The organism is Psychrobacter sp. 1U2, from assembly GCF_051847575.1.
In genome coordinates this window covers 1-57,671 of sequence record NZ_JBPYDC010000006.1, presented here as the reverse complement: position 1 = coordinate 57,671, position 57,671 = coordinate 1, and the positions used below count along the sequence as shown (strand labels likewise).

Here is a 57,671-nt window from a genome sequence, read left to right as displayed (position 1 = left end):
CCACCAGCGCATCTGGTAATTTACCCGTTTGCTGTTGATGCTGTACGCGCGTCTCTTTACCGATAATCGCTTGGAAATCACGCACTAATAAGGGATAAGGATGCGGGCCTGCCACCGTACCGATAATATAATAAGTGGTATCGACGTTAGTCACCCAATCGCGCATGGCTTCATTCATCGCGTCTTTTAAGGTACGCGAGCCTGAAGTCACTGGCACTACTGTTGTGCCTAGCAAACGCATGCGGTAGACGTTCATCTTTTGGCGCTCGACGTCGTCCGCGCCCATATAGACGATACATTCTAGGCCTAAACGCGCGGCAATAGTTGCCGTTGCTACGCCATGCTGACCCGCACCAGTCTCCGCGATAATGCGTTTTTTGCCGCACATTTTCGCGAGTAGCGCCTGCCCGATAGTGTTATTAACCTTGTGTGCGCCCGTATGATTGAGATCTTCACGCTTAAAATAAATTTGCGCGCCGCCGATTTCATCACTTAAGCGTTTGGCATGATAAAGCGGTGTTGGACGACCGACGTAATTGACCAAATCGTTATGATACTCTTCCCAAAAGGCCGGATCGGCTTTGACTTTGGTATATAGCGTCTCAAGCTCTTCTAGCGCTGCCATTAAAGTCTCAGAGACAAAACGGCCACCATGTACCCCAAAATGACCGCGGGGATCAGGGTATTGATTGAAGTCGGTTACGTCTTTTGGATTAGTAAAAGTATTGATAGTTTGTGTTGAATTAGCTTCGGTTATAGTACTCATCAAAATATCCTATAGATAATAAATGTGTTAAAAATGCTTGTATATTAAAGGCAACGTAGCAGAAACAGTGGGCTATATAGGGTTAGCAATAGTATTTATGGAATGAAATAATGAATGGAGAATAAACAGCCTAGCCAAATGACAGCTAGCAGTATCCAAATCAAATACTTGAATTGCCAATACCAAAACCCTGCAGCAAAACAGCCATAAGCGCAGCTAAAGAAAAAATAACCGTGAAAGACAGCGGCTGCACCCGTATAATGAGAAACAGGCGAGCCATATCTACCGCCTAATGCTATGTGCTGCTCAACCAGTCCAATATAAGCCAGAGAGCTGAAAACAATGATACCTAAAATACAGCAGAGCCAAGTAAATCGATAAAACCCTTTTGCTTGATCTCGGCCGTAGTCAATCTCTTCACCGATCATTGCCATCGATCTCGTTTCACCGCTTTCATAAAGCCGCGCATTTTGTCTTTATCTTTTTTACCTTTCGCCAATTCGATCCCACCACTAACATCAAGCGCATAAATAGGTAGGTCTAGAGTCGCGGCAACATTATCAGCATCTAGCCCGCCTGCCAAAATAATAGGCAGCGCACTATCTTTTGGGATCAAGTCCCAATCAAACTGATCGCCAGTACCACCATATTTCTGCGGATTATAAGCATCGAGTAAAATACTGCTCGCTCCTGCTTTCGCAAAACTGTCTATTTTAGCTTTCACACTTGCTAAGGTGTCTTGCTCGCTATTGATGCGTAGCGCTTTTATCCAGCGTTTATGGGTGCTATTAGCTAGCTGCTGACACTGCTCAGGGGTTTCATCACCATGAAATTGAATGATATCAAAGGCGACTTTGTCTGCTAAATTTAACAGCTCGTTCTGCTCCATGTTCACTACTAACGCCACGACACTAGTAAAGGCCGGCACTGCGGTTAGCAGATTTTGCGCCTGTGCAATGGTCACCGCACGCGGACTCGGCGGGAAAAACACTAAGCCTACAGCGTCTACATCTAACTGGGCGGCTATTTCGATATCAGCGAGCTGAGTAAATCCGCAAAACTTTACTTGCATCTTTTAACCTTAGCCAGTTAATTTAGGGGTTATCTTAATAATTTAGCGGTAGTTATTGATCGAAACGTCTATCATTAGGAATGGATATAATTTGTTAAATGAAGAGCAAACCAATTGCATCCAAAAACTTATCCTAGCATACTTTTATTCATAGTTTTGTTTATGATTACCATAAGGATTTTTCAATGTCTAAAAAGACCGCGGCAACTAGCAGCGCTAAAGATAACGATAATAAGGAGCAGCCAGATAATGCTTCAAAGTCGCCTCACTATTTGATGTGGTTTCGCCGTGATTTGCGTGTACATGACAACACCGCTTTGGCCGCTATTTGCGAGCAGGCTAATAATCATGAAGCACCTGTGACCGCAGTCTACTTTATCACTCCTGATCAGTGGCATGAGCATGATGACTCGCTCGTACAAGTCGATCATATTGCGCGCACTTTACCGATTCTAGCCCAGGACTTAGAAGAGCAATTAAACATTACTTTGAACATTTATCTCTGCAAAGATTTCGATGACTCTATCAAAACCATCTCTGAGCTTTGTCAGCAGTTAAACATCACGACTATCATGGCCAATCACGAGTACGAAGGCAATGAGATTGACCGTGATAAACAATTAGCTAAGCAATTAAAAAAAGACGATATAGAGTTTATCCGCCATCACGATCAATGTATATTGCCGCCGCTGAGTATTACGACTAATGACGGCGACAGCATGTATAAGGTCTTTACTCCGTTTTATAGAAAATGGCGCGATACACTTGAGGCAGGCTCGCTTAGTGTTCATGAGTCTGCAAAAGTGACGGCTAATAATAAAACTACAAACAGCATAAAATCCATGGCGCTAAAGTCTGCCAAAGACAATGCCAATACTAGCGCAAGTATAGAAAATCTTGCCCAGCAAATAGTCGCTGAGTATCAAAAAACGGTAGAGAAAGATGACAAGCAGCAGTACACCGATAAACAAGCGCAGCTTAAGCAAGCACGCGAGGATTACCCAGCGGGTGAAGGGGCAGCCATTGAGCGTCTAAGCGACTTTGTTGCCGATGATATAAACGAGTATGATGTCAGCCGTGATAAGCCCATATTGCAAGGCACCAGCCATATGTCTGCTTACTTAACGATTGGTACTATTAGTCCAAGGCTGTGTTACCTGCAAGCGACACAAGCACAAGAAAAACTGCATGGCAACGATAGCGACAACGATGACATCAATCGCTGGATAAGTGAGCTGGCTTGGCGAGACTTTTATCGTCATGTACTAGTGGACAGACCCAAACTTGTGCAGCACAAAGCCTACAAAGAGCAGACAGATCAGCAGATCAACTGGTCTTATGACGAGGACGACTTTGCCGCTTGGTGCGCTGGCAAAACCGGCGTGCCTTTAGTCGATGCTGCGATGCGCTGTTTGAACGCTACAGGCTTTATGCATAATCGCTTGCGCATGGTGACGGCGATGTTCTTGACCAAAGACTTGCTCATAGATTGGCGCTGGGGTGAGCGCTATTTTATGCAGCAGCTGATCGATGGTGATTTTGCCTCTAACAATGGCGGCTGGCAGTGGAGCGCTTCCACTGGTACAGATTCTGCGCCTTATTTCCGCATTATGAATCCCTTTAGTCAAGGCAAAAGCCATGACAGTCAGGGCGAGTTTATCAAAGCTTGGCTGCCAGAACTCAAAGACGTTCCTGCTAGCACCTTACATTCTGAGGACAAAATGCGTAAGGCGCTGAAAAAAGTCGGCAAGTTTGCGGAGGTCGATTACCCTGCGCCTATGGTTGAGCATAAAGAAGTGCGCAAACTGGCTATTGCTGAATTTAAAAAATAAAGAATAGCTAAGTGTTGATCTAAAAGCCGACGTAAAAAGAGCGCCAAGTTATCGTAACTTAGCGCTCTTTTGCATACTTAGTTGAATACTTAAAAACTTACCCTTTCAAACCAAATTAACTCGCGGTACTCACCGGCATCCGACAAGCGCCCGCGCCTTGCGTGGTAACAGTGACTACTGCTCCGGTCATCGCAAATAACTGCTGCAATTGTTGTTGGGCGTTTTGTAGCGCTAAAGTCATCACATCACCGCGGCAGGCGCGCTCAAGTACTTCTTTTTTGGCCATACTTTGCGCTTGCGCCAATATTGCCGGATCGACTTGCATCATCCCAAACGCTCCTGTCTGCCAGTCATATATCTCGATATCATCAAGGTATACAGCAAACACCTCTGAAGGTGGTATGGTGATATTAATCTTTGGCATGATGGAGATAGGCGTCTCGCTACTCGCGTTTTGCTCATTATTATCGTCGAGAGTCTGGGTAGGCTGTACTACTTGTACCATTTCTGGCGTTAAGGCACTCAAATCAATACCCGCTTGTACGCGCCCTTTAGCGATAAACAAAGCCTTTTGCTCATCTTGCCAAAGCTTCGCCCAACTGCCCTCGCGCTCACTGGTAATAATGGTATCGACACTAAATGCCACCGTTTGCAGGCGATTAAGCTGCTGAATCTGGGTGACGACGCCTTCTCTAGTAATCGTCTCAACGGGCTCTTGCTCGCTAGAGTCTTGCATGATATAAATCGCAAAGGCTAACGCCGCTAGACCCACAAAGAGTAGTAGCCACGACATCTTGGCAATTTTTGGCTTCGGCTTACGCTCTTTAACAAGCCTATTATTAGGGTTAGATGCGGGTTGCTCAGGAGTGCTCATAGCGGCTACCTTGTTATGGATTATTGGTTATTGATAGAACGCTTATTAACGCTAAACGTTAGCAGCTTCAAATCTTCAGTGCAGGATATTTATTTTAAAATCATTAGCTTAGAACAAAAAAACACTGCTACTTAAATGCTATCAAAGCGCCTAACTTCAAGGAGTCGCTACTCATTGTCAACACAAATATCGATTAAGTTATATTTTAATCATTCGCTTTGTTTTTGTAATAAGGACTTGCTATGGTGGAAATGACAAAAAGTCATTGCGTCTGAGCCTAACTTTACCTAACATAGACAGGTTACGCTGAGGCACTATAAAAGCTCTATTATAAAATCGTTAATTAAATCGTTTCAGCGACTTCTTACCAAGGCAAGCTAGCGCTGGCATAAAATTTTAGCCTTACGTTTAGCGTCTTTTTTATTTATTGTATGATTGAAGATAAGGTTACGCTTTATTTATGAAAGCCAGTCAGTTCTTGTTCGCCACGCTAAAAGAAACCCCAAGTGATGCCGATATCGCCTCAAGCCAGTTGATGGTGCGTGCCGGTCTTATTCGTAAAATCGCTTCTGGACTCTATATTTGGTTGCCTTTAGGACTACGCGTCTTACAAAAGGTAGAACGTATCGTCCGTGAGGAGATGCAAAATATCGGCGCGCAAGAAGTGCTTATGCCGATGACTCAGCCCGCTGAGCTATGGCAAACTACCGGGCGTTTCGAAGATTACGGCCCTGAGCTTTTGCGTTTCAAGGACCGCCATGATCGCGACTTTGTACTCGGGCCTACGCACGAAGAGGTCATCACCACATTGGCTCAAAGCGAGCTACGCAGCTATAAGCAGCTACCGATTACGTTTTTTCAGATTCAAGGCAAATTCCGCGATGAGATTCGTCCGCGCTTCGGCGTAATGCGTGCGCGCGAATTTACCATGAAAGACGCCTACTCTTTTCATGTCGATCAAGCCTCGCTTGCCAAGACTTATCGGGATATGTATGACGCTTATACGCGTATCTTCACCCGTCTAGGCCTAGATTTCCGTGCGGTACAAGCGGATACCGGCTCTATTGGCGGTTTTGCCTCGCACGAGTTCCATGTATTAGCCGACAGCGGCGAAGATGATATTGCCTTTTCAGATTCCTCTGACTATGCGGCAAACGTTGAGCTTGCCGAATCTTTATCCTTCAACATGGCCGAGCGCCAGCCGCCTAAGCAAGCGCGCGAAGATGTACTCACCGAAGGCATGACCTCTTGTAAAATGGTCGCTGAACACTTAGATATCCCGCTAGCTAATACTGTCAAGACCTTGATTGTTCATGGTCATAAAGAAGATGATACCCCGCAGCTCATTGCAGTGGTGCTGCGCGGTGATCATCAGCTCAATACCATCAAAGCTGAAAAAATTGAAGAGGCTAATGTGCCTTTAACCCTAGCCTCTGATGCAGAGCTAAAAGCGGCAGGCCTACATAAAGGCTATATCGGCGTTGATCTAGATATGCCGGTGTTTGTCGATCGCTCAGCGGCCACTTTGTCCGACTTTGTGGCGGGCGCGAATGTCGTTAATAAACACACTATCGGTATGAACTGGGTGCGTGACACGCGTATCACTCGCATCGTCGATGTCCGTAACGTCCAAGAGGGCGACCCCTCACCTGATGGTAAAGGTACTTTAAAAATCAAGCGCGGTATCGAAGTCGGTCATATCTTCCAGTTGGGCGATAAGTACTCGCAAGCGATGAATGCTACTGTCTCTGGCGAAGATGGCAAGCCTGTCACCTTGATGATGGGCTGCTACGGTATCGGCGTTAGCCGTATTATCGCTGCTGCTATCGAGCAAAATAATGACGAGAACGGTATCATGTGGCCACAAACGCCAAACGTTGATGACTCATTAGCGCCGTTTGAAGTCGCTATCGTGCCGATGAAGTCAAAAGAAGATACTGTGATGGAAACGGCGACTGCACTTTATGAAGAACTAAAAGCAAAAGGCGTCAATGTCCTACTCGATGATCGTAACGAACGCCCAGGCGTCAAGTTTGCCGATCTTGAGTTGGTTGGTATTCCGCATCGTATTGTGGTCTCCGATCGTAACTTGGCTGAAGGCAAATACGAGTACGTCGATCGCCGCGATAGCGAAAAACAAATGCTTAGCCGTGATGAAGTATTGGCAAAGGTAGTTGGTTAATACTCTTTAGTGTAAAAAAATAGCCTAGCTCATTGATTGAGCTAGGCTATTTTTTCTGCTGCAGGCTTAATCAGTATCCGCTACTGGCGAATCAAACGGCTCGGTTTGGGCAGTAGCGAGATATTACTGACGCGGCAAGGATTGATATCGATGCCGCCGCGGCGCGTGTACCAAGCTCTAACCATTAGCGCTGTAGGCTGATAAACCTCGCTCAAATCGGCAAATATCTGCTCGACACACTGCTCATGAAAGCCATTGTGTTGACGGAAGCTCAAAATATAGCGCAGCATACTCGCATCATCAACTTTGATATCGCTACTCATCTCTACCGCCAAAGTTCCCCAATCGGGCTGATTGGTCACCGGGCAATTACTACGCAGCAGATTGGAATAAAAAGCGTAAGGCTCACTACTCTCCTTACTAGGTACTGACTGTGTAATATTTATCGGTTGGCTCTGTAATAGCGAAGCATCAGGATACAGTGTCAGAGCCACCTTATCGGCGCTATCTGCTAGCGCATTATCAATACAAATGCCGTTAGGCTGAGTAATTAACAGCTCTGATTCTTTGTTATTCAAATCAAATAGCTCAACGTTCACTTCACCTTGTACACAAGCAGATAGATCTTTAGTTAATAACGCCTCTACCTCATCCCAGCTAGCAAACTCAGTAAAGTTAATACTATTAAGATAAAGCTTAAGCGATTTGGATTCCACGATAAAAGCGGAGGTCGCAGCAATACTAAAACGTGCCATAGCCACTTGCGAGACACCTTGCGTGTTGAGCCATGACATCTCAAAGGCATGCCACCAGTCGACTCCAACCTCCAACTTATTTGCTTGCCAGCCAATAGTGTCACGGCCTAAGCTGCGAGCAATAGGATATAAAGTCTCAGGACTGTATGTAGTTGGATAATCAGTGGTTTGCTCGCCCAAAATACCGTGGATGCTCATAAATATCCTTTTGTCTTTGCTATTAAACGTTACTTGTTCAAAATTAATCGTCTTAAAACCAACTTATAAGCGAATCCGCGAGCCATCGCTTAATAAACGATAAGAGATAATATAGAACACAACGCAAAAGACAAAAATAGCCGCCATCGAATACCAAACATTGACGTCAGAGTAACCCAAAATACCGTAGCGAAAGGAATTTACCATATAGACAATCGGGTTCAATAACGACACGTTTTGCCAAAAGCTCGATAAATCTTCCATCGAATAAAATACCCCGCCCAAAAAGGTCAGTGGTGTCAAAACAAAGCTTGGAATGATAGAGATATCATCAAATGAGCGTGCAAATACTGCGTTAATAAAACCGCCTAACGAGAATAAGATAGACGTTCCGAGTACCGTAAAGATAGTGACGAATAAATGCTCAATCCCTAAGTCGGTAAAGAACAGCGCAACGATAGAGACGATAATTGCAATCACTAAGCCGCGGAAGATACCGCCGCTGATATAGCCAGTTAAAATCGCATGCTTAGAGACTGGAGAGACGAGCAGCTCTTCGATACTGGCGGTAAACTTAGCACTAAAAAAGCTTGAGACCACATTCGAGTAGCTATTGGTAATCACCGCCATCATGATAAGGCCGGGCACGATAAACTGCATATAAGGTACGCCGCCCATCTCACCAACTCTATCGCCGATCATGCGGCCAAAGATAATAAAGTACAAGGTCATGGTAATGACAGGAGGTAACAATGTCTGTGGCCAAATACGCAGGATGCGGCGGATCTCTTTTAGTAGGATGGTATTAAAAGCCACCCATTTTTTACTCCAAGACATAGACTCATTCGGATCTACAATGACGGGCTTTCTCATAGTCCTGCCTCCTTCATGCTATCTGCACTCTGTATATTTTGCTCCACCAAACGCATAAACAACTCTTCTAGCCGGTTCGACTTGTTACGCATACTTGCCACTGCGATATCGCGCTCTGTTAATTGCTCAAACACGCAATTGAGAGTCTGCCCTTGGGTTAAGGTGACCTCCAAAGTCATCTCATCGGGCTGTACAATATCAGTGACTTGCTCAATAACCAAAGACTCTGTCAGCGGTTTCGTTAAGTCCAAAACAAAAGTCTCAACTGATAATTGTCCGAGCAAATCTTTCATCTCAGTATTGATGCGTATCTCACCGTGATCCAAGATAGCGATGCGCTTACACAGCTGCTCAGCTTCCTCTAAATAATGCGTGGTCAAAATAATCGTCGTATTTTCTTCGACGTTGATCTGCTGCATAAACTCCCACATAGAGCGGCGCAGCTCGATATCAACACCCGCTGTCGGCTCATCGAGGATGAGTAGCTTTGGCTTATGAATCAAAGCGCGAGCAATCATCAAACGCCGCTTCATCCCGCCCGACAGCTCACGCGCTTTACTCCCGCGTTTATCCCATAGCCCTAAAGCAGTTAGCAGGCGCTTGGCACGTGGTTTAGCTTCACTAGCAGGTATGCCAAAGTAGCCCGCTTGCGTGATCAAGATATCTTCAGCCTTCTCAAACATATTGAAATTAAACTCTTGCGGCACGATGCCAAGGTACTGCTTAGCGACTGAAGGATTGGCTAATAAGTCGGTACCAAAGATCTCCACACTGCCAGTCGTTGGTTTAAACAGTGAGCTGATGATGCCAATCATCGTTGACTTGCCAGCACCATTAGGCCCGAGCAGCGCAAAAAACCCGCCTTGCGGCACAGTTAGATTGGCTCCTTTTAAAGCCGAAAACCCATTATCATAAGTCTTGGATAAGTTTTTGATTTCAAGTGCTGGTACCTCAGACATGAAGACCTCTTTATTGATTATATAAATAGTTTATAACGTTTCTATAAGATAGTTTTATCATTATTACCGCAAGCTGTCTAAGTGAGGTTGATTGAGAGATATTTCAACTGACCTATCGTCTAAAAGCCTTAAACACGATATTAATAATTCTAATCATCACTTTAATTATTGTGAAGCTAGCAGTACTGTCTTTCGTACTATGTCGCAATAGCACGCCATTGACAGTATGCCATCAAAAAACGCCTATCTCAGTTAATGAAATAGGCGCTCGTTGATAGGCTTATGTTATTAATAACTAGCTCAAAATTGGTCGGATCATTGGTAAAATTAAGTCCGTTAGCTCGCTTCGGCAATCATATAATCGACCGCGTTTTCTACTTCTTCATCAGGAATATCAGCGCCACCTTTGGCAGGCATAGCGTTATAACCTTGAATGGCATGAGTGTATAACGTATCAGCGCCTTGAGCTATACGCGGACCCCAAGCACCAGCGTCACCTAATATAGGTGAACCCAATAGACCTGAAGCGTGACAAGTTTGGCATACGGCATTGTAGACCGTTGCGCCATCACGCGGCCCATCGCCAGCTGCAGGACCTGCTGCACGAGTAGTGACGTTACAAGTCTCGCCCTCAAAACAGACGTTGCCGACAGGCTGAATACGAGCAATGAGATTAGGATATAAAGCGATAAGCTTTTGCACTTGTGGTGTGTCTTCAGGGATAGGCTCTTCTTCAACCGCAGGCGCTGCTGCCACTTGCGCCGTTTCGTCAGCCGCCACGTCGTCCTCAGCCATTTCCGCATCACCTTCAGCCACTGCTACTTCTTCGGTGGTATCAGCCGCCGCTTGGGTTTCGTCACCCAACACTTGCGGTGCGTTTTCTACCACCTCCTGCGCTTCCTCTACATCAGAGATGGCTACAGGAGTGTCTACTATTTCTTCAGCTTGGCTCACAGCGATACTAGCGATTCCTAGAATGGCAGCTGCCGATAACATCACTACTTTTCTCATTCGTCACGTTCTCTTATTACGTAGACAAGCGGCGGCGTTTGAATAGCTGACGCCTTATCCTTATAACGGCATAACTTTGATAACTCTCTAGTTGGCCATTATGCAGCAGGCATTATTATTCTATATGCAGGCGCACTTGTCATCGGTGATTATTTATCAGTATGAATTCTCCCTAACATTATAAGGGAAAAGGCGGGTAAATTGCCATGCTTGTTTACTGACTAAGCTGTTTTTTCGCAAAAAAGCATAAAGCCCCACATCAGTCGTTGGCTTTGCTGCTTTTATTTGTTAGACTAAGCGGTCTTTATTTTAGACAAGCGCTCGTAGCTCAGTTGGATAGAGTATCGGTTTCCGAAGCCGAGGGTCGTGGGTTCGATTCCCGCCGAGCGCACCATGATTTTAAACTTAAGTGCTATTCAAGTTTCGCCTCAAGCATTAGATTGTTTGAGGTTTTTTTGTGTCTTTGTTTTCTTTGAAAGTCTTTTCTATATAGGCTGTATGTTTTTCTTATAATGGACTTTATGAGCTGGACTATTCTTCTATTACTCATAAATGACACATTTCACCCCATGCATTCTACCTTGCAAAAATCGGTGACCAACTGCTCGATAACCAAAAGGTTACCAGTATTGTTGAAAGTTGGAGCTGAAGTATATCCCTTTCATTGAAAGCGTAAAACCAAGCGATCAGCCATAATTAGAAAGTAAGAGCGATCAAAAGTACGAATTAGTGCGAAAAAATGAAAAGAAAACGCATACTATTTGCGCCTGTTTTACACCCATTTAAGTATTTTTCATCTTGATTAGTCAAAAACCCTGACATTTTCTTTGACATTTTTAGTGTATATTTTTCTGAACCCTTTGTCCTATAATAGTTTCAACCAAAATTACTTTTGACATTTTCTTTGACATTTTCTTTGAAAAATTGGGGTTACTTTTATGGCAGAACAGTCTAAAGAGTGGATTGACGATCACACACTTAGAGTAATGACCCATCGTTCTGGCGCATTCACCTTTACGCTTGGCTGCTTGGCTGATGAAGCGCTTTTGAGACGTATCGATGATGCTCAATTACGCTTTAACAAGACGCCAACAGTGCCAGAAATTATAGATAAAATTCAAGATAAAGTTTTGGTCAGTAGTGTTTACAGCACCAATACCATTGAGGGTGGAGAGTTCAGCGAAGAAGAAACAGATAGTATCTTACATACCGACCCAAAAGAGTTTCAGAAGACAGCCGAAAAACGCTTATTTAATCTAAAAGACGCTTTGCTATGGGTAAACAAACACCGTAATCTACAGTTTGAGCCTACACAAGGCAAACCCTTCTTATTAGCAGATATTACACACCTGCATGCTTTGGTCTCGCAAGGTTTAGATGAAGGCCATAACCCCGTCGGGCAGTTTAGAGATAATGAAAAATGGCAAAAGACCTATGTAGGCAATGCGGAGCATGGAGGACGTTATCAGCCGCCTAAATGCCTTAAAGACATTGAGCATCTATTACAGGCTTGGATTGAGTGGCTAAATAGCCCTGCTATTATTGGTCAGCACGTGATTGTTCGGGCAAGTTTAGCCCACTATTACTTTGAGCTTATTCACCCCTTTTGGGACGACAACGGCAGGACGGGGCGCTTAATTGAGATGCTAATATATGAGCAATCAGGATATAGACTGTCATCATCAGCTATATGGCAGTACTATCAAAAAAACATTCATGAGTACCTTGCTTTGTTCAACCATTGCCGCAAACAAGCCAAAGATAAAAAGGACATGCCCAATCAAGCTTTTATTGATTTTGTGATGGAGGGTATGCTGCAAACGATTAATGACTTGCATGACCAATGCAATCAATTAATTGGTTTTTTACTGTATCAAGGCAGTTTGAATAATGCGAAGTTTAACAAAGTGATTTCTGAAAGACAGTTTAATACTATTATGGTCATGATGGGGCTTAGTGATAATTACACCTCTGCTGCATTATTGCGTAATCCGCAAATCAAGGCTTTATACAGTAATCGCACGGAGCGAACCTTTTATCGGGATATAGGGACTTTAATAGAAGAAGGTTTTTTATCTGAACAAGATGGAAAACTGGTTTTAGCAATTTAAGAAGGCTCTATTCAAAGTGAAATAGTCAAAGGGCGAGTAATCACTCAAAAATAAATTCTGGCTATTAGCGATAACGAAATGTTGTTAAATCTGTTGTTAAATTAATTTACAACAATATCCTAATCTTTTATTAATAATGTACAGAAGATTATGATTGACTCCCGCATAGTGTGCATCAAACTCTATGATAACTTCGCTTATTATTTAAGCACAATGTTATTACAAGTTGCATGAAGTCAGCTCGCGTCTAGTCACGATTTACAGGCATAAAAAAAGCCCTCTTAAAGGCTTCTACTCTTATTCTTAACCGCTCAAAATTGCCATATCAATTTACTCTTGCTTTAATTCGCTATGGTCTTACTATGATTTTTGTATGACGCTTACCTTGTTACGTCGTTATCTTTAGTAAACTATATTGATAATAAGAATGGCGGCTAATGAGGCGATTAAACTAAAAGTTGCCAACGAATACGAAAAGAACCGAACATTACTCATAAAGTACTCTTTTTATATAGAGCAAAGTTGCCCTATCACCTCAATATACTTTATTTAATCTTTATTGTATAGAAAAATTAAACTTTAGCCGCTAACTAATAAGTAAAATGACTAAATTACAGAGGGATTTCTTCGTAACCGTCAGTTATTGCTAATTCTGTAGAACTTTTTAGTGTAAGGATTCCGCTATAGAACAATACAACGTGTTTATTTTATTTAGGATTAGCTGTAGCTAAATTTAGGTTTGGTCTACTTCGCGTCTGCTAAATGAGCGGCTAACAACTCACGGCTAGGAGTGCGGTGATAGTTAATAATTGGCACCTCACCTAATTTACGTTGACCGGCAGCTACGCTGTTATCGATAGTGATCATCGCGACTTTTTTGCCCTGACGGCTGACGAGTAGATGCTTGGCTTTGCGGCTAACCTGATATTCAGGAAAGCTCTTTTCGAGTAAAGCAGCAGTCTTTTGCAGCGCGTCGTTTTTTGGCAGTTTATTAGTACTGGCGCTATTAGCCGCTTTTGCGCCGCGAGCCTTGGCGAGTAGCCACAGTCCGGCCACAACACTTAGCAATATGACAAGCCACCATATTCCGTCTATCATAAAGGCATACATCCATCGTTATTGAATTGAGTGTTATTGAAGTACGTTGACTATAAAGGTTGCAGAATGAGGATTCCGTCATGGTAGCAGAATTATCAACAGAGTTAATAGGACATGTTGAACAGGCGGCGCAATTATTGCAGTCTGCCAAACGCGTTTGTATTTTGACTGGCGCCGGTATTTCAGCCGAGAGCGGTATCCCGACGTTTCGAGATAAGCAAACGGGTCTATGGGAGAAGTTTCGCGCAGAGGACTTAGCCAGCCCTATCGCTTTTGCGCGCGATCCTAAGCTGGTATGGTCTTGGTATCAGTGGCGTCGGCAGCTGGTGCATGACAAAGCGCCCAATCCGGCGCATCAGGCCTTGGCGCAGTGGCAATCCGCTAGCTCTCCATTGCAGCAGCACCTCACCTTAATTACTCAAAACGTCGATGACTTACACGAGCAAGCAGGAAGCGAAGCTATACACTTGCACGGTCATTTGTGGAAGAATCGCTGTAGTCAGTGCGATAGCGTTTATGAAGACCACCCCAACGCTAAAGATAAGCCGCTCGATTTCGATGAGCAGCTCATCGCTTGCACGCAGTGCGGCGGTTATATCCGGCCTGATATTGTTTGGTTTGGCGAGTCGCTACCCGTTGCCGCTTGGCAAACCGCTGAAGAGGCGGCAGCGGTTTGCGATGTCTTTATGAGTATCGGTACTTCAAGCCTCGTCTATCCAGCGGCAGGGCTTGCTCAATTGGCCAAGCAAAACGGCGCGCGGATCATTGAAATCAACCCTAACCCTACGCCAAATACAGTCGTAGACATCACATTAGCGGCAAAAGCAGGAGCCGTCATGCCTTTATTGATCGAAAAGGTAGTCGAAAAGTTAGACAAGTAGCCTGTTAAAACGAAGGCTACATATAGGGTCTGTTGAACATTCACAAGAAGGCACTGCTGATAACTAAAATGGTTCTAGTCTAGGTAAAAATCGCAGGTAATGCAGATGCCTTGGCTAGATTTTTACAACGAATAGAGCGATTTTAGTATCAGCTCGTAGAGACAGGACTCTTTTTTGCCGCTCCTTTGCTAAAAATATCCGCTTAGAATGACTAAACTAGATATTTTTACCTTTGAATCGTCTAAAAAATAGTCTCTATCAGTGCCACGGTCGAATGTTCAACAGACCCTAATTAAACATTTGCGTGACTAAGCATTCACTGCTGCATCTACTTTATCAAGATACGCTTGCTTTAACTCATCGCTGATAAACGCTGATTTAAAGGAGTTTTTGACCAAAGTGATAATATCGTCTGCCGATAAGTCGATATGCTCAGAAAGGTTAATAAAGTTCTGATTGATATAGCCTTTGAAATAAGCCGGATCGTCAGAGTTGACACTGACGTTTAAGCCGTAGTCTAGTAGTTCTTTAATATTGTGCTGCGGATAATCGTCAAATACTTTGAGCTCAATATTGGAGTTCGGGCAGACGGTGAGCGGTATTTGCTCTTTTTTTAGGCGCTGCATCAGCTCGGGGCTATTGATCGATTGCACGCCATGATCGATTCTTTCGATCGCTAATAGATCCAAAGCTTCATTAATATAGCTAAAATCAGCTTCCTCGCCGGCGTGAGCGACCAGTTTAAAGCCTTCTGCTTTGGCGCGTTTAAACACCGCTTCAAACTTAGCTGGCGGATTGCCTATCTCTGCTGAGTCGAGACCGACACCGATAATATCATCTTTATAAGCTAAGGCTTGCTCTAGGGTCTCAAAGGCCTCTTGCGCAGACAGATGACGCAAAAAGCACATGATAATAGCTGAGGTGATACCGTACTGCTGATGAGCATCTGCAAGTGCTCTTTTGATACCACTGATGACCGTTGCAAACTCAATGCCTCTTTCAGTATGGGTCTGCGGATCGAAAAATATCTCGGTATGGACAATGTTATTGTCCACACACTGCGAAATATAAGCCCAAGTCAAATCATAAAAATCATCCTGAGTGATTAAGACATTCGCCCCGGCATAATAGATATCCAAAAAGCTCTGTAGATTCGTAAAATTATAAGCCGCGCGCACATCCTCTACTGTTTCATAAGGAATAGCCACCTTATTCTTCTTGGCTAGTCTAAACATCAATTCTGGCTCAAGTGACCCTTCGATATGCAAATGCAACTCCGCTTTCGGCAATTTCTTTATCAGCTCAATCATCTTTTTTACCTTTATTATGTACTCTGTTATACGTTCTTTTACTTAGCTTTACTTCAAAAAAACCACCCCATCAGATAGCTCATTGCCAGCTGGATCGTGTTCGAGATGATAGTATTGGCGCAGCAGCTGTCCAATTTCATCGAGCAAATCGGCTAGACTCTCCTCGACTTTTTTACTAGCGATACCAGCAACCGCCTTATCACACATGGCTCGCCATACTGTTGGGCTAACATGAGCGCTGATACCACGATCTGCGATGATGTCTAAGCTTTGCTCACAGATATTGACATAGACTAGAACGCCGGTGTTCTCTTCGGTATCCCAAACACGGTAATCGCTAAATAAATCAACAGCACGCGCGCGCGCATTCATATGATAAGCGGCCTGAATTGGCAAAGCATTTTCTATAATCAAGAACACCTCACCGCGATGACCGATTTCAGCCTCTGTTACCTTCGCGGTCAGACGCGCCCTAGCCTCTGGCGTCAACCACCTACTGTGCAGCACGGGTACAAATGCGACCTGACGCCATAAGCGAGCGAAACTTGCCTGCGACGAGTTATCTTGGACCATGCTTGTGTTTCCTCAAATATGCTATTGCTCTATGAATAAATACTGACTCAATCAGGCGCGGCTAATTGAATAGCGCACCGCTACCAAGAGCCGCCAGCGCCACCACCACCGAAACCGCCACCGCCGCCGCCGAAGCCGCCACCACCAAAACCACCGCCGCCGAAGCCGCCGCTACCGCCGCCAAGACCGGGTAAGAATATCATACCGCCACCGCCGCCGCGTCCACCACGACCGCCTCCTGAGCCGCGAGAGATTAAGAATAGCCATATAAATATAGCCATGATAACGGTCATAAAGAAACCGCCACCTAAGGCTAAGGAGCCAGCAAAAAACCCACCCGCAGTCAGAATGGAGCCAAGCACACGACCGAATATATTAGTAATAAAGCTACCGAATATCATCGCCATAATGAATAAAAAAATAGGCGATGGCAGCTCATCTGAGCCTTGCTCGGCACGGCGCGCTTCTGCTTGCGCGTCAGCACGGGCTAATATCTCTGGATCAGCTGACAGACGCTGCTCGATTTTATCCAAACCAGCTAATAGCCCTGCACCGTAGTCGTTTTGCTTAAAATAGGGCGTAATATCTTCTCGAATGATACGATTCAAGGCAGCATCAGGTAGCACGCCTTCTAGCCCATAACCTGATTGGATATACATATCACGGTCGTTTACCGCAACTAGGATTAATAGACCATCGTCGGTATCAGCTTCGCCTAATTGCCATTTTTCAGCGGCTTGTAAGGAGTAGTCAAAGATAGGTACGCCGCCAGTTGTCGGTACGATAACGATAGCTGCTTGCGCTAACCCCTGACGATAGATACCTTGCAGCTGCGCCTCTAGACGCTGCTTTTGTTGCGGGTTTAAGATGTTGGCTTGATCGACGACTGGACTATTGAGAATAAGCTTATCTGCGTCTACGCCAGTAGCGGTAGAACGTACAGGAGGCTGATTGTTAGCTTGGGCTGGGTCAGTGGCAGGCCTGGTATCGGCATTGGCTGCGTTAGGATTGATAGCATCGTTACCGAGTATAGCGTCGTTAATCGCCTCATTACCGAGCACTGCATCATTGATTGCCTCATTGGACTCGCCCGCCTTCGCGATAGCGACTAAGTCTTCAACACTGCGTTGGTTCTGAACCTCACCATCAGCGCTAGCCACAGCGACCTCATTCTGCGCGGCAGACAGCGCCGAAGTGCTCGCGGCGCTAAGGGCGAATAATACGGCGGTTACGATTGCTCTAGAGTTACTCATCTAATCTATCTTACCTAATGTTTTTTCAAATAATAACCCGCTAAAAACTATTCACCAAAATCAACTTCAGGTGCCGTAGAGATAGCTTCTTCATTAGCGACTGTAAAGTTCGGCTTAGCGTCCATGCCAAATACTTTAGCGGTAATATTGGTTGGGAACTGGCGCACCGTTGTATTATAACCTTGCACTTCTTGGATATAACGATTACGCGCAACCGCAATACGGTTCTCAGTACCCTCTAACTGCGCTTGCAGATCTTGGAATAAGGCATCAGACTTTAGATCTGGATAGCGCTCTGATACGGCCATAAGTCTTGAGAGTGCGCCTGTCATCTGCGACTGGGCTTCAGCATAACGCTCCATTGCTTCTGGGTCATTAAGGAGCTCTGGGGTCACGGTGATGCCGCCCGCTTGTGAGCGTGCTTGCGCCACTTCGGTAAATACCTCTTGCTCTTGCTCAGCGTACTGCTTGACAACATTAACCAAGTTTGGCACCAGATCGTCTCGGCGCTGATATTGGTTAACCACCTCTGACCACGAAGCGGTCACTTGCTCATCTTGCGCTTGCAGATTGTTATAGCCACAACCGCTTAAGCTCACAGCTGAGGTCGCTAATACCGCTGATAACAATAAGGGTTTAACAAAAGATAAGGGCTTAATCATAGATTGGCGTACCATTGATATGTCTCCAAATAATAATCTCATAATGAGTCATGCTTTTAGGCCGCTACATATAGCTGTTCTTAAAACGGTATGTAGGCAGTCTAAGTCTATGCTGCTAATGATGGCAACATCATAGCTGTTTTACAATTAACCGTTACCAAAACACAACCGCAAACTAATAACAGCGCTACCTTACAAGAAATCAAAACCTGTCTTCGATGACTTTAATATAATTTTTCTCAGGACTAAACTTAAATTGTTTTTTAGTTTAGTCAAGCAAAAAAAAGGTTATGTGATAAGAAATATCTAGTAATTTATCAAAAAATATGGCAAATTGCTGTTACGCAGCCGTACGGTTAGCATACATTTAGTAGTAGATTTAATACTAGATAGAGATAGTCTGTTACAAAGTTTGATTTTTAGCGTATAGTTATTAGGCTAACTGTCAGTGCTGATGAACTTATTATCGACTTAGCATAATGTTTTAAAAAACCATCTTATGATATTTTTCAAGTCATTATGACATAACGATATTACTATAATGTAGTGACCAAGGCGGCAAATGGAATTGCACCGCAGCTCATTGTTTGTTGGAACGCAACAAAAAGATACTCAAGGAATGAAGCGATGAGCCGCGCGGGTAAACACAAGAAACTCATACTCAGTAGGACGTTCAATAGAAGCCCAAGATAGCTTGTATCTCATTGCGGCTTCTGTCCTTATCAATACGCTACTGAGGACGTTTGAGGAATATAGATATGGAAAGTTTAGTTGGTTTAGCGAATGACATTATTTGGAGCCCAGCGCTGGTTTATTTATGCCTAGGCGCCGGGCTTTTTTATTCTATTTTAACGCGCTTTGTACAAGTGCGTTTATTCGGTGAGATGCTCAGACTGTTATTTAAGGGCAAACCTGATAATGATGGTATCTCATCGTTTCAGGCATTAGCGGTATCTCTTGCAGGCCGCGTCGGTATGGGTAACATCGCCGGTGTCGCAGCTGCTATCGGTTTTGGTGGTCCTGGTGCTGTATTTTGGATGTGGATTGTGGCGTTCTTGGGCGCATCAACCGCTTATGTTGAATCTACTTTAGGTCAGATTTATAAAGAGCGCGACGTCGTCACTGGCGAATATCGCGGTGGACCAGCTTACTACTTTGAGCGCGCACTGGGTCAAAAGTGGTACGGTATTTTATTCGCCATTGCCTCTATTGTCGCTTGTGGGGTGTTCCTACCGGGCGTACAGGCTAACGGCGTTATCAATGCTGTCGCTCAGGTCGCAGGTGAAGGCTCAGCGATGAACTTTATGGGCATAGATACAGGCTCTACTCGTCTGATCGCCTTAGCTATCATTCTAGTAGTTTTAGGCTTTATTATCTTTGGTGGTATTAAGCGTATTGCAACCTTTACTGAATACGCCGTTCCTTTTATGGCTTTAGGATATATCATTCTAGCGCTACTCATTATGTTCACCAACTTCAGCATGATTCCAAAAGTATTTGGCATGATCGTTGGTGATGCCTTTACCGCACAAGCAGGTTTCGGTGCTGCTATCGGTTGGGGTGTGAAGCGTGGTATTTACTCAAACGAAGCCGGTCAAGGTACAGGTCCACACGCAGCATCAGCTGCAGCGGTCGACCATCCGGCACAGCAGGGCTTGGTACAGGCATTCTCAGTATACGTCGATACTTTATTAGTTTGTTCTGCTACTGCCTTTATGATCTTATCTACGGGCATGTACAACATTCAAGGAACTTTGGCGGACGGTCAATTCCTAGTACAGAACGTCGCAGCTGACGTTGAGATAAGCTCACCGTCATTTACCCAAATGGCGATGGAATCAGTCTACGGTACTTTTGGTAATACCTTTATTGCGATTGCGGTATTCTTCTTTGCCTTTACCACTATTTTGGCTTACTACTATATCGCTGAGGTCAATATCTCCTTCCTCACCCGCTCTATGGGTAAAGGCGCTAGTAAAATCGGTCAGTTCGTTGTCAAGCTAGTTATCATGTTCATGGTTGCTTATGGCGCATTGAACAGCTCTGGATTCATCTGGGGACTCGGCGATGTCGGCGTTGGTCTGATGGCATGGCTCAACATCGTAGGTATTATCATTATCTTCTTTGTAGCGCGTCCTGCTATCGATATCCTACGCGATTACGAAGCACAGCTCAAAGCAGGCGGTGGTACGACTTCTAATAGATTCGTCTTTGATCCTAAGAAATTCGGTATCAAAAATGCAACTTACTGGGAAGATCGTCATGCTGCTGAAGTTGCGCTGAAAAGACAGGAAGCAGATCTGCGTAAAGAGCCTAGAGTTTAGACTCTGATAAAAGATAACTTCAATGAAGAATGAACGTCCTATTGATAAAAACTCGCAGCTTAGGTTGCGAGTTTTTTTATGTGATCTGCCTACCCTTCTTACACACTTATTTGCGTTGCTCGTCTAAGCTGCCACAGAATCTGTATAACTTTTGCTTGAAACAAGCATTCCAGTAGCGCTACTGTGGCGTTATAACGGTTTATATTGAATCTAGTATAGTTATTTCTAGTCGATATTGAGCGCTTCGAAAGCTTTATTATCGAGCAGGATTGACATAAAAAATTGGCGCAAAAAAAAGCCCAACCTATAGGCTGAGCTTCTTTAAAAATTTGATTAAGATCTATTGGAGATTACTCAGGCATTAGTACCGTGTCAATAGTATGAACGACACCATTGGTCGCCACAATATCAGTTCCAGTAATGTTCGCCGTATTGCCGGTCGCATCAGTGATGACGTTAGCATCGCTAATAGAAATCGTCTCGCCATTAGCTGTTTCGATATCTGTACCGTAAGGAATATCAGCTGCCATTACGACCATAGGAACCACATGGTAAGGAAGAACGCTGTTAAGTAGCTCGGTATTAGCCAATAGCTCTTCTTTTGTAACGCCTAACTTTTCTAGTACAGGAGCAAAAGCATCATCAGTAGGAGCAAATACAGTATATTCCCCTGCGTCCATCAGCATAGTGTCTAGACCCGCTGACTGTAGTGCCGCGGTCAGAATCGTTAAGTTTTCATTATCTGCTGCTATTTCAGCAATAGACTGAGTCGCCATCGTATCTGCCATTGGATCTTCAGTAGCCATTGGATCCGCCTCAACTGCCGGATCAACCATTACTTCTGTTTCAGTAACTTCAGTGGTTGTCACCTCTGGCTCTACTGGATCGGCAACCGTTTCCGTGTCGTTACAGGCTGCTAGCGATAAAGCAGAAGTGGCAACCGCTAGAGATAGTAGTGTCTTCTTTAACATAATAGTATCCTTTCTAATTAATATAAGTGGTGCTGTGAATGAAATTCATAACTGCTTGCTGTCATAATCAACGATAGCAATTCAAGTTTGAGAGTAACACATCAAGTGGCTAATACTATGTATAGGTAATGATATGGAGGTATAAATAATGATATGAAGTTTAGATTTATTGTCGTCTTCATACTTTTATGCTTAGAACATCCAGTCATTTTACAAATAATCAGCTTGGCTAAATAAAAAATTAAGCTTTTAAAAAGTATTGGTTGAATAAAGTTAATGAACCTTGAATAATTATCTCATCAAAGTTCACTAACGATTGAATTAAGCTAGTTATTTAAATTAATCCAATAAATATCTTATTTCGGCAATAGCACTTTATCGATAACGTGTACGACGCCATTGGTTGCTGCGATATCCGTCTTGACGATAGTAGCCGTACGACCGTTTTCATCCATCAGCATTTTCTGCGGAGTAACCATTAGAGTATCGTTACTAGCAGTCATAACCTTACCAGGCATAACGTCTTTGGCATACATAGCCATGTCACCATTAATGACATGATATCCTAATATTTTAGTTAAAAGGGGTTTATTGGCAAACAACTGCGCTTTTGTCATACCTGTATCAGCTAACGCCTGCGCGAAAGCAGCATTAGTTGGCGCAAAGACGGTATAGTTAGCATCAGGATCAGATAACATACCTGCTAAGCCTGCAGCTTGTACTGCTTCTACTAGTATTGAGAAGTCCGCATTGCTCTGCGCTACTTGTACCACGTTCATTTTGGCCATAGCTGGATTAGTCATCGGCGCTTTCATCGGTGCAGTCTTTGCAGGCATGATATTGTTACATGCTGATAACCCTGCCATAGATATCGCTAGGGCACTAATAGTCGCTAATTTAGTCATTTTCATAGTCATATCCTCATTCATGAAGTGTCTCCTACTTTTCCATTTAGGAGTTGATTTGTTGTTATATAGAGGGATTCTTTTATAAAAAGACTATGAGTCATCATTTATCACTTTAGTGTGTATCTACTAAAATGAATAATAAAACCAAAACTTATAAGAAATTCTTATAGAAGAACAACCCTTCTGAATTTAAATTAACATATAGAATTTTGATATAAATCTGTTTTTACGCTACTTTTTGTAATGCCAGTGTAAGTTTTGCTCAGTTTTTAAGCAGTCGTTAACGCCTTAATTTTACTGTGGGTTTTTATTGTCGTCACTATCAATATTGAGAATCGAAATGATATTTATTTAAAGTTTTTTACTTAAAAATTTGTTTAGATGGCGCTCTAATATTTCAAGAAAGCGTGTAACAAAATAGCTATCTATATCTTTTTATTGACTCCCTAGACAATTAAAGTCATAGAAACGGCTCTTAAGTGACCCCTGAATGGTTTACTTTTCATGTTAATATGCCTACATTTACTTTTATTATATTAAACAGCTATCCTTCCCTTTTAGACATCATAATATAAGTGCTTCTCCTATGACTTCAAAAACCACGACTAATGATTTTTTGCTAACACCGCCGTCTGTCTTTCCTTATAAAGAGCAACAACTCAGCGCCCGCGCACGTATCGAAGCGCAGATGGCAAAGCGTATTTTGATGCTCGATGGTGCGATGGGCACGCAGATTCAGACCTATAAATTAGAGGAAAAAGACTATCGCGGTGAGCGTTTTGCCAATATCGAGCAAGACGTGCGCGGTAATAATGATCTGCTCGTGCTGACGCAGCCGCAAATGATCACCGATATTCATTATGACCATCTCGCAGCAGGTGCGGATATCATTGAGACCAATAGCTTCAATGGTACGCGGTTATCGATGGCCGACTACGATATGGAATATCTAGTGCCAGAGCTGAATATTACCGCCGCTCAGCTAGCGCGTAAGGCCGCGGATGAATTTACTGCAAAAAACCCCGACAAGCCGCGCTTTGTCGCTGGGGTCATTGGCCCCACTTCGCGCACGTGTTCGCTGTCGCCTGATGTCAATGATCCTGCCTATCGTAACGTCACCTTCGATCAATTAGCTGATAACTACCGCGAGGCGACACTGGCACTTATCGAAGGCGGCGTCGATATTATCTTAATCGAGACGGTGTTTGATACGCTGAATGCCAAAGCGGCGATATTTGCCATCACCGGCGTCTTCGACGATATCGGCTTTGAGTTACCGATTATGATATCAGGCACGATTACTGATGCTTCGGGTCGTACTTTATCTGGGCAGACGGCAGAGGCTTTTTATAACTCGGTGCGTCATGCCAAGCCATTATCAGTTGGCTTTAACTGTGCGCTTGGCGCTGATGCGCTGCGTCCGCACATCCAAACGCTATCGAATATCGCTGATACCTATGTCTCAGCGCATCCAAACGCCGGCCTGCCAAATGAGTTCGGTGAATACGACGAGACCCCTGAGCAAACCACTGCGCTGCTAGAAGGCTTTGCCAAAGCGGGTATTTTAAACATCGTCGGCGGCTGCTGTGGTACCACGCCTGAACACATTCGCCTCATTGCAGATATGGTGGCTCATTATCCGCCGCGCGTTATTCCTGAGATTGCGCCTGCCTGCCGTTTGTCTGGGCTTGAGCCGTTCAACATCACGCCTGATAGTTTATTTGTCAACGTCGGTGAACGTACCAACGTTACGGGTTCGAAGAAGTTTTTGCGCTTGATCAAAACCGAAGTTTACACCGAAGCACTCGATGTGGCGCGTGACCAAGTTGAAGGCGGCGCGCAGATCGTCGATATCAATATGGATGAAGGCATGCTTGACTCCAAGCAGGCGATGATCCATTTTGTTAACTTGGTTTCAGGTGAGCCGGATATCAGTCGTGTACCCTTGATGCTTGATTCGTCGAAATGGGATATCATCGAAGAAGGTCTCAAGCGCGCGCAAGGCAAATGCGTGGTTAACTCCATCTCTTTAAAAGAGGGCCACGATGAGTTTGTCCGCCATGCTAAGCTCTGTATGCGTTACGGCGCGGCTATCATCGTCATGGCCTTCGATGAAGACGGTCAGGCCGATAGTCTTGAGCGTAAAATTCAAATCTGTCAGCGCAGCTACGATGTGCTGGTCAATGATATCGGCTTCCCATCTGAAGATATTATCTTCGACCCCAACGTCTTCGCGGTCGCCACCGGTATCACTGAGCACAATAATTATGGCGCTGACTTCATCAACGCGACCAAATGGATCACGGACAACCTGCCTAATGCGATGGTATCAGGCGGCGTCTCTAACGTCTCCTTTAGTTTTCGCGGCAACCCCATCCGCGAAGCTATCAACTCGGTATTCTTGTATCACGCCATTCAAAACGGTCTGACTATGGGTATTGTCAACCCGGCGATGCTGGAGATATATGACGACATTCCTAAGGAAGCCCGCGATGCCATCGAAGATGTCATGCTCAACCGTAATCAAGGCGAAAGCGGTCAAGATGCCACCGAGCGCCTAATGACCGTAGCGGAAAGCTTCCAGAACGACGGTAAGAAAAAAGACAGTACCGTCGATATGAGCTGGCGCGAGGGCACTGTAGAAGAGCGTATCGCTCATGCCTTAGTTAAAGGCATTACCACCTTTATCGATGCTGACACCAAAGAGGCTTGGGAGAAATATCCCAAACCGCTAGAGGTCATCGAAGGGCCATTGATGGACGGGATGAATATCGTCGGCGACTTATTTGGTTCCGGTAAAATGTTCTTACCGCAAGTGGTGAAATCGGCGCGCGTCATGAAGCAATCCGTTGCTTGGCTCAACCCGTATATCGAAGCGGAAAAAGTCGAAGGCGAGAAGAAAGGTAAAATCCTCATGGCAACGGTCAAGGGGGATGTGCATGACATCGGCAAAAACATCGTCGGCGTGGTACTCGGCTGTAATGGCTACGATATCGTCGATCTCGGCGTGATGGTGCCGTGCGAGAAGATTCTCGATACCGCTATTGCCGAAAAAGTCGACATTATTGGCTTGTCAGGCTTGATTACCCCTAGTCTCGATGAAATGGTCTATGTCGCTAAGCAAATGCAAGAACGCGGTATGACGCTGCCACTTATGATCGGCGGAGCTACCACTTCTAAAGCGCATACGGCGGTAAAAGTCGAACCGCAATATCAAAACGATGCGGTCATCTATGTTTCAGATGCTTCGCGCTCAGTCGGCGTGGTTACCAAGCTGCTCTCCAAAGACAATCGTCAAGGCCTTATCGATGAAACCCGCGAAGAATACATTAAGGTGCGCGAGCGTCTGGCTAAGCGCCAGCCCAAAGCGGCTAAAATCTCTTATACTGAATCGGTAGAGCTTGGTTTCCAGTATGATTGGGACAGTTATACCCCGCCTTTACCGAATAAACTCGGTCAGGTGATATTAGACGACTACCCTATCGATAATTTGCTACCTTATATCGACTGGACACCGTTCTTTATCTCTTGGGGTTTGGCGGGCAAGTATCCTAAAATCTTGCAAGACGATGTCGTTGGTGAAGCCGCGCGTGATTTGTTTGATAATGCTAATGACTTAATGCAAAAGATGATCGATGAAAAGCTCATCGTTGCCAAAGGCGTGTTTAAACTCATGCCTGCCCGCCGCACTGGCGCGGATACGATTAGCGTTTATGACAAAGCGCCTGAAGACGGCGGCGCACCAACGCATACCTTTGAGCATTTGCGCCAGCAGTCGGACAAAGCCAGCGGCAAGCCCAACTTTAGCTTAGCGGATTTCATTTCGCCCTCAGATAAGTACACCGATCATATCGGTGGCTTTACCGTATCGATAGTCGGCACCGAAGATTTGGCTGAGCAGTATAAAGCCGCGGGCGATGACTATAACGCGATCATGGTACAAGCGCTATCCGATCGCCTCGCTGAAGCCTTTGCTGAGCATCTGCATGAGCTGATCCGTAAAGACTACTGGGGCTATCAGCCAACTGAGACGCTCACCAATGATGAGATGATCAAAGAAAAATACATCGGTATCCGCCCTGCGCCGGGCTACCCTGCCTGTCCTGAGCACACGGAAAAAGGCAAACTATTTGATTGGCTCGGCACAGTTGATGCTATCGGTACGAGACTGACGGAGAACTTTGCGATGTGGCCGGCGTCCTCGGTCAGTGGCTTTTACTACTCGCATCCAGATAGCGAATACTTCAATGTCGGTAAGATAAGCCGTGATCAGTTAGAGGATTATGCCAAGCGTAAGGATTGGGATATAAAAACCGCTGAGAAGTGGTTAAATCCGAATTTGTAGGGTTACTAATAATTTAGCGACATATTATTGATTGTCTTTGGCGTACTAATCAAAGTTTAGTACGCCGAGTTTTTTTGTCTCTATTATTTTTTTGCAATAATGTCTTTAACCGTAACGCATCTAATGGCACCGCCATATTTTCTCTCCTAGCAGCTTAGGTTAGAAAACGTGGCGGTTTTTTATTATCTTAGTATCAGTTAAAAGACTTTAGCTGTTGTATGCGATATACGTTTATACCGCGACTATACCTCTTCATATCTTAAATAATTTATATTTACTTTTTTTACATAATATTCAGAAAACTCTCTGTTTTTGTTAGCTTACCTTAATTATTTTTGATATATTTACTATTATGAATATAAATAAGTTATTTTAATTATATTCTATGCCGCTATCTTGAAGGCATTTTTCTTTTCCTACTAAAAGGAGCAACAAGGACGTTCGTTTGAGCTTAGTTCGATTTTACATTTTAATTCAAGGAGAGATGAAAATGAAATCATTCAAATTAGCATTACTAACGCTTACCACTGCACTGCTTTTACAAGGGTGTGGTGATGATAACGATAGCTCACCATCCACATCAGTACCTGATCAATCAGATATCGACACCAATATTGTTGGTTTTTGGAACCAAGACGGTGGCAATGACAACAACTTGAGCGCTATATCTTTTATGAGTGACGGCACTTATGTGCAAGTGCAGGTTGACAATGAATCGCTGGTCGATGATCCAGAAGGCGGCCTAGAATGGGGGACCTATGAGATTAATAGGAAAACTGGCAAGCTGACCACCACACAGCTATTTGATGAAAATGGTGATGTGGGACTGTCAGAAGATGTCGATTACTTTGCTAGCGTTGTTGATGGCAAGCTGGTCATTGAGGCCGATGATAACGAAAACGGCGTCATCGATAGTGATGAACAATATCAGTTTTCAGAAATCAAACCCGACGGCATCGTAGGCGCTTGGAGCTTTGATGATGTAGATGATACGGATGATGAGCTGATTGGCGTGGCTTTTTTAGATAATAATCAGTACGTTCATGTACAAGTGAGCTCGGATCTCTCAGTTGATAACGATGAAAACGGTCTTGAATGGGGCACTTATGCCATCAACCCATCCACCAATCAACTCACAACCAACCCAACCTTTGATAGTAATGCTGGAAAGGGACTCTCAGAACAAAGCACACGTTACGCGCGCGTGACTGATGATGAGCAGCTCATTCTTGATGTCGATGACGATTCATTTAGCTTTTCAAGAACTGCGGTTAAAGGAACAGTCGATGCGCAGATGCTATCAGGGTTGTGGCGCATGGATTTGGGCAATGAGGAGCTAGTGACCTTGTCTTTCTTGGACGATGGCACCTATGTGCAGACGCAAGTAACAGGTACGACTTCTTCGAGAGGCTCTAATAATGGTATCGAATGGGGTGAATACTCGCTAAACAATAACGAACTGAAAGTCGATGAGATCGTTTATGATGGTAATGGTACGTCCGGCCTATCAGACGACGTGTTAAGAACAGTGCAAATCTCTGATGATACGCTGACGTTAGGTGTTGATGAAGACGGTGATAAGGTTATAGAAAGCGATGAGCTATATACCTTCTCAAAAGCCGAGTCTGAAAATGAGCTAGGTATTTGGAAGGCACAAGCAAGTCAGGTTAATGATGAGCTAGTACTGTTTGGTTTTTTAGATGATCAAACGTTTTTCCATATCGAAGTCGATCAAGAGTTGCCTTATGAATACAGTACTGTGCCACTTGCTGGGATGGACTGGAATACTTATACTTTAGGCAATAATGGCTTGTTTACTCTTGGGCAGTCATTGTATAGTAGTACAGGTGGTGACGATTTATCGTTTTTCTACCAGATGAATGTCAATGTCAAAGACGATACTCTGACCTTTAGGGCCTATTCAGATCAGACATCAGTAAATAACGATGATGGCGAAACCGTTGTTTTTGATCGTCAGTAATCATTAAAAAAAACCTATAATACAAAACTCAGCTTATCCATTGATAAGCTGAGTTTTTATTTGGATAGCTCGCTTTTTGCCTTACTTCTTCGACAGCGCTCCGAACAATACACCACATTGTCCCAATCCTTCTCCCATTTTTTACGCCATGTAAAGGGGCGCTGGCAAACTGGGCATATTTTCTTAGGTAGGTTTGCCTTTTTATGGGCCATGATTTACCTCATTATTTGTATACGTAACGATAGCAAGCTACTTGCTCCACACTGGCGAGCGCACTACGCCACCTGTTTTACTACTAATGGTATAGCTACTACCACCGGTTAAAGAGCGTATCACCAAACTGCCACTTGTCTGTGCGCCTATTGGCGACTGGCGTGTCGGGTACACCGCGTATTGACCAGAGGGAGACAGTTTTGCCGGCTCGTCGAGTCCGGTCTCAGCTAAATTGGTGACTTGACCTGTCGTTAAGCTTATCACTGCCGCCTGCCGACCATTGAGATAGCCCATCTGCTTACCATCTAAGCTCAATTGCGGACTAGCAGCGTAGCCACCAGTCGCTATAGGCGCAGCCTTGCCAGTAGCAAAGTCATAGCGATACAGACGCGGATGCCCTGCCCGGACTTTGTCACTGACATAGACAAAGCTTTGCCCGTCGCTGGCGTAGCTTGGCTGCACCTCAGTACTCGGTAGCGTCGTCAGCTGTCTGGTGCTACCATCAGCTAAATTCAGCTCATAGATATCAGCATTACCGCTGACTGTTGAGCTATAAAGCAGCTTTTTTCCATCGGGTGAGAATGCTGCTGATAGATTACTGCCATTGCTATTGACGATAAGGTTATGAGTCTGGTTGCTACGATCGTAAATATAAATCTTTGGGCTTTGACGCGGCGCTTGTTTGCTATAAGCGAGTAGCTGACCATCTGCCGACCAAGCTGGCGAATACAGATAGCCGCCCAGCTGCGCAATGACTTGTCTGCCTGTACCATCAGGGCGGATACTATATAGCGTTGATACTTTGGCAGCGCCTACCCCTTTTTCTTCGATATAAGCGATATGTCCTTGTCGATCTATAGCGGACATATTGGCGGTTAAGGGGCTAAGAGCAACTGGCCTAGCATTCTTCTTTAGGTCAGCATTTGGTAGCGTTTGGCAGGCGCTCAAAATCGTTAAACTGGCTATAGCAGTAATAAGCGCTACAGTGGAGGTCGACGGTTTAATCAGGAGCAACATACTATATATCTCAATAAATGTTTCTATTAGTTTACCCTATAACTTTATGCGTTTTTACATAAAAAAAGCCCCGCTTGTTAGCGAGGCAATTTTATAGTTTTACTTTTAGCTCTAGTTGCTTTTTGGATCTTAGTGCTTTGTATATTCTGCTCTAGAAACCACTAGCATCAGTACCCTAATTATATTAAAGACCAATCGAACTATTTAGCAACTGCTTTAAAATGAGCCACTTGATTATCATTACGAATCGTCAAAATAGGCACATTATTCGCATTTCTGTTTAGGCTATATTTGCCTTGTACGGTTGCCATAGTCGCCGTGTCAAAGCTAGCTTGTGGCTCAGGGCACGCTTTCATAGTGCTCATTACGTTACCTAGCTGCACACTGTTATCAACGACGCGATAAGTGCCACCGATATTATTACAAGTATTCATGAAGCTAACGCGTTGGTTACCATTGTCTTTGAAGAAGTTCAAAGTCAGCGGGTTGTTTGGCATAGTAAATAGCTGAGTGACTTTTTCGCCATTAGCGCGTTTGGCATCTACTAATTGCCAGTTATAGGCTTCTAATGCGTCAACAGTTAGCGGCTGAGCGACTGGAGCTGTTACGCTAGGAGTGGTTTGGCAACCAGCAAGCGTACCAACTGCTAGCGTGGCGGCCATAGCTAATTTAGTCATATTTTTCATATTCTCTCCCAATATTAAGTATTGAACAATAACTGCTTAATAGTAATAAGTTTTTATAATGATAAGTTTATACATTTATTCGTCTTGCTAAACAGTGCCACTATTATGCCTAACGACATTGTCACTGTCATCAATAGTTGAGTATATAGTTAGCCCATTCTTTGTTCCACTTTTGAGGGGTTTTGCTAACGACTCTTGCTAGTTGTACTATTAGCTGCTAACTAGTTGCCCTCTTAGAACTTTTCTTTGTGTCGTAGCCTCTTTATTATAGTACCTCTCACCGTAACGCTAACCTAAAAAAACCTCGCTAGCTAGCAAGGCTTAATAGAACTTGAAACTAATAAAATAGACTCTGTAAGCGGTAACATCAACTTTGAATAAGTCACTTTTGAGTTATTAGCTCATTGAGTGGTCTTAAATGACATCGGTACCAGTAATATTTGGCTCAGCAGTGGGCTGAGTTGCTAATGATTGGCAACCTGCTAAAACGCTGACTAAAGCGATGCTAGTCATTAATAATTTGATGGTGTTTTTCATTTGAACTCCTAATATTAGTACTGAATGAGTTTATTGCTATCATTATTAAGCAATGACAACTGTAGTACTCAACGTTGCCTTGGTTAATAAATTTAACTTAACTAGGTTCTATTAACTACTATCTTTGTCATTGCTATAAGTTACTTAGTGTTAATACTTAGATTTTATTGTAACAAGAGCTATTCAAGTGCATTCTTTTTCAAAGCGGCGTAACCAGCCAAACGTTTGCGCTCAGCATCATCAAACAACTGTTTTTCTAACTGGATGATTTGAGTTTGTGCCTGCGCCTTGTCAGCGGTTTGAGCCAGAACTTTCTGCTTTTGGCTTTGTAGCTGCTGAAAACGCTGATCGAAGTTGGCATCTTGCTGATCGACTTGGGCCAGCCTTGTGGCCGCAGCCTCCCCTACTAGCTCACGGCGCATATTATACAGTGCTTCAGGCGATGCGCCTTTCGCTTTCATTTCCTGAGTACGCGCCATCAGCTCGCCTAGGTTGGCTTGCTGCTCGATATTGGCTTTGATAGCGTTATCGGGCATACGGCTAATGTAGTCTTGCCGTACCGCTTGTTTTTGTGCCTCCGAGAGTTGCTGGTTTTGGTTGATTCTGACCATCTCCATACTATAGTCGTCGTACTCCTCCTCGCTACTAAAAAAAGCGACAATCGTCTCTTGGGCAAAAAACTGCTGGCGCAGCTGAGCCACATCTTGTCTTTGCTGCGATACGGCATTCAAATCTAACTGACCACTTTTAGTCGCTTGCAGTTGCAAATTGCCATAGCGCTTCTCTATATCGGGAATGGCTTTTAGGTAGGCGACATACTGATTAAAGATAGCGACTGCCTGACTAGCAGCCGGCTCTGGGGTATGATGACGGATATAGCTCTCAACGCGAGCATAAATAGTGGCTTCATCCTCTTCACCAAGCGCTGATAAAAAATAATCAAATAAACGCCGTAAACCCTCAGTCACCACTAATTGCTTATTTTCATCGATGATAATCTCGCCATCGACATCTGTGCCTCGCAAGGATCGCGGTAAACTTTCCAGACCCGTAGTAAAAGGGCTTGTTTGCGGCGCTAGCGCCTCATCACCTTTACCAGGATCTGACATAGCTGTCATCGAACTGCCACTGTCATTATCGGCAGCGCTAACCGCCGCTGTCATCGGCTCAGCAGCGCTTGGGTCCGGCTTAAACCAAACAATGACTGCAATAACACCTATCACAAGAGCAAGAATAATGAGCAGGCCATAAGGAAAACGGCGTTTATTGGATGTCATAGCGATTCTTTGCCTATTTACTATTTAGATTGAAGACATAGCTTAGTTTATTTTACGAGCAAGCAGGGTCAACCGAGTTGACCCTGTTTAGTGTGGTTTGCACGAATTTAATGTTAATGCTGCCACTATAGGCGTGATAGCGAATTACATGCCTGCTTTTTTCAGACGATTGGCCTGATCGCGGTAGACTGTCTTGGGGTTAGGCTGACCCCAAGCGACTAAACCTAGCATTTGGTTAACCGAGTCTAAGTGATTCATTTTATAATCATCACGGATAACGTAACCCAACCGACTAGAGCAAGCTGATACTAAGCCATCATTAGGATCATCATAAGCCTGTGATGTCGCTAACATGACATAATCAATAGGATCGAGGGCATTGGTCACTTGACCGACACCGCTGAAGGAATAGTAGCTAATGCCATTGACTTTAGTTGCGGTTGGCTGACCACAGTAGCTAGTCGGCATCGCTGCTGAGAATTCGCGGTTAAAGTCTTTTGTGTAATCCGTCGTTAAGGCCGTTACCGCACCAAAACTATACTGCTCTTGCAACTCGTCAATAGGAATGCCGGCGTTTAGATCCATAAAATTACCTAAAAAGCCAAATAGCGTTAAAGCGGCTTTGGTCGCAGTATTGTACTCACCATTGACTCTGTCATTATCAATCTGCTCAACCACCCAATCCGCTAATGCTGCGCCTTGACCAGGACTGGCAACCGCCGTCACTGAAGCGACATACTGCGGCGCAACGCCAGCGACATAGCGGATATCGTGTCCACCGTGACTGTGCCCGAGCAGATTAACTTTTGGGCTGCCGGAGACGGCGCTGATGGTTTTGACTTGCTGCAATAACTGCTCACCGCGCACTCGGCTATCGTTAAAGGATGAGGTCTTAGTGGCATAAACTTGCGAGCCACCTTGCATTAAGGTTTGCGGAATACCATAAAAATAATCGATGCCTAACAGTTTAGTAAAACCGACTAGGCCATGAGTCATTACTAACGGATACTTGGTATCAGTATGGCTTGAGGTCCACCATTTGCTATCTACTTTTTGACAGCCAGTAGCATTGGCACAGTTATAGAAACTGCCAGCAGCTTGCGCTGATGTTGCTGGCATAGCCATTAATAAAGCGCTAGTACCTAAGGCACTTAGCAGAGGTAGCATTTTGTTTTTTGATACTGCGAAAAGAGAGGTTTTGAGAGTCATGAGCACATCCTTGTTATTGTTAAGATTTATCGGTCTTTGTATAAGCTCAATAACATAAACTACTGAGCACAAACTATTTAGTCGCAATCAGTAGCCGCTCGCAAAAACCTATGCCAATCCATTTGGCATTTAAATTACATTACTCATATACTTTGTAATAATCAATTGACAATAAGTACTTTTTTAAAAACTGGTAGGTCAATAGTCGACTTTTGATGATTAAATAGACATTGTGATTCATACACACTGTCTCCATATAGTGTGCAATAAACCTCTTCAATCCTTAAATAGCATGTTTATGCTATAATCAGGGCACTCTAAATCTTTAACTGTAAGTATAAGAATATGATAAAAAAATCTCTCATTCAGTCTCCTGAAGCCTTAGATAAAATGCGTGTCGCAGGCAAGCTCGCCAGCGACGTCCTTGTTATGCTCGATGAGCATGTGAAAGTCGGCGTCAGCACCGAAGCGCTCAACCAAATCGCTCATGATTATATTGTCAATGAGCAACAAGCGATTCCGGCACCGCTGAACTATAATGGCTTTCCAAAGTCTATCTGTACTTCTGTCAATCATGTGGTCTGTCACGGTATCCCTACCGAGAGCAAGCTCCTTAAAGACGGCGATATTATCAATATCGATGTTACGGTCATCAAAGACGGCTACTACGGCGACACCTCGAAGATGTGGATCGTGGGTAATGGCTCTATTATGGCTGAGCGTATCTGTAAGGTCGCACAAGATGCGCTCTACGCAGGTATGAGCGTAGTAAAAGACGGCGCGCGTTTGGGCGATGTTGGCGCGGCTATCCAAGAAGTGGTCGAGCCTGAACGTTTCAGTATCGTGCGTGAGTTCTGTGGTCATGGTATCAGTAATGAGTTTCATCACGAGCCGCAAGTAATGCATTATGGCAAAAAAGGCACGGGCTTTGAGCTGAAGACGGGCATGACTTTTACTATTGAGCCGATGATTAACCAAGGTACTTGGCAGACCAAGATATTGCCGGATGAATGGACGGCGATTACCAAAGATCGTAAGCTCTCGGCACAGTGGGAGCATACGATGGTAGTCACGGACAATGGCTGCGAGGTCTTTACTACTCGTCCCGAAGAAGATTTGAGTTTTTTGACTCAGTAGTTGCATAAATAAAAGATCGCTTACGCGGTCTTTTTTTTGCGGTTGATTTATACTTTATAGTATTAAAACCCTCATAATAGTATTACACCCCTCATAGTATTACAGCCCTCGGTTTTCGATTTCTAAGTATTTGGTTTATGGGATAACGATCATGTTCACTTGCGATGTTGCATCTCTCTATATTACGCCGTTACCAGCATTAGCACCGCCTAATGAGTCAGCAGGCACGCCTTTATTGGTCGTTAATGATCCCAACAAACACTCCTTGTTAGGTATCCCTGAGTGGTTAGCGCAGATCAATGAAGATATCAGCCGGGCGCTTGAGCGCGGTGTCAATATCAGACCATTAGTCGCAGCGCGTGCCTGTGCTATCGATGAGCTCTTGAGCAGTCTTTTTTTATGGTTCGAATTGGAGCAGACGGATCTGGCACTATTTGCTGTTGGCGGCTATGGCCGCGGTGAGCTGTCTTTGTATTCAGACATCGATATCTTATTACTCGCTCCCAATGCAATCCGCGCAGAGGTCAGTACTAAAATAGATCGCTTAGTCGCTATGCTTTGGGATGTTGGCCTTGAGCCGGCGCTTGCTGTGCGTAGCGTTGATGATTGCTTAGAAGCCGCTCAGGATCACACAGTCGCCAGCTCCTTGCTTGAAGCTAGACTACTCATAGGCAATAACGATCTAAAAGACACGCCTATCGCCGTCGTTAATAAGCTATGGTCGCAGCTCGACTTTTATGAGATCAAAATCAAAGAAGCCAAAAACCGTTATCTACAGCACAATGCTACCGAATACAATCTTGAGCCGAATATAAAAACAGCCCCTGGCGGTCTGCGTGATATTCATATTATCGGCTGGGTGACTAAACGCTATTTTCGTGTCGGTAAGCTCTATGACTTAGTGCAGCAAAACTTCTTGACTGAAAAAGAGTTTGATGAGCTCAGCTTTGCCGAGAGTTATATCTGGCAAATACGCCATCATTTGCATGAGCTGACCGGCCGTAATGAAAATAGGCTGTTGTTCGATTATCAGCGTGATATCGCTAGGCTTATGGGTTATGAGACTCAGCCTGATGACGAGCCCAATGCAGCGGTCGAACGTTTTATGCGCGATTACTATCGCTGCGCTATGCAGATATCGACTTTGTCTGAGATGCTCATCAATCATTATTTTGAGACTATCATAGAGCCGCATCTGCCTGAAGAGGAGCGCCCAAGCAAGCGCCCCTTAAACGCGCGTTTCAATCAAATCGGCGATCAAATCGCTATCGCCCATCATCGTGTGTTTGCTCAACATCCGGAAGCGATATTAGAGATGTTCTTACTCATGGGGCAGCAAGGGATAAAAAAAGTCCGCACCCATACGCTGCGCGCGCTCAAAGTTGCTGCTCGAGGTATTGACCAAAACTATCGTGACACGCCTGAGCATCAAGCGCTGTTTTTGGCTAATCTTAAAGAGCAAAACTATCTATTCCATCGCTTGCGAACGATGAACCGTTACGGCGTCTTAGGTAATTATATCCCTTCTTTTGCGCAAGTAACGGGGCTGATGCAGTACGACTTATTCCATCGCTATACGGTCGATGCGCATACGCTGTTTTTGATTCGCATTTTGCATCGCTTCACCGATGACAGGTTTCAACAAGACTTTCCGCTAGTTAGCGCTATCTTTCAGCGCATTGAACGTAAAGAGATTTTAGTGCTCGCGGCGATGTTCCATGATATTGCCAAAGGTCGCGGCGGTAATCATAGCGAGCTTGGGCAAACCGAATCGATCGAGTTTTGCCTTAAGCATGGTATGAGCTTAGCGGATGCTAACCTGGTGGGCTGGCTGACACGCTATCATTTACTGATGTCGATGACCGCGCAAAAAAAGGACATCTCAGATCCTGATGTGGTGACTGTATTTGCCGATCTTGTCAGTAATGTCACGCACCTCAATCATCTGTATGTACTCACCGTTGCCGATATGAATGCCACTAATCCACAGCTCTGGAACAGCTGGCGCGCCAGTCTCATGAAGCAGCTGTACTCGCAGACGCGGCGTATATTGCGCGCTGATATTGACGCTCCTACCAACCGTCAAGACATGATTCGTGCCACTCGTAAGCAAGCTATGCAAATGCTTGACTCAGCAGACAATCAGCATATGAACCGTGAAGAGGTGCTAAGGCTGTGGGACGACTTGGGTGATGAGTACTTTTTGCGAGAGATTGCTGAGGATATTCTTTGGCATACCGCCGCAATTTTGGCGCATCCGCCGATTGGTCGGGCCTCAGATGCTGATAGTGCGCCTTTGGTAGTGCTGCGTGAGCACCGGGAGCTGGCGCTGGATGCGGTACAAGTATTTGTCTATACCCAAGATCAGGATAATCTATTTGCAGTAACGATGGCGGTCTTTGATCAGATGAATTTGGATGTGTTAGATGCTCGTATTATCACTGCTACACGTGATTTTGCTTTGGACTCTTACGTCTTACTCGATCGTAGCGGTACTTTATTGACGGAAGCCGACGAGCAAGAAGAGTTAAAGCAGCGTTTAATCGATGCGTTCAAAGATCCTAGCGCTCCGAAATTAACCAGCAAGCGCCTGCCTCGGCAATTGCTGCATTTTGATATCCCAACGACGATTAGCTTTGAGTTCAATGAAGCTTCTAATCAGCACATCATGAGCTTACAGACGCTCGATCAACCAGGGCTACTGGCACGTGTGGGTCAAGTATTCTTGCAGCAAAGTATAGAAGTGCACGCCGCTCGTATTACTACGTTAGGCGAGCGTGCTGAAGACATGTTTTATATTAGTGACCAAAACGACGCCCCTTTATCTAACAGTATGTTAGCTACCCTAAAGGAGGCATTGATAGCCAGTCTGAGCGTTCGCCTAGATCATAGCTAATTTAGTTATCGCTAATAATCAGTTATTGCTGATAAGATAAATAGAAAGGATAGTGACCGCTACTTGTGAGACCATGCTGATGAGCGAAAGCTTTTATGAGTCAATACTATGACAGCGTACTTCTATAAATGATGTCATCAGCGACATCATTGAGCTCATCTTCAGCTAGCTCTAATGGCAAGACATCAGCTTGGGTTTGCTGCTGCAAAATCAGCCTCCCCGCATCGATTTCATGATTGAGTAGCGTATGTAGGCTCACTAGCCGTAACTGGCGATGATTGTTCTCGTAGATGCGCTGTAGCGAAAGGGGTGCCTCAGCATGAACGTCAGGAAACAGACTATACGAGGCTAAAATCATCATCTCATTAAAAGACTGCTCTCGCTTCAGCTGCGCTCTATGTATCTTATTTTGTATCAAATTAGCAAGATTACCCTTAAAGACAAAAGCGGCGATAAAGACTAAGGTTTGCAAGGCAAATATCAGCACATATTGCTGCAAAGACAGCGATACACTGAGCATTTTGCTCGCCAGCATTAGCACGAGCGCTACGACAACATAGCTGACTAACTGCCAAAGCAGCCACATCATTACGCTATTATCACCGAACCAAAAGACCTGCCGCTCTTTGAGCTCAATGAGACGTTGGTGCGCCTGCCACCACTGCTGCTCACGACTCTTTAATTGCTCACATACTTTACTCGCTTGTTTTGAGTCGTCATCATGCTCTACTGCTGTGCTTGCGATATTATCCAACTCTATACCGCTAATACTATTAGGTTTAGAAGCTTTGTAACTTTTAGTCATAATTATCAAATCCTCTAAAAAGCACAGTAGTTATTGATTATCGTCTTAGATATTATCGGTTAGAAGGTCAGTGATCGCCAACAGCTTTGAATGGTAGAGGTGTACTATCTTTGCTATATCAACAGGTAATAACCATCATAAGAAAAAGACAAAAAATAAGAGAGGTGCTACACTGCGCTAATGTTATTTTTCTTTATAACTTTATTATTAATTGTCTATTATAGTTACTGCGCTTATGAATCACAACTTACAAGCCTTACACCCTTATCCTTTCGCTAAAATGAGCGATTTGCTTGCTAACAGCAAGCCAAACCCGAGCTACAGCGAAATCAAGCTTGGTATTGGTGAGCCAAAACACGCGCCGCCCGCCTTTGTTTTGGACGTTTTACAGCAAAATTTGGACAGTTTAAGCCGTTATCCCACTACTAGTGGCTCTTTTGAGCTGCGACAAACGATAGCTCATTGGTTAGAAAAGCGGTTTTTTCTACGTCATGTCGATGCTTACGATCAAGTGCTGCCAGTGATGGGCACTCGTGAAGCTATCTTCAGCTTCGTACAAGCCGTGGTCAATCATAGTGAAGAGACGCCGCAGCCGACGGTAGTCATGCCCAATCCTTTTTACCAGATTTATGAGGGAGCGACACTGCTGGCCGAGGCGACGCCTTATTTTGTTCCTTGTACATTAGAGAATGATTTTAAGGGTGACTATCGTTCGGTACCTGTCGAGGTTTGGGCGCGCACTCAGCTGCTGTTTATCTGTAGTCCAAACAATCCAACCGGCTCAGTGATGAGCTTGGACGATTGGGAATTTATCATGCGTTTATCTGATAAATATGGCTTCATCATTGCCAGTGATGAGTGCTATAGCGAGCTGTATTTTGACGAGCCCCCTATCGGCTTATTACAAGCTTGTACTGCGTTTGGTCGGGATGATTTTAGGCGCTGCATCGTTTTTCATTCATTGTCCAAGCGCTCAAACTTGCCCGGTCTACGCTCAGGCTTTGTCGCTGGTGACGCGACCCTCCTAAACTCCTACTTACAGTATCGCACTTATCAAGGCTGCGCGATGCCTATCCCCCATCAGCTCGCATCGATTGCGGCGTGGCAGGATGAAAAGCATGTCGCTCATAATCGAGCGCTGTATAAAGAAAAATTTGCCTTGTGGATGGCAGAGCTTGGCGACTTATTAGAGCTGCGGATGCCGGATGCTGGGTTTTACTTTTGGGTCAAAGTGCCAGAACTATTTGCTGGAGACGATGAAGCTTTTGTAAAAGCGCTCTACGAGCAAGCAAATATTCATGCTCTAGCCGGGCGCTATTTATCCCGCGAGATCAATGGCAAAAATCCAGGGCAAAGGTATGTGCGTTTGGCGCTTGTCGCGAGCGTAGAAGAGAGTCGCGAGGCGATTGATCGTATTCGTCAATTACTGACCACTTCTCCTAGTACCGACTAATGAGCAAGCAACGTTCGAGCTGATATTTTTAATTAATCCTTAATACCCTTTATGTTATTAAGGATTATTTTTTATATAATGCTATAGTAATAGGATAAAGATCTTATTTACTATAGCGAATTAATAACGCTATCACGGATGATGCCATGATCCCTCTTGATTTTACCCAGCCGCCATTTGATGTGTTGAGCTTAGCGGAACGCCAAAGTATCAGAAAACACACCCAAATACGTTATTTAGCAGCCGATGAGCGCTTGACAGATAATGATCTAAGCTACTTTTACGTAGTGATAAAAGGTCAAATTGAGCAGACCTACGCAGGCGACTTTGTTGCTGCCTACTTCGGTAGCAATCACTCCGACCACTTTCACAGTAACGACTGGTTCGATAGCCGCCGTACGCCTAAAAAGGCAAAAAACACTAGCTCATCTCCTTCCTTTTATGACTACCGTGCCCGTGAGGATACGCTACTCTTACAAATCGATGGCGCGGCTATCGATAAGATTAGTGCTCAGAACCATTTAGTGCGTCAGCTCCTCTCTGATAAATTACCCGAAAAGCTAAAAGCCTTACAGCAGCGTCAAGGCACTAAGTCACAAAACCTATCGCTGAGTAATAGCGGCTACACGGCCCAGCAAGAAGTACAGCAGATCATGCTACAACCAGTGACCGATGTGACTTTACTCCCAGTACATATCGTTGAGGCCGCAACTAGCCTACAACAAGCGGCAAAAGTCATGACCGAAGTTGGTATGAAGCACGTGTTAGTACGTCCACTAATAGATGTCGCCGAGGACTTTAATGACAGCCAGCTAGGGGTTTTGACTGATGCTGACATTTGCCGAGCTGTCAGCGATCAGCGAGATCCAGCAACCACCTCTTGCCAAGACTACGCCAGCTTCAATTTACGTACTATCAACGCCGATAGTGAGATTGGCGATGCGTTGTTGACCATGACGCGCTATCGTATTCACCGGCTACCCGTCATCGATAATAATGGTCAAGTCGCTGGTATCTTGGGTCAAAGCGATATGCTTGCCTATATCGGCCAGCACTCACAGCTGATCAGTATCCAGATCGAGCAAGCTAAGGATTTTGCTAGTATTGATACCGCTGTTGAGCTAATTGGACGCTATATTCGTGCTCAGCAGCAAAACGGAGTCAAGATTGGTAACGTCAGTCGTATGGTACAGACGCTTAATGCGCAAGTATTTACTAAACTGTGGCAGCTTATCGTGCCTAGCGAGGTCTTGGAAAACACTTGTGTGATCGTTATGGGGTCTGAAGGACGCGGCGAGCAAATCATGCGTACCGATCAGGATAATGCACTAATCATACGCGATGGCTTTAGCCATCCGCAGCTGGCGCAGTTCGCTGATACCTTCAATCATCAGTTAGCGGCTCTAGGTTACCCGCTGTGTGACGGCAATATTATGATGACCAACCCAATGTGGCGACAACCGCTACAAGAGTTTACAGCGCAGATCAGCCGATGGTTTCAGAATACTGATCCTATGCACGCTATCTATCTATCCGCGATACTTGATAGCGAGTATGTTTGCGGCGATGAGACGCTACTGACTCAAATTCGTGACCATCTCAAAGTCGCGCATCGTCACTCAGATCCTATGTTTGTGCGGCAATTCGCGCGCGCGGCATTACAGTTTGGAGATGTTAATCAGTGGTGGCAACGGCTTGCGCCTTTATTGGGTAAGACGAATGATACAAGTATCGATCTCAAAAAGTCTGGCCTATTTCCTTTAGTCCATGGTATTCGCAGTATGGCATTGGAGTATGACATCCTGCATGTGCCCAGTACTAGAAATCGGCTAAAGGCGCTAGCGCAAGCTGGAGTACTGACTCAAGAGCGAGCCACCACTTTGGGCGAAGCATTAGAGTTCTTTATGGGTCAGCGGTTGGCAGTGGCGCTCGCTACTGATGATAAGTATGCTCGGCAAGTCGACCCTATGACGCTATCGGCGCTTGAGCGCGATGTACTAAAAGAGTGCTTGGCGGTAGTAAAGAGCTTTAAGAATCAGCTACGCCAGCACTATCAGCTCGAGATCGGTTAAGGCAAAATTAAACGGTCTAAGCGCTTTACTGCTTATTTACAACCACTATCATTAAGAAGCAAACGCTTATGAGTTGGCTCAAGCAATTATCAAACCAATGGCGAAAGACACAGCTACAGCGAGCGGAGCTAAGCTCAATGTTTGAGCCGCCTATAAAAGAGCAATGGGTGGCGATAGATTGTGAAATGACGGGTCTCAATCCTCGCAAGCATCACTTGCTCTCGGTCGCCGCCATTCACATCAACGGCGATACTATCGATACTGGTAACGGTCTGCATCTGGTATGTCGTCCGCCAGTCATGCCCGATCGCGATACTATCATCATTCATGGTCTACGTAGCGCCGATGTTGCTCAGGGTATGAGCTATGAAGAGATGCTCGCAATGCTACTACCCTTTATCAATAATCGCCCTATCGTTGGGTTTTGTCCGCAGCTAGACACCGCTTTTTTGAATCCATTAATCAAGCAATACATGGGTACTACCCTACCTAATGAAGTGCTTGATGTTAGACGCTTATACAGTCAGCGTATGGGCGATCGCGATCCCAATACGCCTAACGCTTCACAGCAATTATCCAAGATACTTGCTCATTACAATATTCCTGAATTTGGTAGCCACGACGCCTATAATGATGCGCTGATGACTGCTATGGCTTTTTTGCATGTACGCTAAAAGTGCTGTTTCAACCTTTATTTTGTGCGCTTTTTAAGACTCACATAGACACTCATGTTACTATAAGCCGTTTTATGATTTAAGCTCAGATGCCTCATGACCCTATTCTCTAGACTCTCAAGTTTTGCTTCTATTTCAAGCGCTACTACTAGCCATCAGCATTTAGGAGTATTAGCGTGCGCCATTCTCACTTTGATGCCGCTTACTTCACAAGCAGCGCTACCTGCCTCTATTGAGGCGGCATTAAATAAAGCCGAGCTAAGCCCTGATACGATCAGTATCTTCATTACCCCACTCGGTGATAAAACCAATAGTCGTTTGCCCCCTATCATAAAAGTCATCGATAGCAATACTGAGGGTGATGGCGCTACTGTTGGTAGTCTTGATACTGAAGCAGTAGCTGTAACCAACGCGGCTCAAAGCGCTAATAATAATAGCAATAATAAAGGCGCCAATTCAGCTATCACCATCGACAAACAAGCCATTCAACAACAAAACCGTAAGCTGCAAGCTTATACCGATGACCCTTATACTTATCAAAGCTTAGAGAATCCACCGCCGATACTGACAATCGATGAAAGCCGCACCGTTCGCTATAACGAGACTGAAGATGCTGCCAAACGCCAACTTACACCACTGATTAGCCATAATATCGATATCCCGCGTACCCCTGCCAGCACTATGAAGCTGATCCCTAGCTTTGTGGCACTCGATACGCTAGGCGCGGATTTTGTTTGGTTTACTCGGGTCTATCACACTGGCATCATCCTTGGTGATACACTGCAGGGCGACTTGATCATTCAGGGAAGCGGCGACCCAAAAATGACACATGAGCGCTTAGAGCAGCTACTCTATCAAGTGCAAAAAACCGGCATTCGGCGTATTGACGGCGATATCATTGTCGATAGCTCGATATTCAATAACGTCAGTAAAGATCCCGCTGCTTTCGATAACGCCCCTTTGCGGCCTTATAATGCTAGTCCGGATGGATTTTTAGTGAATTTTAATAGTCTTGCTATTAGGACGTATCCTTTGGCAGATGGACAGGCGCAGCTCGCTTATACGCCGCAATTGGCAAATTACCAGCTGCCAAGTCAAATAGATACTCGTAGTGCCAGCTGCTCGCAGGCTCGTAACAGCCTAGCGCCGCGCTGGCAACAAGACAAACTATCTCTCAATGCTAAGCTGCCAGACAGCTGCGGTGAGCATGTCTTCTATGTCAATTACCCCGACGCCAAAGAGTTTGCTGCTCGTGTCATAGCGGCAAAATGGCAGGCGCTCGGCAATACGCTTAGTGGAGACGTACTGAGTCAAGAAAAACCCTACGCAGCGTATCATTCGCATGTTGGCTTATCTTCTTTGCCTTTATCGCCGTTACCGCTAGTCAGTTATCCATCCTACAACCTGGCGCAGCAAATATACGATATCAATCACTTCTCTAATAATGTGATGACTGAGCAAGTGGCGTTATCTATCGGTAGCTATCATAAAGCTAAGCGCGCAGTTACTACCGATACGAATAACAGCGCCGCAAATAGCAGCGCTGTTATTGGGCAGACTATAACTGACGTTAATATTACTAAGCCAAACGCCTCTAGCCTCTATCAATTTGGGCAAGCAACAGCGACTGATTACCCGCAGGCATTAGCGCGGATCAATGACTGGTGGCAAACTAATTTGACCACTGCCCCGCCGTATCTGACCAATGGTTCAGGACTATGCCGCGATTGCACGGTGACTGCCGCCAATCTAAATGAGCTTTTGAGCTTTGCTTACCATCATCCAAGCTTCGATGCTTACGTCAACTCATTAGGCGTCGCTGGCGTAAGTGGAACGATTATGCATCATAGTGAGCGCTTGCCGGAATCAAAGGCTATTGGCCGAGCTTGGATAAAAACCGGAACTTTAAACAATGTCACCGCCATGGCAGGTTATGTCAAAGGACAGTCCGGACAAGATTATGCGGTAGTCGGCTTGATTAATACCGACGGGGCGCTAAATCCTTATCTGGCTCGCCCAGTACTCGATGCTATGCTTGATTGGACTGCAAAGAGGTAATTTGAGCTGAGTGTCCTTATCTCAGACTTAACTTGATTTTGTAGATACCTTTAGACAATTGGGAATAGAGTTATCTTTTTATATAGGCAAACTACACAGGCAAAGTTATGTCGCGCAAATCCGCAAACTTAAGTAAATCTAAGGCTCAGTCAGTGATTAGTCCATCGGCATCACCAGTCAAAATCACGCCGTACTTAGGATTTTTTATGCTGGGCTATATTCTTGCCAGCGCTTTATTAATGCTGCTGCAAACGCAAATTGCGCTCAATCCACAATTAGTGACTTTACTGTCTATCTTAGTGGGTGCCTTTATTGCGGTGCACAAATTCAGCAAATACCATCGCCGGGCGCTACGTAAAGATGAGATAATCAAACTAGCAGTTGGTGGTACAGGCGTCGTCTGGTTGATGAACGCGCTTTACTTTTTTGCCATTTGGCTATGGTTGTTTGATGACGCCAATCGGCAAGTATTTATAGAAATGAGCCTGCAGCAACCGCTGCCTTTATTGGCCGCTTTAATCGCGATCATGCTGCTTACTTTTATTAGCGCTGGTATTGGTATTTGGCTATTTAATCGCTTGTTTGCATCCAAGTGATCAATCCACTCAACAATCAAGCAACCCTTTAAAAGTTTATGCTATAAGCTCATTTTTATTAGTTTACAGCTATAACTGGTACTTACTACAAAATTTTTACCCTACTGCGCTACAAAATCCGTTAGGCTAATTGACCCTCTCACTGCCATTAATGAATAGCTATACCTGAACAATAGCTAGCAAAAATATAGACAGCGTATAAATAGGAATAATCATTATGGATATGCTATTTTTTGACGATATAGAAAAGCTGGCACGTATTGTCCTGACCGCGGTACTGGTCTATATCTTAATTGTCGTCACCACTAAAGTCTCAGGCAAGCGCTCAACCTCGCAGCTCAATAACTTTGACTGGATCGTTACGGTTATGATCGGCTCATTGGGCGCTAGTACGATCTTGCTCAAGGACATCCCGTTCATTGAAGGTGGTGCTTCTATTTTAACCTTGTACGTTTTACAGTATTTGGTGACCAAATACGCTGCTTACTCGCCTTACTTTGGCCGTCTTATTCTCTCTGAGCCGCGTATTTTGTTTTATCAAGGAGAGTTTTTGACAACGGCGATGCTCGAAGAACGGCTCACTCGACAGGAGCTTGAAAGTGCGATGCGCAAAGAAGGCATCCACAATATAAAGGATGTCGAAGCTATCATCTTAGAGTCTGATGCTATGCTCAGTGTCATCCCCAAAAATCACGATGGTCCTAATGACTCCGACAACACTGATCCTAGTGACACTTTAGAGCCGCTTATTCGGCAGCCGTAATGAGCTCAGCACGAGGATATCACTTGTAGCCTTGTAGCTCAGTACAAAAAAACACGCATAAAAAAAGAGGACTAATGATTATTAGTCCTCTTTTTTTATGCGTGTTTTTTACACTAATTATTTGATACGTTTCCAAGTCTGTGAGCGACCAAACAAGGGTGTACCCACGTAGCCTCGCAGATCTAAGCTCTGACCGTTGTCACTCAAGGTAATTTTTCCTGAGTAAACTTTGCCAGACTCAGGATCAACCAGTTTGCCATCGCTCCACTTATTATTACCATCAGCTTTTAGGCCTGTCAAAATCTGCAGCCCTTCGACTGGTTTATTTTTTAGGCTGCCGGGACATTTGGTACAGACCGCTTTCGCCTTTTGCTTATCAAGTACCTTGATAATTTTGCCGGAGACCTTGCCGCCATTTTCATTTAACTGGATGATGGCCTTTTTTTCGCCCGTTTTATCATCGACCGTCTGCCATTGACTACCATCCAATGAGGCGGCAAACACGGAAGTGGATAGTAGAGCACCTGCAGTAAGGGTTAGTACAGTTGATATAGTACGGTTCATAAACGACTCCTTTCGTAAAAACTTTTAATTAAGTCCATAAAAAATATAACTGTGTGACAAAACAAACTCTTGTTTGTCGAATGCTAGTTAACCATAAAAAAAAGGGCTATAAAAGTCTTGTTTGTTACATTAACTTAAGCGTAGACTTCTTTTGTTATTTTTACTCAATTATTGGAGTGCTAACTGCCATGAAAATCAGAATACTGAGCGTCGGTAATAAAATGCCTAAATGGATACAGACAGGGTTTGACGAATATTTCAAACGTATCCAGCCTATGCTCAGCACAGAAATCGTGGAGATTGCTGCGGCAAAACGAGCAAAAAACCCATCAACTGCTAATCTAGCACAGTACCGTGAGCAAGAAGGACAGGCGATACTGGCGGCGCATAATGCTTCAGGGCATGAGCAATTATGGGTGCTCGATGTCAAAGGTAAAATGCTCTCAACCGAAAAGTTAGCGGACAAAATTGCCGATGTCATGCCACAAGGCATGGACGTGGCGTTAGTAATAGGCGGCGCTGATGGCGTCTCACCCGCAGTACTAGCAAAAGCCGATATGACCTGGTCACTATCAGCGCTCACTTTACCGCATCCGCTAGTGCGAGTCGTGCTGATGGAGCAGCTGTATCGCGCAATGAGTATCAATAACAACCATCCTTATCACCGTGGCAACTAGCACTAGAGCTGAGCTAAAACACCCAAACGGATTGAAAAACGTGAATCTGCCCTAATAAAGCTGACATGAACCAATCAAAGTCAGTCAGATCCACTAGCCCGCCTAATCATAGCTCTCAACATGAGAACCTTGATACGACTGCGCCTATCAGCGGTGCCGCTGCATGGGCAGATGCGCCTATGGGCTTGGCTAACGCGGCCAAATTGCCTGCTTTATTTATCTCGCATGGCGCGCCAACCTTAGCTATCGAGCAGTCAGCAACTACCAGCGCGCTAGCTCGCATCGGACAAAACTTACCTAAGCCGCGAGCCATTATCATTATGTCGGCGCACTGGGTATCTACTAAGCTTGAGATTAGTAGTAATCCGCAGCCAAAGACTTGGCACGATTTTTCAGGATTTAACCAAGAGCTACATGAGCTGCAGTATCCAGCGCCAGGTCATGCCTCGCTTGCTGAGTCTCTAGCACAGCAGCTCAGCGCACGCGGTATCAATACCGCAGCCAACCCGCTACGAGTCAGTGATCATGGCGTTTGGTCGCCGCTTCGTCACCTCTATCCGCAGGCAGATATCCCTGTCGTACAAATCTCTTTACCCCACAATTATGACAGCATTGCTTGTTATCAATTAGGCGCGCAGCTTGCTCGTCTGCGCGAGCAGCAAATTCTAATCATCGGTTCAGGTAATATCACTCATAATTTGCAAGCACTACGCTGGGAAGCCGATAGCGTGGATAAGACGGCAAAGGACTTTAAGCTGTGGTTATTGCAGCAGCTCAAAACCGATATCCCTGCCGCCTTAAACTGGCAGCAGTATCCTAATTACAAAGACATCCATCCAAGCGATGAGCATTTGCTACCGTTGTTTTTTGCTTTAGGTGCTGGGCAGCGTGTTAATGTTGTGCATCAAAGCATGGCGCACCATAGCTTAGGGATGGATATTTACCGCTTTGATTAGCTTTATCTTAATTTAGGCTACTTTGCAAAAGCGGGCTTAGTAAACATGCCGGCGCGTTCCATCTCACCTGCCACACTAAATAGTGTTGTTTCATCATTCATGCGCCCGATAAGCTGCATACCAATAGGTAAACCTTTTTTACTCATGCCTACGGGTACAGAGACCGCTGGCAAGCCTGTAACATTACCTAATAAAGTAAAAGCCATCTTGCTCAATACCGGATGGCTGAGCTTCTCTATCATGCCAGAGCTAAAGGCATACTTACCCATATCGATCCCTTTATTGAGCACTTCCGCACTACGCATCAGCATCTCATCCATTACGCTTGGCGGCAGTACACCGTGCTTGACCGCGGTTGTCGGAACGGTCGGACACAAAATCATGTCATAGCTCTCTAATAATAGCCCTGTCTGATACTGACTGTCATGCCAGCCTTGCTTAGCATGCGCCAAATCAACCGCTGATAAGGAGCGTCCTAGTAGCGCCATATTTTGGGTCTGTGGCTCAAGTTTTTTGACGTGGTGGGCACCATAATTACGCTCAATATCATCGATGGTAAAGGCGGTATGCGTACAGACCACCACCATAAAATCATGCCAAAACTGCTCTATATTGATATTCGGCTCGGCAGGCACCACACGATGCCCCATGGCCTCTAGCTGTTTCGCGGTATGCTCGAGTACCGCTAACACTTCCTTATCCACTACCGTACCGGCAATCAGCGGCTGCTGATGCAAGGCAATGGTGAGCGTTTTGGGAGCGCGCATCGCCGCCTCTAAAAAGCTACCTTTGGGCGGGGCAATCACGAACGGCGCGCCAATCTCAGCGCCGCTAGTGGCATCGAGCATGGCGGCACTATCACGCACGCTACGGGTAATCACGTGATCAGCGACCGCGCCTTCCCAGCCTTCTCCAACCTTAGGTCCCATAGGATTGCGACCACGGCTAGGTTTGAAACCAAAAGTGCCACACCAAGCCGCTGGAAAACGAATAGAACCACCGCCATCACCGGCGCCTGCCATCGGTACGATACCACTCGCTACTGCAGCGGCGCTACCACCCGATGAGCCGCCAGAGCTATAGCCTTTTTTAAACGGATTATGAGTGGCGCCATGAGCCTTGGGCTCAGTGGTGATAATAAGGCCAAACTCAGGCGTATTAGTCTTGCCAAAGGTATTGACCCCTGTTGCCTTCATACGCTTGACAATCTCACTATCGTAATCTGACATGATATTGACGCTACGGCTGCCCATGGTCAAAGGCTCACCCTCAAAGCTAAAAGATAAGTCTTTTAGCAAATAAGGTACACCGGTAAAAGCGCCAGACGGCAGGCCTGCTTGCGCCTTATGGTAAGCACGCTCATCGAAACGGTGGATAATAGCGTTTAGCTTAGGGTTAAGCTTATTGGCGCGGGCAACGGCACTATCGAGCAACTCTTTGGTGCTGACCTCGCCTTTGCTAACGAGTTCTGCTAAGCCTAGCGCGTCAAATTGAGTGTATTCTTTAAACATAAGGCATCCTTGCATAGCTGTTGGTTTTGTCATTTATATAAGCAAATACTATAGCTTAGAATCAAGCGAAAACAAAATTTGCAATAAAAAAACGAGCTATTTGCGTAGCTCGTTTTTTTAAGGTTTTATGATAGATTTACATCAGCAGCTCACGCTTACCGCTTTTACCCATTGAGCTGACAAGGCCCGCCTCTTCCATTGAATCGACGATACGCGCGGCGCGATTATAGCCAATGCTAAATTTGCGCTGAATGGACGATGCGGAGACTTTGCGCGTCTCCATAATAAAGGCCACCGCATCATTATAAAGATCGTCATCTTCGCCTGACGCGCTAGCACCAGAGCTACCACCGCCGGAGCTTGATAATTCAAAATTGCCCGCCATATTATCGATATAATCTGGAGCGCCGCGCTCACGCCATGCGTCACAGACGCGGTTGACCTCCTCATCACTGACATAAGCGCCATGCACCCGATCAGGCTCAATTTGACCTGGCCCTAAGAACAGCATATCACCATTACCGAGCATGTCTTCAGCGCCTCCACTATCTAGTATCGTCCGCGAATCGACTTTTGAGTTGACTCGTAGAGCCGCACGTACTGGAATGTTGGCTTTGATCAGGCCGGTGATGACATCGACCGAAGGACGCTGAGTCGCTAGCATCAAGTGAATACCGGAAGCCCGTGATTTTTGCGCAAGACGCGTGATCAGCTCTTCGGCTTGTTTGCCCACTTGCATGATCATATCGGCAAACTCATCGGCGACGATGACAATCATCGGGAGCGTTTTGAGCTTAGGCGCTTGGTCGATACTGACATTATCGTTGGGACGCCATAAAGGATCGAGCATCGGCTTGCCTGCCTTTTCAGCGGCGAGGACCTTTTTATTGAACTCATTGAGTTTACGCACCTTTAGCAGGCTCATTAGCTGATAACGGCGCTCCATCTCTGCTACACACCAAGACAAGCTACTGGCTGCCTCGGTCATATCAGTTACCACAGGCGTCAGCAGATGCGGAATCTCATTGTAGTTGGCCAGCTCAAGCTGCTTTGGATCAATGAGAATTAATCTTAGCTCATTAGGGGTGTATTTGAGTAGCATCGATAGCAGCATGGAGTTAACCAGTACCGACTTACCAGAGCCTGTGGTACCAGCGACTAACATGTGCGGCGCGCGTGCCAGATCAGTAATGATAGGTTTGCCGCCGATATCTTTACCCATCGCCATGCTGATTTGCGCGCTAGGGTCTTTATACTTTTCGGTATTTAATAGCTCAATTAAGCGTACCATTTCGCGCTGCTTATTCGGTACCTCGATACCGATATAAGGCTTCCCAGGGATGACCTCGACCACGCGCAATGAGGCCATAGACAAGGAGCGGGCCAAATCACGTGAGATACCGGTGACTTTACTGGCTTTGATCCCCGCAGCAAGCTCAACCTCAAAGCGGGTGACTACCGGTCCTGGAATCGCTTGTACGACTTCGGCTTTGACATTGAACTCTTGGAGTTTGATCTCTAGTAGCTCTGATAATTGCTCAAGCTCTGCGACGGTGTAGCTCGGCTCACGGTCAGGATCAGGCTTATCGAGAATAGACAGCTCTGGGATTTTACTGAGGCTACTGCGGTACTGAGCAGTTTGCATCGATCTTGAGCGGTTAGCAAAAGCTTCATCATCATGAATATCCGGCATGACTGGCTCATCCAAATCCTCACTACTCGCCGGGCTATTATCTTCGGGCATCATATCAGTAATATGATTGCTCGCATCGCCATCAGGTACCGCAAAGCTGACCGCAGGTTTTGTCACTGGTGCTGACTCTACCGGTAACTCATCATCCAATTTCTGCGCTTTTGGCGCTTCTTTTGGATTGGACGGCGGCGTATTAGTTGGGGTCATATTTGCAAGCGAGGAGGCATTGTCTGTGGGCACTGACTCACTGACAGGGGTGGCGGTCGAGGCTGCTTTCCTAGCTGCATTTTCTGTGACTACCGCGGCTGCGACTGCAGGCTTTGTTATAGGGTTAGCAGGCGAAGATGATTCGGTAGCAGTATTTTCACTAGCTGCTGTTTCCCTGTTATTTATTTCAGTGCTAGCTGTTTGCGTGGTATCTGCCTCAGCTTGCTTAGCGCTTATTTGATGAGTGCTGGGGGATTGTGCAACGGCGCTAGGTTCAGAGGTACTATGCTCAGCTAACCAAGCATCGGCTAAACCATCAACCTGAGCTGATGTTGTCAGCACTGCTACGCTCTCCAATGTTTCTTTATGAGTCTCAGTATTGGCTGGCTCAGCGTTTACTTTATTATTTGCTATATCGTTTGCTTGATTCGTTTGTGTGTAGCTAGCGGCAGTCTCAGTTGTCCCTTTAGATTCAATAATCGCTGCTTGCTCAGACTCTAAATGAGTCATTTGATCGATTTGACCGCCCTGCTCTGCCTGATTCATAGTAGCCGAGGGTACAGCAGGTGCCGGTGTCCCTTGCTCAGCAGCAGATTCACGAGCGAGCAAATCAGCCACCATGTCATCATCATTCCAAGCGAAGCTGGGCTCAACTTTGCGTAGCGGCGCAGTAGTTGCGCTAGTGTTTTGTTGACGCGGATGAGCTAAACTATGGGTACGCTCTATATTCGCAGTAGCGGTAGCGGTAGCGGGCTGTAGATGATCCGACATGGCTTTATTAGTAGCTGCCGCTTCAGCGCTTGCTATCGCCTCTTTGACGCTAGCACCCAATCCTGATTTAGCTAGAAAGTCAGTCAACACATGACTAAAGCGGCTACTATTTTGGGCGGTAGCGCTAGATGCTTCTTGCAGCTCAAGTGGTAGCTGCTCATAGTCGGCTGCTTTAGTAAAACTATCACTGCTTTGATTTTCTACGCCAGCTTCATCATCGGTAGCCAAGACGCCATTATCAAGAGCGTTGGCTTTCTCAGACGAGCCTGTGCTAGCCATACTACCAATACCTGAACCGAACCAATGCAAATCAGTCAATTTGTGATATAGCGATAACCAATGAATATTAAAGGCAAAAGTAGCGGTCACTATCACAAAAGCGCTCAAAAATAACAGGCTACCCCATTTAGTCAGTAACAGCGCTAAGCGCGCTTGCAGCTCAAGTCCAATGATACCACCAGCTACGCCTTTGAGGCCTGATGTTACCGGATCTGCCACTTGCTGAATCAAGGCCATTAACTGTGCAAATAGAGCGCTGGCACTCAATAGCAAAAAGATATAAGCCACCAAACGCAGCACCCAAAAAGTCGGTTTGTTATTCCACCAAATCAAGATAGACTCGTAAACCATAAATACCAGCAGCCACCATGCGCTATAGCCAAAAAAGCTATAAAGCAGATCAGACAACCACGCGCCTGTCGCGCCGCCCATATTATTGATAGTGGTCATATCGCTACTGATATGTGACCAGCTAGGATCATTACCGGTATACGTCATCAAGATAATGAACAGATAGACTGCCAACATTAACCCAAGAATGGTAAATATCCCTTTTTTTAAATAGTCTATAACTGCTGCTGATATCACGTAGGATCTGCCTTTATCAATATATTGATACTAAATAAATGGTAACACACGATTGCTCGCAACCGTGCTCAGGTGTTTATAGGCTTGCTCATATGCTGACTTGCTTTTAAACTCTAAATCCTAAAAATAATAAAGCTCAATTAACATAGCTTTATATTTACAAGACGCTGTTTCCATAGCTTTTACTGCTCTTTATCTAACTGGTTATGATAACAAATACCTAGCCGAAGTGGCGAGTGTGTTATCAAGAAAGCGGGCTTTAATTTTAAGGTATAGTTTAGTTCTTATAATAGCGATGTTTGTTTTAGCAAACTTGCACTTTTTGCCTACTGCCCTTATGTTATTATCACATCGCAATGACAAAAACCATCTTAGTCGCAATTTTTGATCATTCATTTGAATGACTTATAACGCTTCGTATTTATAATCAGTTCATTAAATCATTAGTAAGGAATATTTTATGGCAACTGACACCACAGCGCCACGTCACGAAAAGCTCATTATTTTAGGTTCAGGCCCTGCAGGTTACGCTGCAGCTGTCTATGCAGCGCGTGCCAATCTTAAGCCTGTCATGATTACCGGCCTAGAAGTCGGTGGACAGTTGACCACAACGACAGAAGTCGATAACTGGCCAGGTGATGCTCATGATTTAACAGGTCCGGCACTGATGGATCGTATGAAAGCGCATGCCGAGCGCTTTGGTACAGAGCTGGTCTATGATCACATCAATGAAGTGAAGCTGGATGAGCGTCCTTTTACTTTGATTGGTAATAATGGCAGCTACACTTGCGATGCACTCATTATCTCAACCGGCGCCTCAGCTCAGTATTTGGGCTTAGAGTCAGAAGAAAAATTCAAAGGCTTAGGCGTATCTGCTTGTGCCACTTGCGATGGGTTCTTTTATAAAGATCAAAAAGTCGCGGTCATCGGTGGTGGTAACACGGCTGTTGAAGAAGCGCTGTATCTATCCAATATTGCCTCAGAAGTCACCTTAGTGCATCGCCGTGATAGCCTACGCTCTGAGAAAATCCTGCAAGACAAACTGTTCGAGAAAGCCAAAAACGGCAATGTCAAGATCGAGTGGAATCATACGGTTAAAGAAGTCGTGGGCGATGATATGGGTGTCAATGGCGTCGTTATCGAATCGACCGAGGATGGCAGCAGTAAGCAGCTGGATATTCATGGCGTATTTATCGCTATCGGCCATAAACCCAACACCGACATGTTCAAAGGTCAACTTAAGATGAATGATGGTTATATTATCGTCAATAGTGGTATTAATGGTAATGCTACCCAGACCAGTATTGAGGGCGTATATGCTGCAGGTGATGTTGCCGATCATGTTTATCGTCAAGCGATTACCTCAGCAGGTACCGGCTGTATGGCCGCTCTCGATGCTGAAAAATACTTAGACGCGATTGGCGAGACTGTTGCCGCTGATCATACTTATGCGTCAACATTGACGATCGATTAAAGCGAAGTAATCATTACTATGATTAATGAGTTTGATATCCATGATATGACGCCTGAGACTTTTTATAAAACCATTAAAGGGCTTGGGCGTTATGACTTTCCGAATCCAAATGAGGTCGATCCTGACGGCTACGGCGTAGTCGCACTAGGTGGCGATCTTGCCCCTGAGACGCTGATATCAGCTTATGCGCAGGGGCTATTTCCTTGGTTTAATGAAGATGAGCCTATTGCTTGGTGGTGCCCTGAGCCGCGCTGCGTTATCGTGCCAAGCGATTATCAGCCTAGTAAATCACTCCGTAAACAAGCTCGGCGCTCGCGCTGGCAGTTAACGGTTAATCAAGCCTTCGATGAAGTGATTCACGCTTGTAGTTTGCCACGCAGTAATGGACTGCCTGAGGGTGAGCACACTTGGATTCATCAAGAGATGATCGAAGCTTATACCGAGCTCCATCGCTATGGTTTCGCTCATAGCATAGAGGTTTGGGATGACAATGGTCAGCTGATAGGCGGACTTTATGGACTAAAAATTGGCCACATTTATTTTGGTGAGTCGATGTTTCATCGTGCTTCCAACGCTTCGAAATTAGCCTTTTGGGGTCTGATGCAGCTTTGCGTTGACAGCGACGTGGCGCTAGTCGATTGTCAGCTGCCCAATGATCATCTATTAAGCTTAGGCGCAACTACCCTCAGCCGTAGTCAGTTTTTGACGCAACTAGAGCGTTTATTACATAAAGGCGCTGTTAAATGGCACAAACAACCCCATCAGCCGGTGTCTGTGGCTAGGCTAGATAGCTCTGATAAACATTCGAAAATTTGGCCACTCTAGACTGCTACTAATGTCTCATAAATAGATGACATTTAGTCGATAAGATTGGTTCATAAAAGAGGTCAAGATGCCAGATACTGCGTTTTTACTCATTGGGGCTTTAGCAAAAAAAGCCAATACCACCAAAGATACTATACGTCATTATGACGAGCTAGGACTACTAAAGTCTCGCAAGCGGCAAGCGGGTTCGCGGCTTTATACTGAGTTTCATTCCGAATGTATTGAGCGGATTGAGCTGATTAAAAGCGCGCAGGCTATTGGTTTTACCCTTACTGAGATAAAAAACAGCCTTGATGACTATTACGATGGTAATTTGAATCTTGATGAGCAACTGCTCGTCACTCAGCAAAAGCTAGAACAAGTCAAAAAACAACAAGACAATATCAACCTTATGGTGGAGATGCTAACCCAGCGCATTACACTGCTTACGCGTATGCAAGAGGATGATAGTTACGTGCCTTCTATAGAAGATTGTAAAAACAACAGCTCTACGCTTCCTTATCATCGATAGCCCTGCCAACTTGCTAACTTTTTTCTTCAATCTGCCTTTTTATAGTTCAGCTGCATAATCAGAGCATCGATAGCAGGCTGATGCGCTATTTTATAATAGCCTTTGCGCTGATGAATCGTCTCAAAACCTTGCTGCTCATACAGAGCTATCGCTGGCGCATTATCGGCTCTTACTTCTAATATTAGACTTTCAGCATTTAACTCTTTTAGCTGTTGATTTAATTTACTAATTAGTTTGGAAGCGATACCTTGGCGTTGATAGTCAGGATGCGTACCGATTCTTAATATCTCTGCTTGCTCAAATAAAGCTTGATAAAGACAGTAACCGACGGCTTTATCGCTTTGATAAACGACTAATAAATCAATGCTATCTTGTGCAAGTAATTCTATTACTGTCTGGTAGCTCCAAGCATCTTGTTGTTGAATAATAGCTTCAATATCAGCAACGGCTCGTATAATTTCTTGAGCCCCAGATAATTTTTTATTAAGTAAATCTATAGTTAGCACTACTCTCTCCTACTTTTAAGCACTATTTGTAAATACAACTATCGCTATAATCCCGTAAATACTATCTTAACTCTTATTATTACCTATAAAAAATACGATCGCCCATAAAAAAAGCCGTCCTCATAAGAGAACGGCTTTTGATTGATCTTTAATGCGTAAGATTAGAGTAAAGACTCAACCTCACTAATATAGATCAGCTAATTACTTAAGCATCAGCTATTAGTTACTGACGTTAGCAACCACACCAGCACCTACCGTACGGCCGCCTTCACGAATAGCGAAACGTAGGCCTTTGTCCATAGCGATCGGGTGGATAAGCTCAACACTCATCTCAACGTTGTCGCCAGGCATAACCATTTCAGTACCGTCTTGTAATTGGATTGCGCCAGTTACGTCAGTGGTACGGAAGTAGAACTGTGGACGATAGCCGTTTAGGAATGGTGTGTGACGACCACCTTCTTCTTTGCTTAGTACGTATACTTCGGCGTCAAACTTGGTATGCGGGGTGATTGAACCTGGCTTCGCTAGTACTTGGCCACGCTGTACGTCTTCACGCTTAGTACCACGTAATAGGACACCACAGTTCTCACCAGCACGACCTTCGTCTAGCAGTTTACGGAACATCTCGACACCAGTACAGGTGGTTTTTTGAGTGTCACGGATACCGACGATTTCGATTTCGTCGCCGACGCGGACGATACCTGATTCAACACGGCCGGTTACGACGGTACCACGACCTGAGATTGAGAATACGTCTTCGATTGGCATTAGGAATGC

The 57,671-nt window shown here is 45.0% G+C and carries 47 protein-coding genes and 1 tRNA gene (1 of these 48 running past the window's edge); 21 read left to right on the top strand and 27 right to left on the bottom strand.

Translation table 11 applies throughout. The features are described 5' to 3' along the window. The 3 genes from trpB to ACS8FD_RS04555 form a co-directional block, all read right to left on the bottom strand. Positions 1 to 766, bottom strand: the 5' portion of a protein-coding gene (gene trpB / locus ACS8FD_RS04565) for a tryptophan synthase subunit beta (protein ID WP_439274674.1). The gene continues 500 nt to the left of window position 1, outside the view; only the first 766 of its 1,266 coding nucleotides appear in the window; it begins with the start codon at positions 764 to 766; the stop codon falls past the left edge of the window. 95 nt (positions 767 to 861) lie between these two features. Beyond that, entirely contained in the window at positions 862 to 1,200 is a 339-nt protein-coding gene (locus ACS8FD_RS04560; protein WP_439274673.1) for a hypothetical protein, read from the bottom strand. Further along, positions 1,191 to 1,838, bottom strand: coding sequence for a phosphoribosylanthranilate isomerase (locus ACS8FD_RS04555; protein ID WP_439274672.1), 648 nt, complete (start codon positions 1,836 to 1,838; stop codon positions 1,191 to 1,193). The genes ACS8FD_RS04560 and ACS8FD_RS04555 overlap by 10 nt, the downstream gene beginning before the upstream one ends. A 185-nt stretch (positions 1,839 to 2,023) precedes the next feature. Between ACS8FD_RS04555 and ACS8FD_RS04550 the strand changes: the two genes are divergently transcribed. Beyond that, positions 2,024 to 3,670 carry a cryptochrome/photolyase family protein gene (locus tag ACS8FD_RS04550; RefSeq protein WP_439274671.1) on the top strand — a complete coding sequence of 549 codons (1,647 nt, stop codon included), beginning with the start codon at positions 2,024 to 2,026 and terminating at the stop codon, positions 3,668 to 3,670. A 115-nt stretch (positions 3,671 to 3,785) separates the two neighbouring features. Here ACS8FD_RS04550 and ACS8FD_RS04545 read toward each other — a convergent pair whose 3' ends face one another. Beyond that, complete coding sequence (locus ACS8FD_RS04545) at positions 3,786 to 4,544, bottom strand: DUF4230 domain-containing protein (protein WP_439274670.1); 759 nt, start codon at positions 4,542 to 4,544, stop codon at positions 3,786 to 3,788. A gap of 460 nt (positions 4,545 to 5,004) precedes the next feature. Here ACS8FD_RS04545 and ACS8FD_RS04540 point away from each other — a divergent pair, with 460 nt between their 5' ends. Beyond that, positions 5,005 to 6,726: a proline--tRNA ligase gene (locus ACS8FD_RS04540; protein ID WP_439274669.1), complete on the top strand. Its 1,722-nt coding sequence runs from the start codon at positions 5,005 to 5,007 to the stop codon at positions 6,724 to 6,726. A gap of 80 nt (positions 6,727 to 6,806) precedes the next feature. On the opposite strand, the gene queF is transcribed toward ACS8FD_RS04540, so the two are convergent. From queF to ACS8FD_RS04520, 4 genes are all read right to left on the bottom strand, one after another. Beyond that, positions 6,807 to 7,679, bottom strand: coding sequence for an NADPH-dependent 7-cyano-7-deazaguanine reductase QueF (gene queF / locus ACS8FD_RS04535; RefSeq protein ID WP_439274668.1), 873 nt, complete (start codon positions 7,677 to 7,679; stop codon positions 6,807 to 6,809). Between the two features lie 63 nt (positions 7,680 to 7,742). Further along, on the bottom strand, positions 7,743 to 8,516 hold the full coding sequence (locus tag ACS8FD_RS04530) for an ABC transporter permease (RefSeq protein ID WP_439274735.1): 774 nt from the start codon (positions 8,514 to 8,516) through the stop codon (positions 7,743 to 7,745). Between the two features lie 32 nt (positions 8,517 to 8,548). Next, positions 8,549 to 9,511 (bottom strand): ABC transporter ATP-binding protein, encoded by a 963-nt coding sequence (locus tag ACS8FD_RS04525; protein WP_439274667.1) that lies wholly within the window; start codon positions 9,509 to 9,511, stop codon positions 8,549 to 8,551. A gap of 336 nt (positions 9,512 to 9,847) precedes the next feature. After that, on the bottom strand, positions 9,848 to 10,507 hold the full coding sequence (locus ACS8FD_RS04520; protein WP_439274734.1) for a c-type cytochrome: 660 nt from the start codon (positions 10,505 to 10,507) through the stop codon (positions 9,848 to 9,850). Between the two features lie 332 nt (positions 10,508 to 10,839). On the opposite strand from ACS8FD_RS04520, the gene ACS8FD_RS04515 reads away from it, so the two are divergent. Continuing rightward, positions 10,840 to 10,916, top strand: a tRNA-Arg gene (locus ACS8FD_RS04515). A 544-nt stretch (positions 10,917 to 11,460) separates the two neighbouring features. Then, positions 11,461 to 12,633 (top strand): Fic family protein, encoded by a 1,173-nt coding sequence (locus tag ACS8FD_RS04510; protein ID WP_439274666.1) that lies wholly within the window; start codon positions 11,461 to 11,463, stop codon positions 12,631 to 12,633. A 744-nt stretch (positions 12,634 to 13,377) separates the two neighbouring features. Here ACS8FD_RS04510 and ACS8FD_RS04505 read toward each other — a convergent pair. Then, positions 13,378 to 13,731 carry a hypothetical protein gene (locus tag ACS8FD_RS04505; RefSeq protein ID WP_439274665.1) on the bottom strand — a complete coding sequence of 118 codons (354 nt, stop codon included), beginning with the start codon at positions 13,729 to 13,731 and terminating at the stop codon, positions 13,378 to 13,380. Positions 13,732 to 13,811: 80 nt separating this feature from the next. On the opposite strand from ACS8FD_RS04505, the gene ACS8FD_RS04500 reads away from it, so the two are divergent. Further along, positions 13,812 to 14,612 (top strand): NAD-dependent deacylase, encoded by an 801-nt coding sequence (locus tag ACS8FD_RS04500; protein WP_439274664.1) that lies wholly within the window; start codon positions 13,812 to 13,814, stop codon positions 14,610 to 14,612. Between the two features lie 308 nt (positions 14,613 to 14,920). Here the strand turns inward: ACS8FD_RS04500 and ACS8FD_RS04495 are convergent, their stop codons facing one another. The 4 genes from ACS8FD_RS04495 to ACS8FD_RS04480 form a co-directional block, all read right to left on the bottom strand. Beyond that, complete coding sequence (locus ACS8FD_RS04495; protein ID WP_439274663.1) at positions 14,921 to 15,922, bottom strand: adenosine deaminase; 1,002 nt, start codon at positions 15,920 to 15,922, stop codon at positions 14,921 to 14,923. A gap of 48 nt (positions 15,923 to 15,970) precedes the next feature. Next, positions 15,971 to 16,495: a TPM domain-containing protein gene (locus tag ACS8FD_RS04490; RefSeq protein WP_439274662.1), complete on the bottom strand. Its 525-nt coding sequence runs from the start codon at positions 16,493 to 16,495 to the stop codon at positions 15,971 to 15,973. Positions 16,496 to 16,575: 80 nt separating this feature from the next. Next, positions 16,576 to 17,748, bottom strand: a complete 1,173-nt coding sequence (locus tag ACS8FD_RS04485) for a TPM domain-containing protein (protein WP_439274661.1) — start codon at positions 17,746 to 17,748, stop codon at positions 16,576 to 16,578. Positions 17,749 to 17,795: 47 nt separating this feature from the next. Next, complete coding sequence (locus ACS8FD_RS04480) at positions 17,796 to 18,425, bottom strand: LemA family protein (RefSeq protein WP_439274660.1); 630 nt, start codon at positions 18,423 to 18,425, stop codon at positions 17,796 to 17,798. A 743-nt stretch (positions 18,426 to 19,168) separates the two neighbouring features. Between ACS8FD_RS04480 and ACS8FD_RS04475 the strand changes: the two genes are divergently transcribed. Next, on the top strand, positions 19,169 to 20,734 hold the full coding sequence (locus ACS8FD_RS04475; protein WP_439274659.1) for an alanine/glycine:cation symporter family protein: 1,566 nt from the start codon (positions 19,169 to 19,171) through the stop codon (positions 20,732 to 20,734). 350 nt (positions 20,735 to 21,084) lie between these two features. Here ACS8FD_RS04475 and ACS8FD_RS04470 read toward each other — a convergent pair whose 3' ends face one another. Both ACS8FD_RS04470 and ACS8FD_RS04465 read right to left on the bottom strand, forming a co-directional pair. Further along, positions 21,085 to 21,705: a fasciclin domain-containing protein gene (locus tag ACS8FD_RS04470; protein WP_439274658.1), complete on the bottom strand. Its 621-nt coding sequence runs from the start codon at positions 21,703 to 21,705 to the stop codon at positions 21,085 to 21,087. A gap of 356 nt (positions 21,706 to 22,061) precedes the next feature. Continuing rightward, positions 22,062 to 22,616 carry a fasciclin domain-containing protein gene (locus ACS8FD_RS04465; RefSeq protein ID WP_439274657.1) on the bottom strand — a complete coding sequence of 185 codons (555 nt, stop codon included), beginning with the start codon at positions 22,614 to 22,616 and terminating at the stop codon, positions 22,062 to 22,064. 583 nt (positions 22,617 to 23,199) lie between these two features. Between ACS8FD_RS04465 and metH the strand changes: the two genes are divergently transcribed. Continuing rightward, a complete protein-coding gene (metH, locus tag ACS8FD_RS04460) occupies positions 23,200 to 26,958 on the top strand; it encodes a methionine synthase (RefSeq protein ID WP_439274656.1) in 3,759 nt (1,252 codons plus the stop codon). Positions 26,959 to 27,448: 490 nt separating this feature from the next. After that, positions 27,449 to 28,939, top strand: a complete 1,491-nt coding sequence (locus ACS8FD_RS04455; RefSeq protein ID WP_439274655.1) for a hypothetical protein — start codon at positions 27,449 to 27,451, stop codon at positions 28,937 to 28,939. A gap of 56 nt (positions 28,940 to 28,995) precedes the next feature. On the opposite strand, the gene ACS8FD_RS04450 is transcribed toward ACS8FD_RS04455, so the two are convergent. The 6 genes from ACS8FD_RS04450 to ACS8FD_RS04425 all read right to left on the bottom strand — a co-directional run bounded on the left by ACS8FD_RS04450 (position 28,996) and on the right by ACS8FD_RS04425 (position 33,878). Then, entirely contained in the window at positions 28,996 to 29,151 is a 156-nt protein-coding gene (locus ACS8FD_RS04450; RefSeq protein ID WP_439274654.1) for a DUF2256 domain-containing protein, read from the bottom strand. 37 nt (positions 29,152 to 29,188) lie between these two features. Next, positions 29,189 to 30,169 carry a Xaa-Pro aminopeptidase gene (locus ACS8FD_RS04445; protein ID WP_439274653.1) on the bottom strand — a complete coding sequence of 327 codons (981 nt, stop codon included), beginning with the start codon at positions 30,167 to 30,169 and terminating at the stop codon, positions 29,189 to 29,191. Positions 30,170 to 30,369: 200 nt separating this feature from the next. Beyond that, positions 30,370 to 30,855: an META domain-containing protein gene (locus tag ACS8FD_RS04440; protein WP_439274652.1), complete on the bottom strand. Its 486-nt coding sequence runs from the start codon at positions 30,853 to 30,855 to the stop codon at positions 30,370 to 30,372. A 414-nt stretch (positions 30,856 to 31,269) separates the two neighbouring features. Next, a complete protein-coding gene (locus ACS8FD_RS04435) occupies positions 31,270 to 31,392 on the bottom strand; it encodes a hypothetical protein (protein WP_439244526.1) in 123 nt (40 codons plus the stop codon). A 179-nt stretch (positions 31,393 to 31,571) separates the two neighbouring features. Further along, complete coding sequence (locus ACS8FD_RS04430) at positions 31,572 to 32,669, bottom strand: lipase secretion chaperone (RefSeq protein WP_439274651.1); 1,098 nt, start codon at positions 32,667 to 32,669, stop codon at positions 31,572 to 31,574. Positions 32,670 to 32,813: 144 nt separating this feature from the next. Continuing rightward, positions 32,814 to 33,878, bottom strand: a complete 1,065-nt coding sequence (locus tag ACS8FD_RS04425) for an esterase/lipase family protein (RefSeq protein ID WP_439274650.1) — start codon at positions 33,876 to 33,878, stop codon at positions 32,814 to 32,816. 345 nt (positions 33,879 to 34,223) lie between these two features. On the opposite strand from ACS8FD_RS04425, the gene map reads away from it, so the two are divergent. Continuing rightward, positions 34,224 to 35,015, top strand: a complete 792-nt coding sequence (gene map / locus ACS8FD_RS04420) for a type I methionyl aminopeptidase (protein ID WP_439274649.1) — start codon at positions 34,224 to 34,226, stop codon at positions 35,013 to 35,015. A gap of 151 nt (positions 35,016 to 35,166) precedes the next feature. Continuing rightward, positions 35,167 to 37,911: a [protein-PII] uridylyltransferase gene (gene glnD, locus ACS8FD_RS04415; protein ID WP_439274648.1), complete on the top strand. Its 2,745-nt coding sequence runs from the start codon at positions 35,167 to 35,169 to the stop codon at positions 37,909 to 37,911. A 106-nt stretch (positions 37,912 to 38,017) separates the two neighbouring features. Here glnD and ACS8FD_RS04410 read toward each other — a convergent pair whose 3' ends face one another. Then, positions 38,018 to 38,716 (bottom strand): hypothetical protein, encoded by a 699-nt coding sequence (locus tag ACS8FD_RS04410; RefSeq protein WP_439274647.1) that lies wholly within the window; start codon positions 38,714 to 38,716, stop codon positions 38,018 to 38,020. A 235-nt stretch (positions 38,717 to 38,951) separates the two neighbouring features. Here ACS8FD_RS04410 and dapC point away from each other — a divergent pair, with 235 nt between their 5' ends. The 6 genes from dapC (at position 38,952) to ACS8FD_RS04380 (ending at position 46,332) form a co-directional block, all read left to right on the top strand. Continuing rightward, on the top strand, positions 38,952 to 40,169 hold the full coding sequence (gene dapC / locus ACS8FD_RS04405; RefSeq protein WP_439274646.1) for a succinyldiaminopimelate transaminase: 1,218 nt from the start codon (positions 38,952 to 38,954) through the stop codon (positions 40,167 to 40,169). 146 nt (positions 40,170 to 40,315) lie between these two features. After that, complete coding sequence (locus ACS8FD_RS04400) at positions 40,316 to 42,241, top strand: DUF294 nucleotidyltransferase-like domain-containing protein (protein ID WP_439274645.1); 1,926 nt, start codon at positions 40,316 to 40,318, stop codon at positions 42,239 to 42,241. Positions 42,242 to 42,309: 68 nt separating this feature from the next. Next, the gene (locus ACS8FD_RS04395) at positions 42,310 to 42,915 is read left to right on the top strand and encodes a 3'-5' exonuclease (protein ID WP_439274644.1); all 606 of its coding nucleotides are present in this window, start codon (positions 42,310 to 42,312) and stop codon (positions 42,913 to 42,915) included. A 96-nt stretch (positions 42,916 to 43,011) separates the two neighbouring features. Beyond that, entirely contained in the window at positions 43,012 to 44,973 is a 1,962-nt protein-coding gene (locus tag ACS8FD_RS04390) for a D-alanyl-D-alanine carboxypeptidase/D-alanyl-D-alanine-endopeptidase (RefSeq protein ID WP_439274643.1), read from the top strand. Between the two features lie 107 nt (positions 44,974 to 45,080). Then, positions 45,081 to 45,569, top strand: a complete 489-nt coding sequence (locus ACS8FD_RS04385) for an ABZJ_00895 family protein (protein ID WP_439274642.1) — start codon at positions 45,081 to 45,083, stop codon at positions 45,567 to 45,569. Positions 45,570 to 45,786: 217 nt separating this feature from the next. Continuing rightward, the gene (locus ACS8FD_RS04380) at positions 45,787 to 46,332 is read left to right on the top strand and encodes a DUF421 domain-containing protein (protein WP_439274641.1); all 546 of its coding nucleotides are present in this window, start codon (positions 45,787 to 45,789) and stop codon (positions 46,330 to 46,332) included. A gap of 117 nt (positions 46,333 to 46,449) precedes the next feature. Here the strand turns inward: ACS8FD_RS04380 and ACS8FD_RS04375 are convergent, their stop codons facing one another. Then, positions 46,450 to 46,896 carry a DUF2147 domain-containing protein gene (locus ACS8FD_RS04375; RefSeq protein WP_439274640.1) on the bottom strand — a complete coding sequence of 149 codons (447 nt, stop codon included), beginning with the start codon at positions 46,894 to 46,896 and terminating at the stop codon, positions 46,450 to 46,452. A gap of 188 nt (positions 46,897 to 47,084) precedes the next feature. Between ACS8FD_RS04375 and rlmH the strand changes: the two genes are divergently transcribed. Beyond that, positions 47,085 to 47,573, top strand: a complete 489-nt coding sequence (gene rlmH, locus ACS8FD_RS04370; RefSeq protein ID WP_439274639.1) for a 23S rRNA (pseudouridine(1915)-N(3))-methyltransferase RlmH — start codon at positions 47,085 to 47,087, stop codon at positions 47,571 to 47,573. A 179-nt stretch (positions 47,574 to 47,752) separates the two neighbouring features. Next, positions 47,753 to 48,529 (top strand): DODA-type extradiol aromatic ring-opening family dioxygenase, encoded by a 777-nt coding sequence (locus tag ACS8FD_RS04365; protein ID WP_439274733.1) that lies wholly within the window; start codon positions 47,753 to 47,755, stop codon positions 48,527 to 48,529. A 17-nt stretch (positions 48,530 to 48,546) separates the two neighbouring features. Here the strand turns inward: ACS8FD_RS04365 and ACS8FD_RS04360 are convergent, their stop codons facing one another. Continuing rightward, the gene (locus ACS8FD_RS04360; RefSeq protein WP_439274638.1) at positions 48,547 to 50,040 is read right to left on the bottom strand and encodes an amidase; all 1,494 of its coding nucleotides are present in this window, start codon (positions 50,038 to 50,040) and stop codon (positions 48,547 to 48,549) included. 136 nt (positions 50,041 to 50,176) lie between these two features. Further along, a complete protein-coding gene (locus ACS8FD_RS04355) occupies positions 50,177 to 53,578 on the bottom strand; it encodes a DNA translocase FtsK (RefSeq protein WP_439274637.1) in 3,402 nt (1,133 codons plus the stop codon). Between the two features lie 460 nt (positions 53,579 to 54,038). On the opposite strand from ACS8FD_RS04355, the gene trxB reads away from it, so the two are divergent. The 3 genes from trxB to ACS8FD_RS04340 all read left to right on the top strand — a co-directional run bounded on the left by trxB (position 54,039) and on the right by ACS8FD_RS04340 (position 56,388). Then, a complete protein-coding gene (gene trxB, locus ACS8FD_RS04350) occupies positions 54,039 to 55,052 on the top strand; it encodes a thioredoxin-disulfide reductase (RefSeq protein ID WP_439274636.1) in 1,014 nt (337 codons plus the stop codon). An 18-nt stretch (positions 55,053 to 55,070) separates the two neighbouring features. After that, positions 55,071 to 55,877: a leucyl/phenylalanyl-tRNA--protein transferase gene (gene aat, locus ACS8FD_RS04345; protein ID WP_439274635.1), complete on the top strand. Its 807-nt coding sequence runs from the start codon at positions 55,071 to 55,073 to the stop codon at positions 55,875 to 55,877. A gap of 67 nt (positions 55,878 to 55,944) precedes the next feature. After that, complete coding sequence (locus ACS8FD_RS04340) at positions 55,945 to 56,388, top strand: MerR family transcriptional regulator (protein WP_439274634.1); 444 nt, start codon at positions 55,945 to 55,947, stop codon at positions 56,386 to 56,388. Between the two features lie 26 nt (positions 56,389 to 56,414). On the opposite strand, the gene rimI is transcribed toward ACS8FD_RS04340, so the two are convergent. After that, a complete protein-coding gene (rimI, locus tag ACS8FD_RS04335; protein WP_439274633.1) occupies positions 56,415 to 56,894 on the bottom strand; it encodes a ribosomal protein S18-alanine N-acetyltransferase in 480 nt (159 codons plus the stop codon). 219 nt (positions 56,895 to 57,113) lie between these two features. Continuing rightward, positions 57,114 to 57,671 (bottom strand): EF-Tu C-terminal domain-related protein (locus ACS8FD_RS04330; protein WP_439274632.1); only part of this gene is annotated, 558 nt, incomplete at its 5' end.

Excerpts from the sequence above, each read along its gene's own strand:
- ACS8FD_RS04485 (WP_439274661.1), bottom strand. The coding sequence starts at position 17,748 with ATGAGTAACTCTAGAGCAATCGTAACCGCCGTATTATTCGCCCTTAGC.
- ACS8FD_RS04465 (WP_439274657.1), bottom strand. The coding sequence starts at position 22,616 with ATGAAAATGACTAAATTAGCGACTATTAGTGCCCTAGCGATATCTATG.
- ACS8FD_RS04385 (WP_439274642.1), top strand. The coding sequence starts at position 45,081 with ATGTCGCGCAAATCCGCAAACTTAAGTAAATCTAAGGCTCAGTCAGTG.
- ACS8FD_RS04550 (WP_439274671.1), top strand. The coding sequence starts at position 2,024 with ATGTCTAAAAAGACCGCGGCAACTAGCAGCGCTAAAGATAACGATAAT.
- ACS8FD_RS04545 (WP_439274670.1), bottom strand. The coding sequence starts at position 4,544 with ATGAGCACTCCTGAGCAACCCGCATCTAACCCTAATAATAGGCTTGTT.
- ACS8FD_RS04490 (WP_439274662.1), bottom strand. The coding sequence starts at position 16,495 with ATGGTCCAAGATAACTCGTCGCAGGCAAGTTTCGCTCGCTTATGGCGT.
- ACS8FD_RS04470 (WP_439274658.1), bottom strand. The coding sequence starts at position 21,705 with ATGTTAAAGAAGACACTACTATCTCTAGCGGTTGCCACTTCTGCTTTA.
- ACS8FD_RS04555 (WP_439274672.1), bottom strand. The coding sequence starts at position 1,838 with ATGCAAGTAAAGTTTTGCGGATTTACTCAGCTCGCTGATATCGAAATA.
- rlmH (WP_439274639.1), top strand. The coding sequence starts at position 47,085 with ATGAAAATCAGAATACTGAGCGTCGGTAATAAAATGCCTAAATGGATA.
- ACS8FD_RS04435 (WP_439244526.1), bottom strand. The coding sequence starts at position 31,392 with ATGAAAAACACCATCAAATTATTAATGACTAGCATCGCTTTAGTCAGC.
- ACS8FD_RS04540 (WP_439274669.1), top strand. The coding sequence starts at position 5,005 with ATGAAAGCCAGTCAGTTCTTGTTCGCCACGCTAAAAGAAACCCCAAGT.
- ACS8FD_RS04520 (WP_439274734.1), bottom strand. The coding sequence starts at position 10,507 with ATGTTATCGGCAGCTGCCATTCTAGGAATCGCTAGTATCGCTGTGAGC.
- dapC (WP_439274646.1), top strand. The coding sequence starts at position 38,952 with ATGAATCACAACTTACAAGCCTTACACCCTTATCCTTTCGCTAAAATG.
- ACS8FD_RS04455 (WP_439274655.1), top strand. The coding sequence starts at position 27,449 with ATGAAATCATTCAAATTAGCATTACTAACGCTTACCACTGCACTGCTT.
- trxB (WP_439274636.1), top strand. The coding sequence starts at position 54,039 with ATGGCAACTGACACCACAGCGCCACGTCACGAAAAGCTCATTATTTTA.
- ACS8FD_RS04480 (WP_439274660.1), bottom strand. The coding sequence starts at position 18,425 with ATGGTACGCCAATCTATGATTAAGCCCTTATCTTTTGTTAAACCCTTA.
- metH (WP_439274656.1), top strand. The coding sequence starts at position 23,200 with ATGACTTCAAAAACCACGACTAATGATTTTTTGCTAACACCGCCGTCT.
- ACS8FD_RS04450 (WP_439274654.1), bottom strand. The coding sequence starts at position 29,151 with ATGGCCCATAAAAAGGCAAACCTACCTAAGAAAATATGCCCAGTTTGC.
- map (WP_439274649.1), top strand. The coding sequence starts at position 34,224 with ATGATAAAAAAATCTCTCATTCAGTCTCCTGAAGCCTTAGATAAAATG.
- ACS8FD_RS04410 (WP_439274647.1), bottom strand. The coding sequence starts at position 38,716 with ATGACTAAAAGTTACAAAGCTTCTAAACCTAATAGTATTAGCGGTATA.
- ACS8FD_RS04440 (WP_439274652.1), bottom strand. The coding sequence starts at position 30,855 with ATGAAAAATATGACTAAATTAGCTATGGCCGCCACGCTAGCAGTTGGT.
- ACS8FD_RS04400 (WP_439274645.1), top strand. The coding sequence starts at position 40,316 with ATGATCCCTCTTGATTTTACCCAGCCGCCATTTGATGTGTTGAGCTTA.
- ACS8FD_RS04445 (WP_439274653.1), bottom strand. The coding sequence starts at position 30,169 with ATGTTGCTCCTGATTAAACCGTCGACCTCCACTGTAGCGCTTATTACT.
- ACS8FD_RS04525 (WP_439274667.1), bottom strand. The coding sequence starts at position 9,511 with ATGTCTGAGGTACCAGCACTTGAAATCAAAAACTTATCCAAGACTTAT.
- ACS8FD_RS04395 (WP_439274644.1), top strand. The coding sequence starts at position 42,310 with ATGAGTTGGCTCAAGCAATTATCAAACCAATGGCGAAAGACACAGCTA.
- ACS8FD_RS04425 (WP_439274650.1), bottom strand. The coding sequence starts at position 33,878 with ATGACTCTCAAAACCTCTCTTTTCGCAGTATCAAAAAACAAAATGCTA.
- queF (WP_439274668.1), bottom strand. The coding sequence starts at position 7,679 with ATGAGCATCCACGGTATTTTGGGCGAGCAAACCACTGATTATCCAACT.
- ACS8FD_RS04560 (WP_439274673.1), bottom strand. The coding sequence starts at position 1,200 with ATGGCAATGATCGGTGAAGAGATTGACTACGGCCGAGATCAAGCAAAA.
- ACS8FD_RS04430 (WP_439274651.1), bottom strand. The coding sequence starts at position 32,669 with ATGACATCCAATAAACGCCGTTTTCCTTATGGCCTGCTCATTATTCTT.
- ACS8FD_RS04505 (WP_439274665.1), bottom strand. The coding sequence starts at position 13,731 with ATGATAGACGGAATATGGTGGCTTGTCATATTGCTAAGTGTTGTGGCC.
- glnD (WP_439274648.1), top strand. The coding sequence starts at position 35,167 with ATGTTCACTTGCGATGTTGCATCTCTCTATATTACGCCGTTACCAGCA.
- ACS8FD_RS04340 (WP_439274634.1), top strand. The coding sequence starts at position 55,945 with ATGCCAGATACTGCGTTTTTACTCATTGGGGCTTTAGCAAAAAAAGCC.
- ACS8FD_RS04530 (WP_439274735.1), bottom strand. The coding sequence starts at position 8,516 with ATGTCTTGGAGTAAAAAATGGGTGGCTTTTAATACCATCCTACTAAAA.
- ACS8FD_RS04510 (WP_439274666.1), top strand. The coding sequence starts at position 11,461 with ATGGCAGAACAGTCTAAAGAGTGGATTGACGATCACACACTTAGAGTA.
- ACS8FD_RS04500 (WP_439274664.1), top strand. The coding sequence starts at position 13,812 with ATGGTAGCAGAATTATCAACAGAGTTAATAGGACATGTTGAACAGGCG.
- ACS8FD_RS04380 (WP_439274641.1), top strand. The coding sequence starts at position 45,787 with ATGGATATGCTATTTTTTGACGATATAGAAAAGCTGGCACGTATTGTC.
- ACS8FD_RS04375 (WP_439274640.1), bottom strand. The coding sequence starts at position 46,896 with ATGAACCGTACTATATCAACTGTACTAACCCTTACTGCAGGTGCTCTA.
- ACS8FD_RS04365 (WP_439274733.1), top strand. The coding sequence starts at position 47,753 with ATGGGCTTGGCTAACGCGGCCAAATTGCCTGCTTTATTTATCTCGCAT.
- ACS8FD_RS04495 (WP_439274663.1), bottom strand. The coding sequence starts at position 15,922 with ATGATTGAGCTGATAAAGAAATTGCCGAAAGCGGAGTTGCATTTGCAT.
- ACS8FD_RS04390 (WP_439274643.1), top strand. The coding sequence starts at position 43,012 with ATGACCCTATTCTCTAGACTCTCAAGTTTTGCTTCTATTTCAAGCGCT.
- ACS8FD_RS04475 (WP_439274659.1), top strand. The coding sequence starts at position 19,169 with ATGGAAAGTTTAGTTGGTTTAGCGAATGACATTATTTGGAGCCCAGCG.
- ACS8FD_RS04360 (WP_439274638.1), bottom strand. The coding sequence starts at position 50,040 with ATGTTTAAAGAATACACTCAATTTGACGCGCTAGGCTTAGCAGAACTC.
- aat (WP_439274635.1), top strand. The coding sequence starts at position 55,071 with ATGATTAATGAGTTTGATATCCATGATATGACGCCTGAGACTTTTTAT.